Origin of the sequence: Rhodovarius lipocyclicus (genome assembly GCF_009900765.1) — a bacterium.
Lineage (GTDB): Bacteria > Pseudomonadota > Alphaproteobacteria > Acetobacterales > Acetobacteraceae > Rhodovarius > Rhodovarius lipocyclicus.
Map to the genome: position 1 here is coordinate 275,595 of NZ_JAAABL010000001.1, position 56,778 is coordinate 332,372.

A 56,778-nucleotide genomic window follows, 5' to 3' on the forward strand; every position below is an offset into this window, starting at 1 on the left:
AAATCGACGCTTCGTCTGATAAATTAAACGAAATTTATTGAGGCGCGCGGTCAGTCGCCGGTCCACCGATACACCCCGATCACATGCCGGTTGACGTTGCCCTGCTTGGCCAGGGCTTCGAGGACCTGCCGGGTCATCGCCGGATTACGCATAGTAATGCCGCTCGGCGACTGGCCGATCTGAACGGCGGCGGCGAGTTGCGCCGGCGCGGCGCTCGCATTCGCAGGCGTGCTCACGCCTCATCGTAGCGCATGCGTTGCAGATAGTGGTCTTCGCCCATCGCGCCGACGAAATACGGCAGCGTATCTTTGATGGCTGAGGGGATGAACTGTTCGCCCTGGCGATGGAAAAGCAGGCGGCGATTGGCGATTTCATCCTGAGCCTGAAGGCAAAAGAAGATCGCCTGGCTGGCCGAAGCCTCTAACGGCGCCCGGGTCGATCCGGGTTCGGGAACGTGCTTGTTCTCGGCGATGCCCAACACCATCGAGAGTTGGGTGCGCAGGCCATGGGCCGTGACGTTCTTGGCGAAGGGCTGGGGGGTGTCGGGGAATCCCGCCACCCCACGCTCGAAGAAGATGTCGTCGCTAGCCTTGCCGGCCAGCCGCGGATTGCGCCGGGCGATCAGGATGCCTTCTCCATCGCGGTCCAAGAGAATCGCGAACCAAGACACGCCACGTCGAATCTCGCCCTCCGGGATGGTGCATTCCCTGCGCCCCCAGCAGTAGTCGACGATGTCGAACAAGGCCGACTTACCCGGCTTCGAAGCCCCGGTGACGATATTCAGCCGGCCGAGGACAAATTCGATGTCACGCCGCTCGCCGGCATGGGAATATATCGCGATGGCTCGCAGCTGCAGGGTCACGGCGTCACGCCCATTGTCTGTAAGCCTCATGGGCTTCGCGCCCGTCCGCAGCCCCTCGGCGTCCACCGTCAGGGCGCGATGCTGCGCGAGGAAGAGCAGGGCTTCGCGGCTGATCGGTCGAAGGCGCAGGGTGCGTTCCGGCAGATCGGCGAGCAGTGCCTCATTGTCCGCCGACCAAGTGGCAAAGGTCGGTGCGGCCTCGTGCTGGGGATCGCCGCCATGCTGCCTCGGCCGACTGGCTTGTCGCAATTCCGTTGGTGGAGATCAGTGTTTCGCGGTCCCAGAATCGACCGCTAGCCGGTTGCGATGCGTAAACGGACGGCATGCTCTGGCCAGAAATATCATGTATTTCAGCAACTTGAAGCTTGCAGACAGAATCGCCCAAGTCCCGAGCTTCGGAGGGAGAATGGCCCTGGAGAGACGGAAAAGCGGGTCGTTACGTTCTCCAACCCCAAGCCACCGCGGTAAAACCCCAGGAAACCTGTGGTTCACGGCGCTACTGTGGGAAGCGCATTGTGATGTTGGAAAGCCGACTGGAGCAGCGGTGGGAACCGGATTCCAACCTTCTCTGGGCGCCGGCAGGGTTCAAGAGACCGTGGGTGCCAGGGCCTCAATGATGCGGCACTGCGCCACATTGCCGTGGCGGCACTGCCCGATAAGGGAGTCTAGTTCTCGCCGCAGCGCTTGAAGGTCGGCAATCTTTCGATCCACCTCGCCCAGGTGCTGGCGGGCAATGACGTCCACGGCCTCGCAGGAGCGCTCGCGATCTTCGGAGAGATCAAGCAGCGCGCGAATCTGCTCCAGCGAGAAGCCGAGGTCTCGAGCCCGCCGGATGAAGCTCAGTCGGCCTAGATGCACCTCGTTGTAAGCGCGGTAGTTCCCTGAAGTACGGGCTGGTGTCGGGAGCAGGCCGACCCGCTCGTACCACCGGATTGTCTCAATCTTCGTGCCGGTCGCCTTCGCGAGGGCGCCGATGTTCGTTGATTTTTCCATGTTTGTCTCTTGACCCTGTAGTGACTACAGGGTCCATCTGGGTACTCCTAGCCTTTGCTGCAACCGGCCGAGGCATGCCTGAAATGGGAAGGCGAAAGCGATGGCGAACGACGAAACAGCGGGAACCCTGACGAAGCCACCAGTGGATCTGCGCTACCGGGTCGAGGGCATGGATTGTTCGAGCTGCGCGCTGAAGATCGAGGACGCAGTCCAGCAGCTCAGCGGTGCGGAGGACATCCAGGTCAACTACAAGGCGCAGATCCTGGAACTCCGTCTCGATGAGGCAATTACGCCCCGCACAACCGTCGAGGAGCAGATTCGCAAGCTCGGCTATGGTGTCGCGCCTTTGACTTGAAAGCGCGTTCCTGGCCCGGCGATCGACGATCCGCAGACTTGATGAGCGGTCCGGTTCCTTTCCGCCTGCGGCCTGAACCGGTAGAATGGAAGAGGCAATTCAGATGGCCAATGGTGGCACAGTCAATTTGGATCCCGTGTCAAGGATCGCGCTGCGGTACCACGTGGACGGGATGGATTGCCCCTCCTGCGCCTCCAAGATCGAGACGGCCGTCGGCCGGTTCGCGGGTACCGACGATATCCGGGTCAACTACCACGCGCAGGTTCTCGCCTTCGGGCTGAATGAGGCCGCCACACCCCGCGCCGCCGTCGAGGAGCAGATTCGTAAACTCGGCTACGGTGTCGCCCCGGTCGTGGCGCCAAGAGTTATCGCCGGTGAACCCGGGATGGCTGTTGAGCCTCCGGAGCATGTTCGCATCCGCCAGCCGTGGTGGATGAGCGCCAAGGTCCGCCTGGGGGCGATCATCGGATCGCTTTTGACTGCGGGGTTCGCCGCCTCCTTCATCGTTCCATCGCTGGACCACTGGGCGTACCTGCCCGCTGCCCTGTTCGGCCTGATGTTCTTCGGCAGGAAGGCCATCGCTGCCGCGCGGGCTGGTTCGCCCTTCTCCATCGAGATGTTGATGTCGATCGCGACCTTGGGCGCGATTTTCATCGGCGCGACCTCCGAAGCGGCCGTCGTCGTGTTTCTGTTCACCGTTGGCGAGGTGCTCGAGAATTTTGCAGCCGATCGGGCTCGTGCCGGCATTGAGGCGCTCGGAGCACTGGTGCCGAGAACCGCGTTGCTGGTCGAGGACGGAACGGCGCGGGAGGTACCCGCCGCCAGTCTGAAGGTTGGCAATCTGGTCCTCATCCGCCCCGGCGACCGCGTCTCGGCCGACGGTGAGGTGGCCGAAGGGGAGTCCGAGGTGGACGAGAGCCAGGTGACCGGTGAGTCCGTGCCGGTGGCCAAGGCAGCGGGCCTCTCGGTCTTCGCGGGCAGCATCAATGGCTCAGGCGCGTTGCAGGTCCGGGTGACGAAGCCGAGCGCCGACAACACCATCGCCCGCATCATTCGGCTGGTGGAGGAGGCCCAGGAGGCCAAGGCGCCCACCGCCCGCTTCATCGAGCGGTTCTCGGCCATCTACACGCCGATCGCAGTTGTCGTTGCAGCTTTGGTTGCGATCGGGCCGCCGCTGTTGCTTGGCGAGGACTGGAGCACCTGGATCTATCGCGGCCTGGCGCTGCTGCTGGTGGCCTGCCCCTGCGCCCTGGTGCTCTCCACGCCGGCGGCCATCGCCTCCGGCCTGGCGGTCGGCACCCGGCGCGGCCTTCTGGTGAAGGGTGGCGGCGCCCTGGAGACCATTGGTCGCGTCCGCGCCATCGCCTTCGACAAGACCGGCACCCTGACCGAGGGACGCCCGCGCGTGACGGACGTCCTCGCCCTTGTTGGTAACGAGCGCACCATGCTCGGCCTCGCAGCCGCGGTCGAGTACGGCTCAAGCCACCCACTTGGCCGAGCTATTCTGGAGCGGGCCGAGACGGATGGGATCCCGCTGCGCCCTGCCAAGGATTCGCGGGCCATCCCAGGCAAGGCTGTCGAGGCGGTCGTCACCGGCAAGCGCGTCACCGTGAGCTCACCCTCCTATGCGGCCGCTCAAGCGCCGCTCTCCGGTGATGCGGACCGGGCAATCGCGGAGTGGGAAGGTCAAGGGAAGACGGTCGTTGTCGTCTCCGTGGATGGCGTCCCCACGGGCCTCATTGCGGTGCGCGACGAACCTCGGGCGGACGCCGCCGCAGGCATTCGGGCGCTCGAAGCTTTGGGCGTCGAAGCTGTCATGCTCACCGGCGACAACATTCGCACTGGCCTAGCCATTGCGGGTCCGCTTGGGCTGAAGGTAAAGGCAGGTCTCCTGCCCGAGGACAAGCTGCGCGAGATTGGTGCCATGAAGACGCTGGCGCCGGTTGCCATGGTTGGTGACGGTATCAACGACGCGCCTGCACTCGCGGCAGCATCGGTCGGCATCGCCATGGGCGGTGGGACTGACGTAGCGCTGGAGACGGCAGACGCCGCCCTACTCGGCAGCCGCGTCGTCGACGTTGCCGCCCTGATCGGGCTCTCGCGCGCCACGCTGGCGAACATCCACCAGAACGTCGCCATCGCCCTGGGCCTGAAGGCAGTATTCCTCGTAACCACCGTGGTCGGCATTACCGGCCTCTGGCTCGCCGTCCTGGCCGATACCGGCGCGACCGTCCTGGTAACGCTGAACGCCCTCCGCCTGCTCGGATACCGTTTCGAGGTGCCGGTACGTGGCTGAGGACTTGTCCCGGTCCGGAAGATCATTTGCAGCGCAGGTCGCCTCGCCTGTGTCTTGTTGCGCAGACCGTCAGGGCGTTGGCTCGCGTCGAGCAGGCGCTTCGGCGCATAGCGGGCGGCAAGATGGCGGTGATGACCCGTGGCAATGATGGCCGGCCCCCTCAACGCCTCATTCATCATGATGCTTCGGCCCTCTCCCTCGCTCGGTAACATCGCATGAGCGATGACGACGACCTACCCAAGGATATGGCCCACATCACGCCTGGCTACCGCAGGGCGTTGTGGATCGTGGTAGCGCTGAACATCGGCTACGGCGTGGCCGAGGCAATCGGCGGCTTCATCGCCGGCAGTCAAGCCCTGAAGGCGGACGCTCTCGACTTCCTGGGAGACGGCCTGATCAGCTTTCTTGGCCTGTTGGCGATCAGCTGGAGCCAGGTCTGGCGCGCTCGCTCCGCCCTCATCCAGGGTTTGTTCCTCGGCGTGCTCGGCGTCGGCGTACTGATCACGACCGGATATCGGGTGTTGGTGCTGAATCAGCCCGAGGCAGAACTCATGGGCCTTTTCGGTGCCGCCGCGCTGGCAGTCAACGTGGCCGCCGCGGCAGTGCTCATCCCGCATCGGATGGGCGATGCGAACGTCCGCGCGGTCTGGCTCTTCAGCCGCAACGACGCCGTCGGCAACTTGGCCGTCGTCATGGCGGCGGGCCTGGTATGGTGGACCGCCACGCCATGGCCCGACCTCGCCGTTGCCATCGTGATCGCTGGGCTTTTTCTCCAGTCGGCCTGGTCGATCGTCCGCGACGCCCGGGCCGACCTGCGCGTCGCGGGCTCCCGCCAGCCATGATTCACACAGGACGTTCCCCTACCGGAGATTTTCCCTGGCCTGGGCGGCAAGCATGACAGTTGATCTCTCCGCCTTCGGCCTCCTTCTCGCATTCGCGGGTGGCCTGGTCTCGTTCCTTTCGCCCTGCGTCCTTCCATTGGTGCCGGGCTGGGTCGCATATGCCTGCGGCACGGGCGTGCGCGATGCGCCGCCGCGCTCGCGTGCTATGCTGCTGGGCGTCTGCTTCGTCGCAGGCTTCTCTCTGGTCTTCGTTCTGCTGGGACTTGGCGCCTCCGCGATGTCGCACTGGCTACGGCGCTGGAGTATCGAATTCCAGATCGCCGGTGGCATGCTCGTGCTCGCCTTCGGCCTGGTGCAGATGGGGGCACTGCGGCCGGCCTGGCTGCTGCGCGACGTGCGGTTGCCGGCCTTTGCCACTGGCGGCACGCCAGGCGGAGCCGGGCTACTGGGTGCCTCCTTTGGCTTCGCCTGGACGCCCTGCGTCGGGCCTGTCCTCGGCGCCGTCCTCGCCGTCGCCGCCATCCAAGGCGATGGCGCCGGTACGCCGTTGCTGCTCGCTTACTCGCTGGGTCTCGGTGTGCCCTTCCTGCTGGTCGCATTTTACCTCCCTGTCGCCGCCGCTCGGCTGCGGCGCTGGCGCGGCTTCGGCCGCGGCGCGCAGGTGGTGTCTGGTGCGGTAATGATTGTGATGGGCTTCGCGATGATGACAGGCGAGATGACAAGGGTTGCTGCATGGTTCGTTCAGACCTTCCCCTTCCTCTTGAGTCTCGGTTGATGCGTCGCACGGGCCTGCTGGCGGCGCTCGTCGCCGTCGCAATCGATCAGACGAGCAAGGCGTGGGCGCTCGCGGCGTTGTGGCCGCCCTACAGCGAGGGCATCGCCGTGCTGCCGGTGCTGAACCTGCGGCTTGGTTTCAACACCGGCGTCACCTTCGGTATGTTCGCCAATAGCTCGGAAGAGGGGGGCTGGTTGCTTGTTATCGTCGGCCTCTCTGTGACCGCCTTCCTGGCGCGGTGGCTATGGCGAACCGCCTCGCGGTTGGAGGCCTTTGCGCTCGGGCTGATCATTGGCGGCGCGCTTGGCAACGTCGCCGACCGTGTCCAGCAGGGCGCGGTGACCGATTTCATCGACGCCCATCTTGCTGGCTGGCACTGGCCGACCTTCAACATGGCCGATGTCGCCATCGTCTGCGGCGTCGTTTTGTTGGTCCTAGCCAGCCTTCGCCCCGCACCGGCCAGTACAGTCACCGCAGTGCACCACGTTGGCAGCAAGCAATGACGAGCCAAGAGCGTCAGCAGCGCACGCTCCCATCTGTCCGGGGACGCCGGGTAACCCGCATTCCTGCCGGAATGAGGCGTAGGGGCGGCGAAATCAGTGCGTCGGGATTCGAACCCTCGCTGACCCCATGGAGGCCGTTCAGCTCTGGCGCAGGGCTGCATCGTGGCCCAGCGCCCGCTTCAATTGTCATGCTGCAGTCGCGAATAGGCGCTTCGTTTTGCTAGCCGGAATGATGTCCGTGCGGCGAGGCACACTCTTGAGAATCATTCTCCGCGCTGCAGTGGTGGTAGTTCTTGCCATCGGCGGCTATGTCGCCTGGCGATCGGCCCAGCCGCCGGCCCTGCCGTCGGGTATCGCGCGCGGCAATGGCCGGGTCGAGGCGGTCGGGATCGACATCGCCGCCCGCACGCCCGGGCGCATCCGCGACATCCTGGTCAACGAGGGCGAGTTCATCACCGCCGGCCAAGTGCTCGTCCGTATGGACACGGCGGTGCTGGAAGCGCAGATGCGCGAGGCCGCGGCGCAGCTTCGGCGTGCTGTCATCGGCATCGAGACCGCAACCAGCCTGGTGACGCAGCGCGAAGCGGAACGCGCCGCCGCCCAGGCGGTGACGGCGCAACGCGCGGCGCAGCTGGAAGCCGCCCGGCGACGGCTGGCGCGGACGGATGAGCTGGCGTCGCGCGGCAATGCCTCACAGCAGGTGCTGGACGACGACCGGGCGAGCTTCGAGGGCACACGGGCCGCGCACAGCGCTTCCATCGCACAGCAGGCGGCGGCGGAAGCGGCGATCACGGCGGCGCGGTCCTCCGTGGTGGGGGCGGAAGCGGCGGCGGAGGCGGCGCGCGCGACCATCCAGCGCATTCAGGCCGATATCGACGACAGCACCCTGACGGCGCCGCGCGCGGGGCGCGTGCAGTACCGCGTGGCGCAGCCTGGCGAGGTCGTGGCCGGTGGCGGGCGCGTGCTGAACATGGTAGATCTGACCGACGTCTACATGACCTTCTTCCTGTCAACGGCCGATGCCGGGCGGATCGCCTTGGGGACCGAGGTGCGGCTGGTGCTGGACGCGGCGCCGCAATACGTCATTCCCGCGCGGGTCTCGCTCGTCTCGGACGTCGCGCAGTTTACGCCGCGCCAAGTGGAGACGAGCGAGGAGCGGCTGCGGCTGATGTTCCGCGTGCGCGCGCGCATCGACCCCGGCCTGCTGCGCGATCATGTGGACCAGGTGAAGACCGGCCTGCCGGGCGTCGCCTATGTGCGCGTGGACCAGCGGGCGGCGTGGCCCGCCCAGTTCCAGGTCCGGCTGCCGCAATGAACGTGGCGGACCGGCCCGACCCGGTCGCGCGGCTGATCGCCGTCGTGCTGCGCTACCGCCGCACCGTGGCGCTGGATCAGGTGAGCCTCGACATCCCCGCCGGCTGCATGGCGGGGCTGATCGGGCCGGATGGGGTCGGCAAGTCCAGCCTGCTCGCGCTGCTGGCCGGGGCGCGCAGGATGCAGGACGGCCACGTGCTGGTGCTGGGCGGCGACATGGCCGATGCGCGGCACCGCGACCGCGTCGGCCCGCGCATCGCATACATGCCGCAAGGGCTGGGGAAGAACCTGTATCCGACGCTGTCGGTGTCCGAGAACATCGACTTCTTCGGCCGGCTCTTCGGCCATGGGCGCGACGAGCGCACGCGGCGCATCGCGGCGCTGGTGGAGAGCACGGGGCTGGCACCCTTCGTGGACCGGCCGGCGGGGAAGCTCTCGGGGGGGATGAAGCAGAAGCTCGGCCTCTGCTGCGCACTGATCCATGACCCGGACCTGCTGATCCTGGATGAGCCGACGACGGGCGTGGACCCGCTGTCGCGCCGGCAGTTCTGGGATTTGATCGAAAGCATCCGCGCGGGTCGGCCGGGGATGAGCGTGCTGGTGGCGACCGCCTACATGGAGGAAGCGGCGCGCTTCGACTGGCTGGCGGCGATGGATGCGGGGCGCGTGCTGGAGACCGGCACACCCGCGGACCTGCTGGCAAAGACCGGGACGGCGTCGCTGGAGGACGCCTTCGTCGCCCTGCTGCCGGAAGAGAAGCGCCAGGGGCATCAGCGCATCGCAATACCGCCCCGTGACGAAGCGGCGGATGGCGAGATCGCCATCGAGGCGCATGGACTCACAAAAAATTTCGGCGACTTCACCGCGGTGGACCGTGTCGAACTCCGCGTCGGCCGGGGCGAGATCTTCGGGTTCCTCGGCTCCAACGGCTGCGGCAAGACCACGACGATGAAGATGCTGACTGGCCTCCTGCCCGCCAGCGCGGGCGAGGCCTGGCTGTTCGGCGAGAAGGCCGATGCGCAGGACCTCGGGACGCGCCGGCGCGTCGGCTACATGTCGCAGAGTTTCTCGCTCTATGGCGAGCTGACAGTGCGGCAGAACCTGGAGCTGCATGCGCGGTTGTTCCGCCTGGCGCCGGAGGCGATCCCGGCGCGCGTCATGGACATGGCGCGGCGCTTCGGGCTGACGGGGATCATGGACGCGCTGCCGGGGGCGCTGCCGCTCGGGCAAAGGCAGCGGCTCTCGCTCGCGGTCGCGATGATCCACGGGCCGGAGATACTTATCCTGGACGAGCCGACCTCGGGCGTGGACCCCGTGGCGCGGGACGGGTTCTGGCAGGAGCTCATCGACCTCTCGCGCCGCGACAAGGTGACGATCTTCATCTCCACCCACTTCATGAACGAGGCGGAGCGCTGCGACCGCATCTCACTCATGCATGCCGGCCGCGTGCTGGTCAGCGGCGCGCCGGCCGCGCTGGTTGCCGAGCGCGGCGTCGCTACGCTGGAAGACGCCTTCATCGCCCATCTGCAGGAGGCGCAAGCCGGGGTGCCCGTTGCCGCCGCACCGCCCGCGTCCATCGCGCCACCCGTGGCCGAGGCACCGCGCGCGCGGCGCGCCTTCGATCCGCGGCGCATGCTCAGCTACACGCGGCGGGAAGCGCTGGAACTGCGGCGCGACCCAGTGCGGGCCACGCTCGCGCTGCTGGGGACGCTGATCCTGATGGTCATCATGGCCTATGGCATCAGCATGGACGTGAACGACCTGACCTTTGCGGTGCTCGACCGCGACCAGACCACGACCAGCCGCGACTACACGCTGAACCTCTCGGGCTCGCGCTACTTCGTGGAGCGGCCGCCGATCGTGGACGACGCGGACATGGAACGCCGCATGCGGACGGGAGAGATCAGCCTGGCGCTCGAGATCCCGCCGGGCTTCGCGCAGAATCTGGCGCGCGGGCGGCCGGTGCAGGTCGGCGCCTGGATCGACGGCGCCATGCCGACGCGTGCCGAGACCGTGCGCGGCTATGTGGAAGGCATCCACCAGCACTGGCTAGCGCGCCGCGCCGCGCTGTCGCAGGGAGCCGCGCCGGCGCCGTTCAACGTCGAGACACGGTTCCGCTACAACCCGGATGTGCGCAGCCTGGTCGCCATGGTGCCGGCGATCATCCCCCTCCTGCTCATGCTGATCCCGGCCATGCTGACGGCGCTGAGCGTGGTGCGGGAGAAGGAGCTGGGGTCCATCGTCAACCTCTACGTCACTCCGGTGACGCGGCTCGAATTCCTCCTCGGCAAGCAGCTGCCCTACATCGTGCTGGCGTTGATGAACTTCGTGATCCTTGCGCTGATGGCCGTGTTCGCCTTCGGGGTGCCGCTGAAGGGCAGCGTCGCCACACTCGCGGCGGCAACGGTGGTCTATGTCGTGAGCTCCACGGCGCTGGGGCTGCTGGCGTCCACCTTCATGCGTAGCCAGATCGCGGCGATTTTCGGCACCGCGATCATGACCATGCTGCCGGCGACGCAGTTCTCGGGCCTCGCAGAACCGGTCAGCTCTTTGCAGGGCATGGGGGCGGCGGTGGGGCAGGTCTTCCCGACAACCTTTTACCTGAACATCGCGCGCGGCACCTTCTCAAAGGCGCTCGGCTTCGCCGACCTGCGCTGGGATTTCGTGCCACTGCTGGTCGCGGCCGTCGTGCTGGTCGGCCTCAGTGCCGCGCTACTGGCCAAGCAGGAGCGCTGAAGGATGCGGCTTACCAACGTCCTCCATCTCGGCGTCAAGGAACTGCGGGCGCTGGCGCGAGACCCGATCATGCTTCTGCTGATCGTCTATGCGCTGACCCTCGCGGTCTATGCCTCGGCCACCACCATGCCCGAATCGCTGAGCCGCGCGGCCATCGCCATCGTGGACGAGGACCGCTCGCCGCTTTCGGCGCGCATCGTCGCCGCCTTCTACCCGCCCTACTTCCTGCCGCCGTCCATGATCACGGACGCCGAGATGGATACGCGGATGGATGCAGGGCTGGACACATTCGCTCTGAACATCCCGCCTAATTTCCAGCGCGACCTGCTGGCTGGGCGCCGGCCCGCGATCCTGCTGAACGTGGATGCGACACGGATGAGCCAGGCCTTCAGCGGCAGCGGGTATGTCCAGGCGATCGTGAACGTGGAAGTCGCGACCTTCCTGCAGCACCATCGGCCGCGCGACACATCGCCCGTGGAACTCGTGCTGCGCGCGCGCTTCAACCCGGAACTGCGCCGCGCCTGGTTCGGCGCGATCATCGAGGTGGTGAACCAGGTCACTATGCTCGCCATCATCCTGACCGGCGCCGCGCTGATCCGCGAACGCGAGCACGGCACGATTGAACACCTGCTGGTCATGCCCGTGACGCCCTTCGAGATCATGGTCGCGAAAATCTGGTCCATGGGGCTCGTCGTGCTTGTCGCCTGCGCGCTTTCGCTGCTGATCGTCGTGCAGGGGCTGATGCGGGTGCCGATCCAGGGATCGGTGGCGCTGTTCCTGGCGGGTGCGGCGGTGCATCTGTTCGCGGTGACAGCGCTCGGCATCTTCCTCGGCACGGTGGCGCGGTCCATGCCCCAATTCGCGCTGATGACGATCCTGATCATCCTGCCGCTCGAAATGCTCTCGGGAGGCATGACGCCGCGCGAGAGCATGCCGGACTTCGTCCGCTTCGTGATGTCGGCCGCGCCGACCACCCATTTCGTCGCGCTGTCCCAGGCGATCCTCTACCGCGGCGCGGGGATCGAGGTGGTCTGGCCGCAATTCCTGGCGCTGGCCGCGATCGGCGCGGCACTTTTCGGCTATGCTTGGTTCCGCTTCCGCTCGATGGTGGGAACGATGGGTTAAGAACCTCGCCTGCCTCGTGCTATGCAGAAAGTGGAGGCGGGTGCCCCGAGGGGTTGGGCCCGCACAACCCAGCAGTTATTGTCTGGCCAGTGGTGGGGCCGGTGCCTCGGTGATGCTCGGCGCCGGTAGCGATCGCTACCAGCAATTCTGTCCCGCTTCGTCCGTCGCCGCGGGGTCCTCCACTTGCACGCGCTCCACCCGGCTTTTCCGACCTTTGTTGACCCTGTCGCCGGCGCCAAAGACCGCGCCAGCATGCTTGCCGTTTGGCTTCCGGAAGGACACCTTTATGCGTCGAATAGTAGTGCACGCAGCCGTGCTGGCCTGCGTCTCGTTCCTTGTGCTGCCAGCCTCTCCCGGCCAGGCACATGATTTCCAAGCCGGGGAGGTCGCCATCGGCCATCCCTGGACGCGCGCCGTCGGCGCTTCAGCGCCCACCGCCGCTGGCTACATGGTGCTGCGCAACGAGGGCGCCGTGCCCGATCGGCTGATGGCCGCCAGCAGCCCGATGGCCCGAGCGATCGAGATGCACCACATGTCGATGACAGATGGCATCATGCGGATGCGTCCGCTGCCTGACGGCATCGTGCTGCCCACTGGCCAGTCGGTGCGCCTCGAGCCGGGCGGGTTGCATCTGATGCTGGTCGGCCCCATCGGCGGGTTGGCGCAAGGCACACGAGTGCCGGTGACACTTCGCTTTGAACGGGCGGGTGAGGTCACGGTCGAACTGGCTGTCGAGGCGGCGGGTTCCCGCGCCAGTGCTCATCAGGGGCACTAAAGATGTTGCGCTATGTCCGGTGGTTCGCCTGGGGCGGCGTTGCCGTCCTGGGATTCCTGGTGCTGGCCACGATGGGTGGCTGGTTGTTCACGGACGGGCCGCTGGGACCGGCGCGGGTCATGAGCGGTCCCGCTAGCCTTGCGATCGGCGGCCCCTTCAGCCTGACCGACCATCGCGGACTCGCAGTGACAGAGCGCGACTTCCGCGGCCGGCCGATGGCCGTGTTCTTCGGCTTCACCTATTGCCCCGATGTCTGCCCGACCACGCTCACCGAGATGACGGGCTTCATCGAGGCGCTGGGGCCGGACGCGGATCGCATCCAGTGGGTCTTCGTCAGCGTGGATGCGGAACGCGACACGCCGCAGGCCATGGCCGCCTACCTGGAGGCCTTCGATCGCAGGATCATCGGGCTGACCGGCACCGAGGAGCAGATCGCCTCGGCCGCGCGCGGTTTCCGTGTCTTCTACCGCCGCGTTCCGCTGGAGGGCGGCGGGTACACGATGGACCACTCCGCGAGCACCTTCCTGCTCGATGCGGAGGGGCGGTTTGCTGGGACGTTGGACTACAAGGAGAGCGAGCGGGTGGCGCTGGAGAAACTGCGGATGCTGGTGGGGCGGGGATGAGGACCGGCGATTCCGGTTTGCCGCCGCGTGCTACTGCCGCGGCTACTGGGACGATAACGCTGCGCCCTTGATCTGGCGCAATGCGGTCGCGGCCCTGCCGGTCCTAGTCTTCGGAAAAGCAATTGGGATGCATGCCATGGGTCCTTCCGATTGTTGGGCGGGCGGGCCCTGGATGATGATGCGAGGTGTCTGGGGCGTTGGCTGGGGCCTTGGATGGCTCATCGCCGTGGCCGCAGTTGTCGCACTCGCTGTGATGCTCCTACGCGGTCGTCGTGGCGGGGTTGCCGGTTCCGGCGCAGGGAGCTCCGCGCTCGATGCGCTCGACCTGCGCTACGCCCAAGGGGCAATCGAGCGCGAGGACTACCTCCGTCGGCGGAACGACATCATCGGCGGTGGTCCGGATGGCGTGACATCCATCAAATGACGCAGGAGGCGCCACAATGACCTACCACTTCACGACCACGATCCCAGGCCCGATGCAACGCGCAGTCGAGGCGACGACCGACGCACTCAAGCGCCACGGCTTCGGCGTGCTCACCGAGATCGACGTCCAGGCGACGCTCAAGAAAAAGCTCGACGTGGACTTCCGCCCCTACCGTATCCTGGGCGCCTGCAATCCGAAGATGGCGTACCGGGCACTCCAGGCTGAGGACAAGATCGGCACCATGCTTCCCTGCAACGTCGTGCTGCAGGAGCGGGACGGCGGCCGGATCGAGGTTTCGGCTGTGGATCCGGTCGCTTCCATGCAGGCCATCCAGAATGCGGCACTCGCCGATACGGCGTCGCAGGTGCGCGAGTTGCTGCACCAGGTCGTGGCTGAGCTTGACGCCGCGGGGACAGCCTGACCCCCGGCCGCGCGCCTTCACGCGAGGAGGCGGGCGCGTTCCAGGCCCATGACGAATGTGAGGAGGACACTATGAAGATTTTGAGGAAGGCGGTGCTGGGCGCCGCGGTGGCGGCCCTCATCAGCTGCGGTGGTTCCGCCGCGTGGGCCCAGACTTCTCAGCCTGGCGCTCCGGCTGGCCAGGCCCCGCCGCAAGGCATGATGGGCTACGGCATGCCGATGATGGGCCCGGGCATGATGATGGGGCACGGCATGATGGGTTACGGCATGCCGATGATGGGTCCAGGCATGATGGGCTACGGCACGCCTATGATGCCGGGCGGCGTGGGGCCCATGATGGGCATGATGCCGGGTCAGCACGTCGAGGGCCGGATCGCTTTCCTGCGCACCGAGCTCGGCATCACGCAGGCCCAGGCTCCAGTGTGGGATACCTTCGCCGAGGCACTCCGCGCGAGCGCCCGAGCCATGGCGGACATGCACGGACAGATGATGCCGATGATGCAGCAGGGGCCGCAAGCGATGCCGCTGGCGCAGCGGCTCGAACTGCAGGAGCGCATGATGACTTTGCACTTGGAGGCGCTGCGCCGGGTGCGGTCTGCGGCGGGGCCGCTCTACGCGGCGCTTGACGAGCGGCAGAAGCGCGTTGCGGACCAACTCATGGTGGGAATGATGTAGTCCTCTGTCGAAAGCGGGGGCGACCTGGAGGGAGTCATCCGCCCTGCATCTTTCGAAGAACAGCGATCATTCTGCCTTCGCCCGGGAGCAGCAGAAGCACGATAGCAGCGAGCATGACCCTGATGCGTGCAAGGCTCACCTTCGCCGGCTTCCAGCATTTCGGCGCAGGCCGCCTCGGGCGCAGCGGGCTTCTTCGCCTTGTCCTCTTCGCTCCTCGTGTAGCTCCCGGCCGCTACGCGGCTGAGCGATTCGCAAGGCCCGGTCCAGCCGAGGGAAGTTGCCGCGCCTGGCAGTCGCCGCCTCGCCGGGCTGGTTTCGCGCGCTCTGGATCGCCCGCCGATACGCCTCCACCCGGGCGTCGTGAGAGAAGGCGGGCGACCTTGCTATGATTATCCCCGTTCCCGCCCTGCGCTATGGCACCCGCCGCTTCACCACCTGCACCGACAACGCTGCCGCCGCGAGGTCGACAGTCGATGCGCTGACGTTCCGGGCCGTGACGCGGACGCTGTTGTTCGACCAGACATGGCAGTCCAGCACGAACGCGATGCTGCTGGTGTCGAGCGAGGCGTCGGCATAGTCGCCACGCCGCGCGCCGGGCACGGTCACGTCGATGTTTGCCGTTGAGCCCGCCGTGAGGCTCGGCAGGTCCCAGGTGGTCTCCAGTGCCAGGCTGCGCGTCCCGATCGGGACCGAGGGGCAGGCATAAAGCACCGCGGGCGCCGTCTCCGGCAGCCCGAACAGCCGCAACGACTCGAGCTCGATCTGCCCGTCGAAGCCCACAATCCCGACTTGCGCGAAGGCCACACCCGCGCCGACCCGAATCGTCTGGCGCCGGTTCAGCGAGGCGTCGGCCATCACCGCGCCGGCGTTCCAGCCCTTTGCCGGGCTGTTCCACTGCATGGTCGTGCCGGAGGCCAGCACGTCGCCGGCAATGTTCTCCCGCACATTGGCCGCTCCATCGAACACGCGCACGAACAGCCGCCCGCCATCAACCCCGCCGACCAGCCAATGCGCCAGCGCGAACTCCTTGGCCGAGGAGGTATCCACCACGAAGGCCATGCCCCGGTTGGCATCCAGCAGCAGCCCGCGCGACATTGCCGCAATGCCATCCAGCCCGTTGAAGCACAGCCCTGCCAGCGTGGTCGCCGCCGTGGTCGAGGTGGCGACCACCGCCAACCCCTCGACGCCGATCTCGGTCGCGCTGTGCCGGAAGGCCTTGGCCCGGGCATTCGGCACCGACCCCAGCAGCCGCAGATGGCGCGAGGCCGGTGCCCGGTGGCGATTGAGCACGGTGTTGCCGCAGCGCGTGGCGGTGGCGGCGTAGTCGATGCCGACCTGGTAGGTGTTGCTCCACGCCACCTCGTACTCGCAGTCCTGCGCCGCCGCGGTGTGCCGCGCGACGATCGGCGAGCAGGCCTCCATGCGCAGCGCTCGGCCGATGATGGCGGAGCCGCTGGTCTCATTGAGGAAGGGGATCGCCACATTGGGATCGAGCTGGCGCAGCTCGAAGTTCGGCGCGTCGAAGACGTGCCGGTTGTGGTTGGAATAGGCGCCGTCGGCCCTGGACAGCCGGATCCCGAAGCGGTCCAGGCTGGGGTTGATCCCGGTCGCGATGGCGAAGTGGCCGCCATAGTAGCGGATGGAGGTGTTCCAGGCGGTGGCAGTGGCGCAGTGGATGTCGAGGCCGATGCGGTTGTTGAGGATGCGGCCGAGATGGAAGGTGCTGTCCTCGACGCCGCGACCGTCGCCCAGCGTGCGCATGCCGATCGTGAAGCCCGAGACCAGGCGCAGCTCGACCACCGAGGCGTCGATGTTGCGCACCAGGATGCCGATGTCGGCCTCGTCGAGCCAGTCGGACTGGATCTGCCGGGTGACCTGCAGCCCGGCATAGTGCTTCTCTCCGTTGCGGACCGTGCCGCCATCGCCGAGCGTCAGGACGGTCGCCGAGGCGGTGCCGGTGTAGCGGATGATGCCGTGCATGATCAGCCCGCGGGCGCCGCCGCCGAGGGTGACGCCGGCGGAGACGTTCCAGGTGCCCGGCGGGACGACGGCGAATTTCTGGTCGGCCGCGGCACGGTCGAAGGCAGCCTGGATCGCGGCGCGGTCGTCGGCGACGCCGTCGCCCAGGCCGCCGAAGTCGGAGGGCAGCACCGTCTCGCGGTCGCGGAGGTACTTGGCGAGATCGGTCTTGCTGACCGCGGTGTCGAGCACCAGCAGGTCATCGATGCGGGCAGGCATGGGGGATAGCTCCGGCTCAGAGCGCGGTGGCGGAGATCGGACCGGCCAGGGCGGAGACATTGCCCTCGGCGGAGACGGCGCGCAGCCAGTACCAGCGCGTGTCGCCGGCGGTCATGCCGGTGCGGTCCCAAAAGAGGCTGGTCGGCTCGGTGGGCAGCTTGGTCGCGGCGGCGAGGCTGCTGCTGGCCGCCTCGAACACCTGCAGGCGGGCGGCATCGGCCGGGAAGCCGCCCGAGAGGCGGATCCCACCGGCGATGCCGGTCGCCGTGGGCGCCGCCACCGCGGTCGGGACGAGGGCCTGCCGCCAGCCCGACACGGCGCCACTGCGGGCCACCGCGCGCACCCGGAAGCCGGTCGGCTCCGCGGTGGGGAGGACGGCCGCGGTGGCGCCGAGCGACCCGCCATAGCCCTGCCAGGCCGCCACCGAGGCCGGCAGGAACTCGACCTGGTAGCCGGCGAGATGCGACGAGCCGACCGCGGCCCAGGAGAGGGAGAGCACGGCAAAGGCGATGGTCTGCGGCGTCTCCACTGTGATGCTGGCGGGTGCGGCGATGACGCCCGGGTTCGGCAGCACGACGGCGGGGTTGGACCCGGTGGCCCGCTCGTCCACCGCCGGATTCCAGTCCCACACGGCGGCGTCCTCCTCCTCAAGGGTGAGGTCGACACCGCCCTCGACGGCGAGCGACCAGGCGGTGACCCGCGCCGGGAAGGGCGTCAGACGGTCGAGCGCGACCGTCGCCGCCTCCCAGGGCCGCAGCCGCAGGGCGGAGAGATTGGCGGGGAAGGCCACGGTGCGCTGGCGGCGGTTGCGCTCCAGCTCGACCTTCATCAGCCGCTGGACGGTGCTGACCGAGGTGGTCAGCGGGAATTCGAGGTCGCGGTAGATCATCTCGCCGCCATCCTGGGCGACGTAGTTGCTGGCCAGCAGCGGCGGGGCGTCGGTCGGCTGCCAGTTGGCCGCCGGCTCGACATAGACCGCGCGCACTCCGTTGAAGAGGTCCCGCCGCGGTCGCGCGCCCTGGATGGTGACGTCCCCGCGAAGATCGTCCGAGGTGAGCGTGGCGGCTGGCAGGGCCGGCGCCCCGGCATGGATGAAGAATCGCCCGCCCGAGACCACCAGCGCGCCAGCCATGGCGGCGGCGAGCTTGCGGGTGATGGCGATCTTGCCCTCGGCGAGGGACAGCACGCCGTTGGCGGTGTAGCGGCGCTCGTAGATCCCGGCCCGGGTGCCGACCAGCTCGTCGCAGATGTTCGCGGCAGCCATCAAGGCGGGGATGTCGATGTCGGCCCAGGACGCGCGCCAGCCGAAGGGGGCGGTGAGGTACCAGGCGAGCAGCAGGGCGGGATTGTCGGACCAACCTGTCGCCCCGGTGCGCGGATCGAGGATGGTATCGGCGCCCTCGACGAGGGCGGCGATGTTGGGCGGGCCGGCGGGAAACGCCTCGGCGGTGAGCTTGAGCCGGACGGCGACATAGGCGCGGCCGCGGCCGCGATGCGCGCTGGTCCACTGGCCGGCGGTCTCGGCGATCAGGTTGGCGTCGGCGGCCTGGTCTGGATCCCCCAGGTGCCGGTCGATCCGCACCAGCCCGGCGAGCGAGCCATCGCTCCCCACCTTGTCGCCCAGGAATACCTCGCCGATGGCGCGGACACGGTGCGCGGCCAGCACGACGACCGAGTAGAAGTAGCCGTCCGCACGTCCCTCATCGTCGGTCGCCGAGTGCAGGAAGACGATCGGCCCCGAGACCTTGCAGCGGCCGACGACGATCTGGTGCTCGGTGACCGGCTGACGAAAGGCCTGGGTGCGGCCGGCGCCAGGCTGGCCGGCATCGAAGCCGGCGATCGCCGCCGCCTGCGGGCTGAGGCTCGCCTGCTTTTTCTGCTTTTGCGGAAAGACCGATTGGCCGATGGCGGAGACGATGAAGGCGGCCCCGGCGCCGACCACGGCGCCGATGATGCCGCCACCCACCGCGGCAGAGGCGATGCCGGCGGCGGCGACGGCGATCAGGGGCACCGCAGCCGGCATCAGCCAATCCTCCAGGCGGTGGCGCAATCGGTCAGGGAGATGCGGACGAGGCCGCGGGGGCCGACGAAGGCGGCGCGGCCGCCATCGACCACCACGCCGAGGCGTGGCGGATCTCCCGCCAGAACGACGTCCCCGGCCCGCGCAAAGGCCGGCGGGATGCGCGGGAAGCCGGCACTGTCGGCCGAAGCCTCCAGCGTCGGCAGACTTCGCCAGGCCGGTCGGCCGCCCGTGCTCGCCTGCACCGCGGCCAGGGTGAAGCGTCCGCAGTTCCAACGATGACCGTCGAACGGGCGCGTGCTGGCCGCAGCGAGCAATGCCGCAAGACGCACGTGCCAATCGGGCAATCGTTTCAGGACGGCTGCGGTGCGATATGCTTGATGCCGTCCGCAGGCGAGGCCAAGGCGATGCACACCCACTCCCTCCACTCCTGGCAGCACGAGCATGCCTTTCTCGGAGAGCACCATTCCCGCAACGAACGTCGAACTTGGTGCGTCATTGCCCTGACGGCTGGGATGATGGTCGCAGAAATCGTGGCCGGTGCCGTTTTTGGCTCCATCGCGCTCACGGCCGACGGCTGGCACATGTCCACCCATGCCGGCGCGCTCGTGATCTCCGCGCTCGCCTATCGTTATGCTCGGCGGCATGCGCGTAACCCGCGCTTCGCGTTCGGCACCGGCAAGCTCGGCGATTTGGCGGGCTTCACGAGCGCCGTCGTGCTCGCGCTGGTGTCGCTGCTGATCGGGTACGAGTCGCTTCTTCGCCTAGCTTCACCGGTTGCAATCCGCTTCGATGAGGCGATCGCGGTCGCGGTGCTCGGTCTCGCGGTCAATCTTGTGAGCGCCTGGCTCCTGCAAGACAACGATCACGGCCACGCTCACCGCCACCACGACCGCCACCACGACCACCAACACCAGCATGAGCATGACCACGCAGAGGGTAGACATCAGCACGGCCACCACCGTGGACCTGCGCCAGCTCGTGCACGGGACCACAATCTGCGGTCGGCTTACCTGCACGTTCTCGCGGATGCCGCCACGTCGGTGTTGGCCATCATTGGCCTTCTTGCTGGGCGAGCTTACGGCTGGATCTGGATGGATCCGCTGATGGGGATGGTGGGCGCGCTTGTCATCGCCCATTGGTCCTGGGGGCTGCTGCGGGACACCGGTGCGGTATTGCTCGACGCGGTCCCCGACCAGGAACTGGCAGAGACGATTCGCCGGCGCCTGGAGGAGGGCGACGACCGCGTGGCCGATTTGCACCTGTGGCGCCTGGGACCAGGGCACAATGCTGCGGTCATCACGCTCGTGTCCGATGGGCCCGAGTCGCCGAACCACTACAAGGGCCTGATCGCCGATGTGCCCGGTCTCTCCCACGTCACAGTGGAAGTGCAGTTCTGCACTCATCACTCGGCGGCGGCATGAGACCTGTCGAAGCCGAGGGGCCACACGCGATCAACTGAGGCGATCGGACTACCAGTGATGGACGCCAATCCGGAAGCCGGGCCATCAGCTGGCCGGCAGCCGGATCTCCGCCTCCTGCAGGGCGGGGACGAACTCAAAGAAGCGGTCCCCCGGATACTCGGCCTGCTGGTCGGCATCAGTGTAGCGGCGCACCTCGGCACGCTCGAGGTCGACCAGCCGGCTCTCGCAGGTGAGCGAGATCCTGGGCTCCGCCCCGTCCACCACCTGCATGGTGTCCATCAGCCCGGCCCAGAGGGGAAACGGATCGGCGACGAAGGCGCCCTCGGCATCGAGCAGCGTGCCCCACAGCCGCGCCGGGCGCAGCCGGAAGGACTGCTCGGCGAGGGCGATGTCGACCACCTCCTGCGGCACCGGCGAGAGGGTGAGGGTGATGCGCACAGCGCGCAGCTCGGCGGTCTCCTCGATATCGGAGACCGCGCCGATCGTGCCCATGCCCTCGTAGACTGTCCCAGCCCAACTGAGCGGCCCGAGGCCGGTCCAGGCGCGGATGGGGCCGGCGGCGAAGTCGAGCTCGACCAGCACCACCGGCGTGGCGACCGGCGCGGTGGCGGCCGCGGCGGCCTGGGGCGAGAGGCGCGGCGTGGCGGTGATGCCCTCCGTCACGGCAGCACCTCCTCGAGGCGGATGGTGATGGCGGTGAAGCGGCCCGGCCGGGTGGGGTTGGCGCCCTCGTCGTCGGAGGCGAGGCGCATGGCCACCGTCGGCGTGGTCAGCACCAGCGGCTCGGCGAGCGGGGCCGCGGCACGCAGCGGCGGGGCGATCGGGATGGTGGCGGTGCCGGTACCGGAGGCCACGACACGTTCCGTGGCCATGTAGAGCCTCCCGGCGAGGCCGATATGGTCCCCCGCTCCGACCGCCACCGCATTCGGCCACCAGCCCTGGGTTTGCAGGGAAAGGGCGCCGCGCGCGGCGCCGGCGGCGAGCGATGGCGTGCCGCTGCCCACCACCAGCCCCGTCCCATCGGTGAAGATCGTCGCGTCCGAGAAGGAGTACGGCCCCGCGGGCACCTCGCCCTGGCTGCGGGGATCGCCGGTGCGGTACTCCCGCCGCCAGTCCCAGACGCGGACCGTGTTGGCGGATCCGGCCAGCGCGGCAAGCAACCCCTCCAGCACGCCGGCCTGGATGCGGTTGAGCGGGTCGAAGCTGGCCTCGGCGATCCAGCGCGCCCCGTCGCGGCGTAGCACCTGGGTGGCGCGGCTGACCGGCGAGACGAAGCGCAGCGTGTTGTGCTGCAGGTAGAAGCTCAGCCGCGACGGCCGCAGCGTGGCGGGCCAGGCGTATTCGGTCATGGCTCGCCCTCCCCGCTATCCGCGTACCGTGTCGTAAGCCGCGCCGCCGCGGCGGATGGCGTCCAGCGTCATCGCCGACGCCTGCCGGGCGATCTGCCCGGCGAGCAGACGCAGCCGCGCCTCGACGCCGGCATCGGCACCGCGCGCGTCGATGGTGATGCTGGTGTGGATGGTCGGGCCACCCGGCGCGGTGCCGTTCGGCAGAACGGTGCCTGCCTGGCGGGGGACGAACCACTCCGGCCCACGCTCGCCGACGACATAGGGCTGGCCGGCGGCGACCGGCCCGCCCTCGGCGCGGAACAGGCCACCGAGCCAGGAGCCGACATCGGTGAACAGGCTGTCGAAGGAGATGCCTGACAGCCCGGCGGAGACGGCATTGCCGAGCGGCTCGGTGATGACCTTACGCGCGAGGATGCGCGTGATGTCCTGCAGCAGCCCCTCCAGCACCGTGGAGAACTTCTGGCCCTTGACGATGGCGTCCTCGAAGGCGCTGGAGAAGGTGAGGCCCAGCACGCGCACCGTGTCGGAAGTGCGTTCAGCGCCGCGCTGCACACGTTCCTCCGCCCGCTCCAGCTCCTCCATCGCCGCGACCGCCTCGCGCTGGATGGTCTCGTCGGGGACCGCCCGGCCGGCCCGTTCGGCCCGCTCGACCAGGCTGGACAGGGTGGCGAGGCGGCGCTGGTAGCGCTCATAGGCGGTCTCGTTCTGCTGGATCATTGGCGAGAGAATCCGCGATAAATTCGCGGCGTCCCGCGCCCGCGGCATGTGGATGGGGGGCAAGGTGCCGCTCGGCTACGACGTCGTCGCCAGGAAGCTGGTGGTGAATGAGGACGAAGCACCGCGGGTGCGCCGTGTGTTCGAGATCTTCGCCGAGACGGGGTCGGGCATCGAGACGGTCAAGCGGCTGCAGGCCGAAGGCGCCACCAGCAAGGCCGGGCGACCGCTCGACAAGGGCGACGTCTACAAGCTGCTGAACAATCGGACGTATGTCGGCGAGGCCGCGCACAAGGGGCAGGTCTATCCAGGCGAGCACCAGGGCATCGTGCCGCGGGAGCTGTGGGACCGGGCACATGCCGTGCTGCAAGTCAGCCCACGGGTCCGCGCCAACCAGAATCGGGCGCAGACGCCGGCGCTGCTGAAGGGGCTGATCTTCGGCGTGGATGGCCGGGCACTGTCGCCGACTCACGCCCGGAAGAACGGCCGCCTCTACCGATACTACGTGGCGCAGCGCGTGCTGAAGGGCGACGCGGCCGGCGACGACAGCATCGTGCGCCGGGTTTCGGCGGCGGAGATCGAGGCGGCGGTAGTGGATCAGGTGCGGGCGCTGTTGCGACAGCCGGAGATCGTGGTTGGCACCTGGCGGGCGGCGCGCAGGGAGGCGCCCGACTTGACTGAGGGCGAGACGCAGGACGCGCTGCATCGGCTCGACCCGCTTTGGGAGCACCTATTCCCCGTGGAACAGGCGCGAATTGTGCGGTCGCTGGTGGAGCGGGTGGTGGTCGGGCCGGCTGGTGCCGACATTCGGCTGCGGCTCGACGGGCTCGGCGGCCTGGTCCGCGACCTCATCGCCATCGCGCCATCCGCCTTGAGGGCAGCGGCATGACCGCCGCCACCAGCATCACCGTCCGGGTGCCTTTGGCGATCCGCCACCGGCCAGGGCGGAAGACCGTCGTGACGCCGACGACCGATGGCGTAGCGCCGGTCACCACACGCGCCGACCCGGCGCTGGTGAAGGCTCTGGCGCGGGCGTTCAGATATCAGCGCATGCTCGATCAGGGGCGGTACGCCTCCATCACCGAGATGGCCGCCGCCGAGCGCCTCGAGCGGGGCTACCTGGGCAGACTCCTCCGCCTCACCCTCCTGACGCCGGACATCGTGTCGGCCATCCTGGATGGGCGGCAGCCGGAGGGCCTGACCTTCGCGGTGCTGGACGGAGGGGTGCCGGTGGGCTGGGATGTCCAGCGCAGCACTTTATGCGCGAACAGCCCAGGAGATGGGCCCACCCGGAGGATCGGCGGCGCACAATGAAGGCTGGCGAATCAACGCCCCTTATGAAAGAAATGGGGCGAAAATCTTCCTTGCCCCGCCCCTAGCGAAAGTCCCCTTTCACAAGGATGCCCCAGCCCAGCCGTCAAAGCCGCCTCGGGCGATACGAAACCACCACTGTCGGCGGCGAGGCGGCGCGTGCCTTCGTGCCTCCCCCTTTGCCGCCCATCCCGCCGATCGACGTCTCCAGCCTGCTGGTGCCTCTGCAGCGGGCGCAGATGGCCTTGGGCCGCCTCGACGGCATGGCGTCGATTCTGCCCGATACCGGGCTGTTCCTTTACATGTATGTCCGCAAGGAAGCGCTGCTCTCGTCACAGATCGAGGGCACGCAATCCTCCCTGTCCGACCTTCTGCTCTTCGAGAGTGACGAAGCCCCGGGCGTGCCGCTCGACGACGTCGCCGAGGTCTCCTGCTACGTCGCGGCCCTGAACCGCGGTCTCGAGCTGCTGCGCGGCGGTCTGCCGCTGTCGCTCCGCTTGATCCGCGAGATCCACACCGTGCTGCTCTCCTCCGGCCGCGGCGCCGGCAAGCAGCCGGGCGAATTCCGCTCATCACAGAACTGGATCGGCGGCCCGCGCCCCAGCCTCGCCGCCTTCGTGCCTCCGCCGCCGCAGCACGTCATGCCCTGCCTCGGCGACATGGAACGCTTCATCCACGCCGACACGCCGGAGCTGCCGACCCTGCTCAAGGCCGGCCTGGTGCATGTCCAGTTTGAGACGATTCACCCCTTCCTGGACGGCAATGGCCGCCTCGGGCGTCTGCTCGTCACCTTCCTGCTCTGTGCCGAGGGGATGCTGCGCGAACCGATCCTCTATCTCAGCCTCTATCTGAAGACGTATCGGCAGACTTACTACGACCTACTGCAGCGCGTGCGTGAGCAGGGGGAATGGGAAGCCTGGCTGCGCTTCTTCCTCGATGGCGTTGCTGAGACGGCGGAAGGGGCGACCGAGGCCGCCCGGCAGATCCTTGCGCTGTTCGCGGAAGACCGCGCGAAGATTGAGGCGCTGGGGCGCAGCGCCGGCTCCGCGCTTCGCCTCCATGACCTTCTGAAGGCGCAACCCCTGCTGTCGGTGGCAACGGCAACGGCGCGGCTGAATCTGTCGCATCCCACGGTCGGGGCGACGATCACACGGCTGGTGGATCTCGGCATCCTGCGCGAGACGACGGGGCGCCAGCGCGGCCGCCTCTTTGCCTATGGCCGGTACATCGACATCCTCAGCCGCGGGACGGAGCCGTTACCGCGATGAATAACGCGAGCAATCGCTGGAGCACACAGTAGATGGCAACGAAGAAGCCTAAAGCCGTTCCGAAGTCTCCTTTCCCGCCTGACGCCGGCACACTGCACCGTGAAGGCGACTGGCTTTGGATTCCGTTGCGCTCCGAGTGGCGCGATGTGTCTGCCAAACCCGAGGAAATTGTCCGCCAGACCTACATCCGCCATCTCGTCGAAAGCCTCGGCTATTCCCTCGATCAGATGGATCAGGAACGCCGAATCCAGTCTGGCCACCGGAGTCCACGAGCCGACATTGTGATCTGGGACACTCCGGCGAAGAAGGCCCTCGATCCAAGCCCGGCACCCGTCCTCGTCGTCGAGTGCAAGTCCGAGGCGGTCGATATCAACATTAAGGATTTTTATCAGGGCGAAAGCTACACACGCTCCGCCGGCTGCGAGTTCTTCATCGCGCACAACACCCGCTTCACCGCTATCTTCAAGCTGGTGCCCGGTCTGCCTGGCGAGTTCGTCCAGATCAGCGATATTCCCAAGGCCAGCGACTGGGGCGACGCCAAGCGGATCGAGGAGATCAAGAACAAACTCCGCGCCTTCAACCGCAAGGAGTTTCAGGATCTCCTGTTCAAGTGCCATTCGATCCTGCGCGACGTGCACAAGATGGACCCCGGCCGCGCCTTCGACACCATCTCGAAAATCCTATTCGTCAAAATGTATATCGAGCGTTCCGGCCTGCACGGCACCTTCACCGTCGAGTATCTCGATGCCCGGGCAAAGGTTCGCCTCCCGACCGATTCCGCCGTGCATGACGGGCTCTTTGATCAGACGAAGGCCTACTACAAGGCCGACGATCTGTTCACGGCCGGCGACCGTCTCGATATCTCGGAGGCCACCTTCCGTCGCATCGTCAAGGAGTTGCAGGCCTTCGATCTGTCCAAGACCGGCGATGACATTAAGGGCCTCGCCTTCGAGCGCTTCCTTGGCACCACGTTTCGCGGCGAGCTCGGGCAGTTCTTCACGCCGCGCCCAGTCGTCGATTTCATGGTCAGCATGCTCGATCCAAAGGAAGGCGAGCTAATCTGCGATCCGGCCGCAGGGTCGGGCGGGTTCCTCATTCGCGCTTTCGAGCATGTGCGCAGCGAAATCGGTGCCTCGATCCAGGCCGAGAAGGATAAGGCCCGCGCCCATATCGAAGCGCTCGGCCTTGATCCGGACGAAGAAGAACGGCGGATCGACCAGGCTTTCGCCACGCTGAACAGGGAGCTTCTGCCCTCGGACGACCAGAACAAGCCGGTCGATACCCGCGTGGGGCGCCTCGCCTGGAACTGCATCTTTGGCACTGACGCGGAACCGCGCGCCGCGCGCACGGCCAAGATGAACATGATCATGCATGGCGACGGCCATGGTGGCATCCACTACCATGACGGCTTGGTCGACATTAACGGCATCTTCCCCGACCGCTTCGACATCATCATCACCAATCCGCCCTTCGGATCTAATGTCGGCGACGACCAGAGGGTCGGCGGCAGCGATGAAACCCGCGTCTACGACGATGAGGCCTACAAGAAGCGCTGCATGACGCGCTATGGCGCGGCATGGGAAGAGAGCCATAAGCGGATGCTCGCCGCGTCGACGGCGAAGACCAAGATCCTCGATCTGTTCGAGATCGGCAAAGGCAAGTCCAACCGCGCCACGGAGATCGTCTTTGTCGAGCGCTGCCTGAATCTGCTGAAGCCCGGCGGGCGGATCGGAATTGTCCTGCCTGATGGCAATCTCAACAATCCCTCGCTGACTTGGCTGCGACGCTGGTGCGAGGGCAAGGCAAGAATCCTCGCGGTGGTCAGCCTACCGGAAGAAACCTTCCGCTCCGCCGACGCGACGGTGAAAGCCTCGCTCGTCTTCCTCAAGCGCTTCACCGAGGCCGATCAGACAGCCTGGGACGCGGCATGGACCGCCGCGCACGCGACACACGACGCGGCGTTCAACGCGGAACGAGACAAGCTCTGCGCTGATTTCGGCCCGCGCATCGTCTCGGGGGATGACAAGCACGCTGCGAAGATCCTGAAGTCGCTGTCGGCGATCGGCGCCGAGCGCGTGCCGCCTGCGTGGTTCTCGGCCAGTCCGCCTCCCTATCCGAAAAGCATCGGCGCCACGAAACTGAAGAAAGTGGGCTGGGACGATAACGCGAAGGACCGCAAGAAGGCGGCGGCGCTGAAGAAGGATTACGCTGCGGCTTTCACCGACGATGTGACGAAGGCGGCCGACGCGCTCACCCGCGAACTCGCCGCCGCCTTGAAGACCGTTGACGAGCGCCACAACGCCGCATTGTGGGCGCATGTGCGCGAGGCCTTCGACTATCCCGTATTTGTTGCCGCGCCGAAGTCCGTCGGCATCACCTCGACCGGCGAGACGGGCGAGAATGTGCCGACCGATTTGCCTGCGCTGTTGGAAGCCTATCGACGCTTCGAGGTGTGGGCAGAGGCGGGAGCGAAGCCCACGGAGGCGCCGGATTTTTCCCTGCCCTCCGCTGCGTGATCCGCCAGTGGAGGGCTCTCGAGCCCTGGATCGGTTCTGAAGATGCCGTGCATCGGCATTCTCACCATGCTTTGACTGCATTGCGCGATGTGATGAAACCGCGCCGTGAAGCCGTCGTCGTCAATGGCACGTTTGGCGATTGGGCGCCGATCACTGTGCATCTTGATGGCGAAATATCGGTGCGCGATCGCTCGGCACCCTACAAGGGAGCCATGTTCGCCGTCTATCCGGGTGACATCGTGTTTTCGAAGATCGACGCACGCAGCGGCGCGATCGGGATGCTTCCGGCATCGATTCCCAAGGGCGTCGTCACGCCGGAGTTCCCGGTCTTTGTCGCTGATCCGGCCAAACTGGATGCCGGATTCGTGCAGCGCATCCTGCGAACGGGCGGCTTTCTGAAGGCGCTTCGGTCGAAAGCGACTGGCACGAGTGGACGCAAGCGCATCTCGCCTGAAGCGTTTCTGGACCTGCGAATTCCCCTCCCGGATCTCGCCGAGCAACAGGCAATCGTCGCGGCCTATGATGCCGTGCTGAAGGCAGCAGCGGCGAAGGAAATGGCGGCGGACGCAGCCGAGGCGAAGGCCATGGCCGATTTCGAGGCCGCTCTCGGCTTCGCGCCGCCCGTGCCCTTGCCCGACAAGCCCATCTTCGTAGCTTCGTTCAAGGACCTCGACCGCTGGAGCCACGAAGGCGTCCTGCGGGGCGTTCTGAAACTCACCGATCCAGTGCCGGCCTTTCCGATGTCACTGCTCGGAACAGTGGGCAAGGTCAGCTACGGACTTCAAAAATATCCCGGCAATCGTCCCGGTTTGCACGCACGCCCCTATCTGCGGGTCGCAAACGTTCAGCGTAATCGTCTTGACCTACAAATCATAAAGACGATCAACGTTCCCGACGACGACATGCAGAAATATCGCCTTGAGGATGGTGACCTACTCTTGTGTGAAGGAAACAGCGCTGATCTTGTTGGCCGCGGAGCTATCTGGAGAAATGAGATCGCCGACTGCGTGCACCAGAACCACGTCCTGCGGGTTCGACTGGATCAATCGAAGGTGACGCCGGAATTCGCCTTGTCGGTTATCAACTCGAGCTATGGACAGGCGTATTTCCGAACCAAGGCGAAGCAAACAACAAATTTGGCTTCGATCAACAGCAAAGAAGTGGCGTCGTTTCCTCTGCCGCTTCCGCCGCTTCCTGATCAAATAACCATGATCGCCGCCCTTGATGCTGGGCGCGCCGCCGCTGCGCGGTTGCGCGCCGAGGCCGCCGCCGGCCGCGCCAAAGCATGGGCCGCGTTCGAGGCCGCCGTCTATGCTGCCGAGGCCACAACGACGGCGCCGGCGCCGGCGCCGAATCCCGCCAGCGAGGAAATTGCGGAGGCCCTCGCCTGATGTCGCCGCCTGCCGAGCCGGGCCGCGGCACAATGCGTGCCTTCCAGCGCACCATCGGCGTCGACTACTCGGGCGCGGAAACGCCGACTGCCAGCTTGAAGGGACTCCGGGTCTACCTGGCCGAGAGCGACGCCGCGCCCAGGGAGGTTCCGCCCCCGCCCTCGCCGCGCAAATACTGGACGCGACGCGGCATCGCGGAATGGCTCGCCGAGCGCCTGGCCGAGGATGTGCCGACACTGGTCGGCATCGACCACGGCTTCTCCTTCCCGCTGCGGTATTTCGAGGCGCATGGCCTGCTGGCCGACTGGCCCGCCTTCCTCGACGATTTCCAGCGCCATTGGCCGACCGACGAGGATCACACCTATGTCGATTTCGTCCGCGATGGGACCGTCGGCAATGGCGCGGAGCGCCAGGGCAACGCCCGCTGGCGGCGGTTGACCGAGTTGCGCGCGGGCAGCGCGAAATCGGTGTTCCATTTCGACGTGCAGGGCTCGGTGGCGAAGTCCACCCATGCCGGCATCCCCTGGCTGCGCTTCCTGCGCCAGCGGTTGGGCCCGCGCGTGCACTTCTGGCCCTTCGACGGGTGGGAGGTGCCAGCCGGGCGCTCCGCGATCGCGGAAGTCTACCCCGCCCTCTGGAGCCGCGGCTTCGCGCGGGATGGTCGCACCAGCGATCAGCACGATGCCTTCAGCATCGCCGCTTGGCTGGCGATGGCCGACCGGGACGGAAGCCTCGCAACCTTCCTGCAGCCACGCCTGAGCGCCCGGGACCGTGCCGTCGCCCAAGTGGAAGGGTGGATCCTCGGCGTTGCCGGTGCGCTGGACGCCGTTGGGGGCGTGACGATGCCGGAGGGAAGGGGTGCCGCTGATTCCCTTCACTGACCCAGAGAGAACCGCCGCTGCGCTGGTCGCCCGCAGGGGAGCCGCATGAGGACCACCGCCGACAGTGGTCACGCCCCCTGGATCGGATGGATGGTCGGCTTGGGAGTCAGGGCCGGGTATTCAGTCTCCGGTAGCGTTTGCCTGGCGGTCGACCTGTGGAATTTTCCCAAGCTCGGCGCAGAGAATTTCTAGTCATATCAATGAGATAAAGGTTGATGGTTAAATCGGGCCACCCCCGAGCTTCGGAGACTTTCTCGCCTCCGGAGAGCGATTTCCGGGGGTCGTTGCGTTCTCCAACCCCCAAGCCACGGCCGCAAAACCCCAGGAACCCTGCGGTCCACGGCGCCAGCAACGCATGGGAAATGTGAGGTTGGGAAGCCAATTGGAGCAGCGGTGGGAACCAGAGCCAAAAATTCTCTGGTTGCATGCTCGCCCCGAGCAACGTGACGCTGTCCAGCCGCTCAAGCGTCCGTATCCTCGCCGAAGACCAATTGCACACGCAGCGTCGGCATCCTTGTGACGGTGAACAGAACTGGTGTCTTCTCCGCGCCGATCCCGATATTGGTGCCTGACACGACAAGGATGGGCTGCATGGGCCCGATCTCCAGGATGCGCGCCTCCGGCGAATCGGGCATTCGCCCGCTCACCTCGGTACGCAGGCGCAGATAGTCCTCGACGCCGAGCGTGCGCAGGACGGCGCTGATTGAGCGGGCGTGGTCGAAGACCTGCGCGAGCCGGTCCGCCACCGTCGCTCCATCAGAGAGCAAGGCAGGGGAGAAATGATGGGACGCATAGCTCACCGGCCGCCCACCAACCCGCCGGAGCGTGTTCAGCACGGCAAGGCTCGTACCCGCACGCACACCAAGAGATCGCATATGTTCCGTGGTCGCCCGCACGAAGCCGTGGCCGAGTAGCTCCGCTTCAGGCTCGAAACCTGCCTGCAGCGCATTCTCGGTGAAGCGGACACGCCGCCCAATCCGATAGGCCAGAACTTCGCCTTCGATGAAGGTGCCGCGCCCCTGCTGGACGCTGACCAGCCCTTCGGCTTCCAATTCCGCCATAGCTCGGCGCAGCGTATGCCTGTGAACGCCATACTGCTCGGCTAGGACCCGCTCGCTCGGCAACGATTCATCGCGACTGAACCGGCGCGCCACGATGTCGCGCTCGATGCGGGCCTTCACCTCGTGCCAGACCGCCGTGCCCCTGGTGCCGCGATTCGCGTCCCTCTTCTCCACCACGAAATCGAGTCTCTCCTGGCGAAACCTGCACATGCGCCTAGGGAGCCGCGACCTGGCGCCCGTCGCCTGGCCGCAGCCCATTCAGCATCAGCAATGCTATCCCTACCATGGCACCCACGCCATAGAAGAGCGGGTCGGTGAAGACCATCAGCACCGACGCGCAGGTCAGCACCAGACGCGCCGGAACGCCCAGGGGGCCGCGCAGAAAGCCGACGAAGGCGGCACCGGCGAAACCGACTGCCAACATGACCCGCACCGTCGCCAGCACCGTATCCAACCAGGTTCCGCTCACCAGCAGCAACTCGGGCGAGTACACGCCGACGAAAGGCACGAGGAACCCCGACAGGCCGAGCAGCGTGCCGATCCAGCCGATCCGCATCGGCGACACGCCAGGACCGGCAAAAGGCGCCGCCGCTATGGCCGCTAGGGCGATGGGCGGCGTGAGCTGCGCCAGAATGGAGAAGTAGAAGATGAACATGTGCGTCAGAAACGGCGCTACGCCGAGGCCGAGCAGCGCTGGTGCCGCCACGGTGGCGCAGATTACATAGCTCGGGATGGTCGGCAGCCCGAGGCCGAGGACGAAGCAGGACAGCATCACCAGGACCAGGCTGATCCAGAGCTGTCCCTGCCCGATGGTGATCAGCGCCGAGGTCACCTCGACCATGATGCCCGTCATGCCGAAGATGCCGTCCATCACGCCGATGATGACGCAGGAGATGCCCACCACCACGGCGCCAATCGTGCCCTGATAGGCGCTGCGGGCGCAAGCGCGCAGGGCCTGCCGGCCGGCGGGATGCGCAGCATTGACGAGAGCGAGAAGGATGACGAAGACGGCAAGCCACAGCGAGCCCCAGGCATAGAGGATACCGCCTGCTGCCGCCATGACGGCCAGATAGGTCGGCAGGGCTGCCGCGGTAAGCCAAGCCATGGCGAACGTGCGGCCGAGGATCAGCACCAGGGTGAAGGCCAGGGCTGCCATCGCCGAATAGATCGGCGAATAGCCGAGGAAGAGCAGACCGATGATGACGAGCAGCGGCATCAGCAGATGCCAGCGACCGCGCATGACCGATTGCGGAAGCCGGACCCGCTCGGCACCGAGGCCCAGGCGCCGTGCTTCCAGATAGGTGATCCAGCCGATCCCGGCGAAATAGAGGATGGCGGGAATGGTTGCGGCGATGGCGATCTGAACGTACGGGATGTCCAGTATCTCGGCCATGATGAAGGCACCGGCCCCCATGATCGGCGGCATGAGCTGCCCGCCCATGCTCGACGAGGCTTCCACCGCGGCGGCGTAGTCCGGGCGGTAGCCGTAACGCTTCATCAGCGGGATCGTGATCTGGCCCGAGGACACGACATTGGCGATGCCCGACCCGCTCACCATCCCCGTCAGGGCGGAGGAGACGATGCAGGCCTGCGCCGGCCCCGAGCGCCAGCCGCCAACCCAGCGTATCGCCAGGTCGTTGAACAGTGCCAGGACTCCAGATTGCTGCATGAAGGCGGAGAAGAGGATGAACAGGAAGATGTAGGTGGCCGAAACGCCTGTGGCGGTGCCAAGCAGGCCTTCGGTCCCGACGACGAGTTGCCCGATGATCTGGTCGTAGCCATAGCCGCGATGATTGAATGGCGCGGGGAGCATGTCACCGAGAAAGGCCCAGGCCAGCACGATGCCGCACAGGATGGGCAAAGCGAGGCCCGCCGCGCGACGTGTCGCTTCGAAGATCAGCACGACGAAAGCGGTGCCGACGATCAGGTCCACCTCGTTCGGCAGGCCGGGGCGGCTGGCGAAGTCGATGCCTTCATACAGGAAGTAGAGACCGCATGCCCCGCCGAGAGCCGCACAGCCCCAGTCGTGCCATCCGGCCCGGCCGGCGCGCGGCTGTGCCCGCGGCGTGAAGATCAGGAAGCAGAGGGTGATCAGGAAGGCGGCATGCACCGCACGCAGGGTGATCGCCGGCAGAGGATTGAGAAGGCTGCTCCATACCTGGAAAAGGGCGAAGGCGCCGGCTATGGCCGCAATCGCCCAGCGGGTGGTGCCTTGGCCCAGGGCGGTGGAGCCTTCCAGCGCCAGTTCCATGGCATCGCCCGCCGACAGTTCCGGTGTCGTGGATGTTGTCCGGCGCGGATCAGGATGGTTGGCGGGTGTCATCACGCTCAATCCTCGACGCGCTTTAGCCGAGCGCCGTGATGCCGCGGGCGACGAAGAAGTCGCGCGCGGCGTCATGGAAGGCGATCGGCATGCCCTGGACCGCCCGCTGCAGCGAGAAGCTCCGAAGCGAGCCATGGGCTCCGCGGAACGGGTCCAGATTGGCGAAGATCGCCTCCAGCACCTGTGTCACAGTGGCATTGGGCATGGAGGCGTCGCAGAACAGGTGCGTCCACACGATGGCGGTCGGCGCCGGAAGCCCTTGGGCCTGGTAGGTGCCCGCAGGCACCTCACCGAGGATGTAGGCCGCATCGCCGATCGCCGTGATGGTCTCGGCAGGAATCGGCACGAAGCGCAGGTCGATGCTGCGGCCAATCTCTACCAAAGCCGAGGCGCCGAGGCCGGTGCTCAGGAAGAGACCGTCGATGCGGCGGTCGCGAATCGCATCGGCGGAGTCGGTGCCCGACAGGAACTCGATGCGGCCGAGATCTGCGAAGGATATGCCCGCGGCAGCCAGGATCGTACGCGCGTTGCTCTCCGTGCCGCCGCCGGCTGCACCGACCGTGATGCGCTTGCCGCGGAGGTCCTGGAGCGTGCGGATGCCAGAATCGGCACGTACGGCCAGATGCACATAGCTCGGGAACAGCGCCGCCACGCCGCGCAGACTGGGCAGCGGTCGAGGGTAGCGGCGCTCGTCCGTTCCGCGCACGGCGGCGGACAGTGCATCTGCGAGGGCGAGGCCGAATTCGGCGCGCCGGCGCAGCACGAGTTGGATGTTCTCATGCGACCCGCCGGTCTGCTGCACCTGGGCGCGGACATCAGGCATGCTGGCCGAGATGGCGGCGACGACTGCGACGCCGACCGGGAAGAAGGCACCTCCGGAATGTCCGGCGCCGACATTGATGAAGCGCGCCGCATGGGCGGGCGTTGCGGCCGCGCCGGCACCGGTGGCGAGAGTCAGGGCACCGAGATGACGACGGGTCAGGAGAGGTGGGAAGGAAGTCATGTCTCGATCCTTGTGAAGCGTCGGGACGTGCCGCCCCGGAGAGACCGGGGCGGTTGCAGGGACTGTTGCGGAAAGGCGCCGGGTCAGGCCGCGATGGGGGGCTGCCCGCGGGTGGTGATGCGCAGCATTCGGCGCACCTTGTCGGCGGCAAGGGTGTCGGTCGTCGCACAATGCAGCGTGCAGCGGTTGTCCCACACCACCACATCCCAGGGGCGGTAGCGGTGCCGATAGATGAAGCGTTCCTCGACGGCATGGCGCATGAGGTCGTCGATCAGCGCGTCGCTCTGCGCCTCATCCATTCCCTCAATTCCGATGACGCTGCCGATGACGCGCGGCCCGATCATCAGGCTCTCGTTGCCGGTTGCGGGATGGCGGCGAACGAGCGGATGCACGACCTCTGGCGTCGCCGCGCGCTCGCTCTCCGACAGGAACGTCCAGCGGGCCCACGGATCGCTGCGATCGGGTGACCAGCGGTACTGATGGCGCACCCGCAGGCGGCGCAATTCCGCCTGCCGGGCCTCCGGCAACTCGGCAAAGGCTGCCTCCATGTCGGCGAAGAGCGTGTCGCCGCCCTCCTCGGGCACCTCCGCGGCCAGCAGCATGGTCGCGGCGGCGGGCGCTGCCTTGTACGAGTAGTCGGAATGCCAGCCGGAGCCGAAGTACTTGGCCTGCGGCTTTCGCCCCGGCTCGTCCTGGTTCGACAAGATCGTGAGGTTGGGCGCCTCGGGGTGCCGCATGGCGATGACATGGTGAGGGTCCGGATCGCCGAACAAGCTCCCGAAGGCGCTGAACAACGCTGGGCCTATCTCCTGCCCACGGAGCACCAGAACCTTGTTGTCGAGAAAGGCACGGCGGATGGCACCGGCGTGCCTGCCGAGCACTTCTTCCGACAGGTCGAGGTCGGAGATTTCCCCGGCAAAGCTTGGTGCGAGACGGCGCACCGTGAGGTTGTTTTCAGCGGCCCAGGTCATCTAAGGGATCCTTCACCAAGCTTGAATGGTATGTACCATTCATCACTTCTGACTGACGGACAAAGGAAGGTTTCTTGACGCTTACTCGGCCGAGATGCCGCGCTCGGCGACGAAGCGCTTCCAGAAGGGGATCTCCTCCGCGACCTGTCGGGCGAAGGCTTCGTGCGTGTCCCGCGCGGGCTCGGCGCCCACATCGGCAAGCGCCCGGCGAGCCGTCGGATCCTCCAGCGCCGCCTGCAGCGCGGCGTGCCAGTGATCCCGTATCGCGGGCGCCGTGGCCGCGGGCAGGAAGGCACCGACCCAGGCTGCGACGGCGTAGCCAGGAACGCCAGCCTCCGCGATGGTCGGCACGTCCGGCGCCGAACTCATGCGCGCCTCGCTCGCGACACCAAGTGCGATGAGGCGATCCGGGCCGGTCAGCGTGTAGCCGCTCGGGAAGGACACGAAGTAGAGTGGCACCCGCCCGGCCAGGACGTCGGGCGCCGCATGCGTGGTCCCGCGATACGGAACATGCTCAAGCCGGATGCCGGTCTGCTGGGCGAAGACCTCCCCCGCAAGATGCCCGGGTGTCCCGATGCCGACCGAGGCATAGCGCAGCGGTGCATCCTGCCGGCGCGCCAGGGCGATCAACTCATGCACATCGCTGACGCCAAGCGATCGATGGGCGACGAGGATCTGCGGCGTATCGACCAGCCGCGCCACCGGCATCAGGTCGCGCAGCGTGTCGAAGGGAAGGTCGTGCTGCAGCGCCGGGTTGATGGTGAGGGAGGAGAAGGAGATCAGCAGCGTATGCCCATCCGCTGGTGCGCGCACGACCGCCAGCGTGCCGAGCGTGCCTGATGCGCCGCCGCGGTTCTCCACGACCACCGGCTGCCCGAGGCGTTGCGGCAGATGGTCCGCCAGGGCTCGTGCGGTGCGGTCCACCGTGCCGCCCGGCGGGAAGTTCACCACCAGCCGGACCGGCCGCGACGGGAAGGTCCCTTCCGCCCTGGCCCTCAGGCCGAGGAGCGAACCGCCGGCACTGAGCAGCGTCGTTCGGCGTTTCATCATAATATTCAGTTTTTGCATCTAACTGGCTTTCTGATTGTATATGATGATGCTAGTAGCGCTGTCATTGATCCCGTCGGTGTGAAACTCCCATGGCAATTGCCCCTTCAACGCCACTGACCCTGCGTGTCCTCGGATGCGGTGACGCCTTCGGGAGTGGTGGACGGATGAATGCCTGTTTCGCGCTGACAGAGGCGGGCGGCATCACCCTGCTCGACTGCGGCGCGACGGCACTGGTCGCCATGCGCCGCTGGGGCGTCGACCCGGATCGAATCGGCACGATCGCCATCTCCCATCTGCACGGCGATCACTTCGGCGGCCTGGTCTTCCTGCTGCGCGAGGCAACGCTGTTCCGGCGTCCGCGACGCGACCTGATCCTGGCCGGGCCACCTTCGCTGCAACTGCGCCTGGAGGCGGCAATGGAGGCCTTCTTCCCAGGCGGCTGGGCGGCGCAGCGCCAGTTCGACCTGCGCTTCGTCATCCTGCAGCCGGGCGAGACAACCCATCTGCCAGGATTGTCCATCCGCCCGGTGAAGGCCTTCCACACCCGGGGCACGGAAGCGTTAGCGCTGCGGCTGGACCTGGCCGGGCGGAGCATCGGCTATACCGGCGACAGCGAATGGGTCGATGGCCTGCTGGAAATCGGTCGCGATGCTGATCTGCTGATCGCGGAAGCCTGGATGCCCGGCACTGCGACGCCACGCCACATGGCGCTCGGCGCCCTGCAGCAGCGGCTTTCTCTGATGCGGCCGAAGCGCGTCCTTCTGACCCATCTTGGCACCGCACTGCTGGCAGACCGGGCCGCGATCCCCGAGCCGGTCGCCGAGGACGGCTTGGAACTGTCGCTGTGACGGAGAGGATGATGCCTGCGCGCCCGCGCATACTGGTGACCAATCCGCTGCATGCGACGGTGCGCGCGTACCTCGCCACCTTCGCCGAGATCACGGAGAACCCGGGCCCCGAACCCTGGCCTCTGGAGGAAATCCTGCGCCGCGCCGCAGCGGCTGAGGGGTTGCTCGCCTTCATGACCGACCACGTCGATGCGGCCTTCCTCGAGGCCTGTCCTGCCTTGCGCGTCATCGCCTGCGCACTGAAGGGCACGGATAATTTCGACCTCCGCGCCTGCCGGGCGCGCGGGGTCGCCGTCAGTTTCGTGCCCGATCTGCTGACGGCCCCCACGGCGGAACTGACGGTCGGCCTGATGATCGCACTCGGACGTCATCTGCTCGAAGGCGATGCGCTGGTCCGCTCTGGCGGCTTTGCCGGCTGGCGGCCGGCACTCTACGGCGCGGGCCTGGATGGCGCCGAGGTCGGCATCCTCGGCATGGGCGCGATCGGCCAAGCCATCGCGCAGCGTCTGCGCGGCTTCGGCTGCCGCATCGCCTATGCCGATCAGTGCCGCCCGGATGCGGCGCGGGAAGCGGAATTCGGCATCGTCTTCAGTGACGCCGATGCGATAATTGCGCGGAGCGACTGGCTGATCCTGGCGCTGCCGCTGACGCCGCAGACACGCCACCGTATCGACCGGACGGCACTGCGACGCATGCGGCCCGGCGCCATGCTGATCAACCCGGCGCGCGGATCATTGGTCGAGGAGGCGGCGGTGGCGGAGGCGCTGGAGAACGGGACGCTTGGCGGCTATGCCGCCGATGTCTTCGAAATGGAGGATTGGGCCCTGGCGACCCGGCCCCGCTCTATCGATACCCGGCTGCTCGCCCATCCGCGCACCCTCTTCACACCGCATCTCGGCTCGGCCGTCGGCCGGGTGCGGCAGGCGATCGAGATGCATGCGGCCGAAGATCTGGCGGCCTTCTTTGCCGGCCGGCCGATGCCGGGCGCCATGAAGGCGGTGCCATGACGCCGGACCTGATTCTCGTCGAAGCCGTCCTCGCGGTGGCTGATACCGGAAGTTTCCGCGCCGCGGCGCAGCGGCTCGGCCGGGCTCAGCCGACCGTCAGCCAGCAGGTCGCGCGGCTGGAGGCCGAACTCGGCACCACCCTGCTGATCCGCCGCCGCGACGGCTGCCTGCCGACACCGGATGGTGCGCTGTTCCTGCCCGGCGCGCGCCGCGCGCTGGACGCCGCACGCCAAGCTGTCGCGGCGGTGCGCGGCCGGCCGCTCGCGATCGGGGCGGCGAGCAACCCGGGCATTTATCTACTGCCGCCCTGTGTCGCGCGGGCGGCGATGCCGACGGTGCTGCGCCTTGGCACCAATCCGGAGACGGTCGCGCGCCTGGCCTCCGGCGAGGTGGATCTCGCCTTCCTCGAATGGTGGGACGACCGTGCCGGCTATGAAGCGCGGCTCTGGTACGAGGAGGAGATGGTGGCCATCCTGCCGCCTGGGCATCGCTGGGCGGGATGGCCGGTGGTGCCGGTCGCCAGACTGGCGGAGGAGCCGATGATCGGCGGAGAGCCGGGTACGGGAACTGGCCGGCTTCTGGCCGCGGCGATGGGAGAGAAGGCGGCGGAACTGCGCGTGGCCCGGCAGATGGGCAGCACCGACGCGGTCAAGCGGGCCGTGGCCGCAGGACTCGGGGTTTCCATCGTGATGCGCGCGGCCGTGCGCGACGAGGTGGCGGCCGGAACCCTGGTGGCGATCGCACTGGCGGAGCCGGAGTTGCGGCGCAGCGTCTTCGCCGTACTTCCCGTGGAGATGCCCGAGCAAGCGCCAGCCCGGCGTTTCCTCGATATCTCGGTGTTATACCAACTCCCGTGATCTCTGACTCACGAGGGGGATTCCCCGAGGCCACTGTGATATGATTTACGTGTGGACGGTCCCTTCGAGACAAGGGGTTGGAAGCGGATGACGGGGTACGGAAGCGGTCATGTGTCCGGCCTGTTGGCGCGCCCGATGACCGCTGGCCAAGATGAGGTCCGCGAGCGGGCGCCAACAAGCTGGCGGCTTCGGAAGCCGTTGAATCACGCGGCGTATTCCCACTCGTCGGTCCGACCGATCGTCATCTTGCGTCGTTGCTCTTCCCTCGCGGCACCGGAGCGCGATCAGGCCATCGCCGCAGGCGGGCGATAAGCTGTTCCACGCTCCATCATGGCCCACACGATGCGGGCCATCTTGCTGGCCAGGGCGATCGCCGCGAGCTTGCGCGGCTTGCGCTCCAGCAAGGACAGCAACCAAGGCGATGCGCTCAGGCTGCCCGGTTTGGCGTGCCGGATGGCCGCGGTCGCCCCGAGAACAAGCATCTGCCGGATCCTTGTGTTGCCCGCCTTGCTGATCCGGCCGAGCCGCTGCTTGCCACCTGAGGAGTGCTCGCGGGGCACCAATCCAAGCCAGGCGGCCAGATGCCGCCCGCATTCGAATTGCGCCGCTTCCAGCGTCAGCACCAGCGTCATGGCCCCAATCGGCCCGATGCCGGGCATGCTGGTCAGGCGGCGCGCCACCTCGTGCACCTTTGCAGCCTCCGCCAGCTCGCGATCGAGTTCCGAGATCTCGCCATCAAGTGCTTGGATACAGCGCTGAATGCGTTCCATCTCACGAATTGCTGGGGGTGGGACACCTTCCTCTCCCCGGACACGCTCCATCAGTTCGGGGACGCGGCTGCTTCCCCGTGCCACAACAATCCCGAACTCTGTGGCATGGCCCCGGAGCGAGTTGATCAGCTGGGTCCGCTGCAGCACCAGGCGCTCTCGGACACGCAGGGTCATCGCCTGCGCCTGGCGGTCAAGAGAGCGGACCGGCACGACGCTCATTCCCGGTCGCCCGGCCGCCTCGCAGATCGCCTGGGCATCGGCGCGGTCGTTCTTGCCGCGCTTGACGAACGGCTTGACGTACTGCGGTGGGATCACCCGAGACGCTGCACGGTGCGGCGGATCGAGAGTGGTGGTGGGAATGGCGGCGAACCCGCTGGCGCCCACCAGGCCGGCCGCCATAGGGCCGGCCGCAGGATTGGAGGCGGGTGCGGAGGCGACAGCGCCGCACCCGCCGCCCGGCTCACGGAATGCGTCGCTTCGTCAACTGCACGGCCAGCGGTGCCGCGGCGAGGTCCACCGTTGAGACGCTGACGTTCCGCGCCGTCACCCGCACGCTGTTGTTCGACCAGACATGGCAGTCCAGCACGAAGGCGATGCTGCTGGTGTCGAGCGAGGCATCGGCATAGTCGCCCCGCCGCGCCCCCGGCACCGTGACATCGACATTGGCGGTCGCACCGGCGGCAAGGCTCGGCAGGTCCCAGCTGGTTTCCAGCGCCAGCGTCCGCGTCCCGGCCGGCAGCGAGGGGCAGCCGTAGAGGATGGCCGGTGCATCTTCCGGCAGGCCGTAGAGCCGCAGCGCCTGGAGATCGATCTGCCCATCGAAGCCGATGATCCCGATCTGCGCGAAGGCCACGCTCGGACCAAGCCGGATGGTCTGCCGCCGGTTCAGCGAGCTGTCCTGCATCACGGCGCCGGCCTGCCAGCTTTTGGAAGCGACGACCCATTGCATGGTGGTGCCGGAGGCCAGCACGTCTTCCGCCAAATTCTCGCGGATGTTCCCGGCCCCGTCGAAGCACCGCACGCAGAGGCGCCCGCCATCGGCACCGTCAGCCAGCCAGTGCGCCAGGGCGAACTCCTTCGCGTGGGTGGTCTGCACCACGAAGGCGACGCCGCGATTGGCGTCCAGCAGCAGCCCTCGTCCGGTTCCTGCGATCCCGTCCAACCCGCTCCAGGACAGCCCCGCCATGGTGGTATCGGTGGTGGTGGAGGTGGCGATGACACAGGCGCCCTCAGCCCCGGCATCGCCTCGAGGTTCGCCTGGCGCGTCAGCGTCGGCACCATGGCGAAGGTGACCTGGCCGCCCCAGGATTTCTGGCCGGCATCCACCACCGAGGTGGAGATGTCGGGGTTCACGCGGCGGAACTTCGCCAGGTTTTGCGCTGTCAGCTCATCCCGATGGACGAGGACGGCAGCCTTGGCGGCGCCGCTGCCGATATGCTCCCCCACCGCCGCCGACAGCATGATCGTCTTGCCGGCGCCGGTCGGGGCGACGCCGAGGGTGTTGCCGTGCTCGTCGAGCGCACGGAGGCTGCGCTCGACGAAGAGCTTCTGGCGGGGGCGGAGCATCATGCTGGTGCGGCCCTCCTCAGCGCGCCCAGGTGGGACGCGGATCCGCACCGGCCGCGGGCTGCTGTGCCGAGGCCGGGAAGGCGCCCTGGTGCATGGCCGGCGCGGCGGGCGGCGCCGTGTGCGCGGGCGGGGCGTAGCCCTGTGCCGGCGGGGCATAGGCCGGTGGTGCGTATCCGGCCGGCGCAGCAATGCGTCCCATCGCCTGGGCGTAATCGCGATGGTCCGGCGTCACCGCCATGCGGATTTCGTTCTTGGTCTCGCCGCCGGCGTCGGTGCCGTGCTCGATCTTGGCCACGAACTCGAGGCCATCCAGATCCGCGAAGCCGCCGATGCGGCGCGCGGCCTGCGCCTGGGGCGAGACATCCTTGTCGGAAATGCCGCGCGCGGAGTTCAGCATCCCGCGCAGGAAGCTGCGGCCCATCCCAGCCCACTCCGGCCCCTTCGGGCTGTGGAGGCCGATCAGCGTGAAGATCTTCCGCTTGGCGTAGGGCCCCTCCAGCACGGTGAACTCGCCATTAAGATAGACGGCGCCGGTGCTGCCGCGCGTCGCGTAGCCGCCGGTCCAGCCTTGGCTCGGATCGTCGAAGCCGCCGGGGCGGATGGTGAGGCGGACCTTCGCCAGCGTCCCCTTGGGGATCAGGTTCGGGTTGGACTGGGCGTCGTTGTAGTCGTTCCAGGCAGCCATGATGCTTCTGCTCCGATCAGGTGTTGGGGGTGGCGGCGGGCAGCGCGATCGACGGCGCGCCGTGCGCTTCGATCGGCGGCGATGGGCTGCGGATTTTCTGGAAGAGCTGCCCGAGATGCGGCGGCTCCAGCATGTCGAGCCGGCCGCTGCGATCCTTCGCGGGATATCCCCAAGGGTTCAGCGTCTGGCAGACCAGGCCGCGGAAGGACGCGACCGCAGGTTGTCCGGGTGCAACGTCCGGCTTGATCTCGGCCAGCGTCATGACCTGATCGACGATGCCGGGCAGTTCGAGGCCGGTCTTGCTGCCGTCGATCTGCGGCACGAAGACGCGACGATTGAAGTCGTCGAGCTTCTCGTCGAGGATTCCGACGAAGATCACGTTGCGCCCGCGGGCATGCTGGAGATGCGTGAGCCAGGCGATCATCTCGCGGCCATGCAGCCCGTAGGCGCCGCGGATGTCGGGCTTGCCGGTCTTTTCGGAATGCGCCTCGGGCTGGCCGCGGCACCACTGGAAGCAGAGCCGTCCCGCGACCGTGATGCTGTCCACGAAGATGGTGGCGAAGCCGTCCATGCGCGCCGGATCGCCATAGGCTTGTAGGACGCGCGCATACTGGGCGGCGGAATAAGGCTGGTCGTCGCGCAGTGCGGGGTTGGGGCCGGCCAGGAACAGCGCGAGGTCTCGGCATTCCTCCCAGGTGCGCGGGCGGATCGACGCGCCACGCCAGTGCTGCACGGCGAGATCGCCCGCCTCCAGGTCGATGAAGAGCGTGCTGCCCTCATCGAGCGTCAGCAGGAGGTAGGTCTTGCCGATGCCGCTCTTGCCGAAGATCACGGCCTTGATGCCGCGCGCCTCAGCCTGCCGCTCGTCGGCGGTGATTATGCGCAGGGCCATCAGCGGCCTCCCCGCAGCGGGATGACGCCGGCGCCATGCGGGCTGTCGCGTAGCGCGGTCTCGGACAGGATGGCGAGGCGATAGGTGGCGCGGCCCGTGCGCACCGTGCGGGCCGGCTCGAATGCCTGGCGGATGCGATCGGGCCACCCGGAGAATCGGTGGGGCACAATAAAGGCTGGCGAAGCAGCGGTCTTATGAAAGGAAGATGGCGGAAATCTTCCTTGCTCAGACCCAATCGAAAGTCGCCGTTCATAGGGATGGGCCAGCGCCCAAACCTGCTTCTGATTTCGCCTGCAACTCGCCCCCCAGCCGGGGGTTAGATTTCGGGCCCCTGGGGCCCCTGCGCGGACGTGTTGTCATCGCCCGCATCTCTCTTCCGGACGCGCTCGTAAACTGCGCGTGCGAGATGTTCCTGAGCAGCGGCGCGAAACTGCTTGTCACTCATGACGCGGCTAAAGATTTCGTCGTTTCCTTCCATGCGCTGAATGAACAGGTCATCCAGGACGCGACCGAAGAACGCAGCAAAATTGGCCTCATTATTTGCCTTGGCAGCTTCGACGATCTTATCATCGCGTTCGGCTGTCGCTCGAACTTGGTCGAAGAAAAGCTGATCAGCTTCGGTGAAGTCAGTGCCAAACCGCTCATTCAGCTTATCGACGAGGGTCGAAAGCGGGACGTCGGTATCCTTCTCCCTCGCGGTGCCGACATCCGTTGGTCCCTTCAGCGGATCAGCCTCGCCTGCCGAAAGATCAATGGTGCCTTCACTCACTTGTTGGAGTCGGAAGAATTTCAGAGCGACATCGTCGTCGAGCGTGAACTTTGCGCCGTCACCCGGTGGCGGGAGCTTCGGCGCCAGGTTGCGCAGGAAAGCGTACAGCTGCTCCAAGTCGCTGTCGAAGTAGGGAAGGACCTGGGATAGAAAACCATAGAGGTTCCGGAAGGCTGTTAGTTGACCGCGAAACTCCTCCTGTTCCGGCTCCGCGCGTTCGTTGAAACGCGCGACGCAGCGGTCCAGGATTGCATTCATGAGCTTGTGGTCTTGACCGCTTGGATCGCGTCGCGCCTTGAACCACACAGCGGCGAACTCGGTCACGTCGCCCGGCGTCACAATCGCCGGCTGTAGCAGCTTGTGGTGTAGCTCATTGAGCTTCTGCGGATCCGCGTTCTCGCCCATGGGCGTCGCCTCGTAGTAGGGCTTGAACGCCTTGAAGATGTCGTCCTCTTCGTTTCTGAAATCCAGAACGAAGGTGCGGGTTTTCCCGGGCGCGGTCCGGTTGAGGCGAGACAAGGTCTGCACTGCCTGTACGCCGGCGAGCCTCTTGACCACGTACATCGTCTGCAAAAGAGGTTGGTCGAAACCTGTCTGATACTTCTCCGCGACGATCAGGACGCGGTAATTGTCACCGGCGAAGCGCTCCGGCAGTTCGCGCTCCGGCAGGCCCTCGTTCATGCTGGTCTCGGTGTAGGCGGAGCCCGGATCCGCCGGGTCCTCCACAGTGCCAGAAAAGGCTACCAGTGCCCTGATGCCGGTGTAGCCCTTCTCCTGGATGTAGCGATCGAAGGCCTTCTTGTACTTCACCGCCGCGAGGCGTGAGCCAGTGACCACCATCGCTTTGGCGCGTCCGCCCAGCTCGTGCATCACCTTCAGGCGGAAATGTTCGATGATGACCTGCACCACCTGCTCAATGTTGACCGGGTGCAATTCCAGGAACTGGCCCAGCGCCCGCGCCGCCGCCTTCTGAGGAACGTCCGGGTCGTCCTCAACCTGCTTCACCAGGCCGAAGAAGCGCTTGTAGGTGGTGTAGTTCTGCAGCACGTCGAGGATGAAGCCCTCCTCGATGGCCTGCCGCATCGAGTACTCATGGAACGGCGATGCGCCGGAAGGCCCGGGCTCGTCGAACACCGCCTTGGTCTTGAACTTCGGCGTGGCGGTGAACGCGAAAAAGCTCAGGTTCGGTTGACGTGCTCGCTGCATCATCTCCTTGAGGATCGCCGCTCGGGCTTCCTCCGTGAGCTGCTCGTCCTCGTCCTCGCCGATCTGGCTCGCGATGGCTTCGGCGATGCCGTCCTTGTTGAGTATGCCCTTCAGTGCGGACACCGTCTCGCCCGACTGCGAGCTGTGTGCCTCGTCCACAATCACGGCGAAGCGCTTGCCTTGCGTGTCAATCGACACGCTCTCGCCCTTCGCTTCCATCGTGCGAATGGCTTGGCTGATGAATGGGAACTTCTGGATCGTGGAGATGATGATCGGCGTGCCGATCGACAGCGCCTTGGCGAGCTGCTGCGTGTTCTCGTCGATCTTCTCGACGACACCGGTCTTATGCTCGAACTGATAGATGGTGTCCTGCAGCTGCTGGTCGAGCACCAGCCGGTCGGTGATGACGATGACCGAGTGGAACACCTTCCCGTCCTGGGCGTCGTGCAGGGAGGCGAGGCGATGCGCAAGCCACGCGATGCTGTTCGACTTACCCGAGCCGGCAGAATGCTGAATGAGGTAGTTGCGCCCCGATCCATGGTCACGCGCATGGCCAACCAGCTTCCGCACCGCGTCCAGCTGGTGATATCGCGGGAAGATCATCCGCTCACGCCGCACCGTGCGCTTGCCGGCAGGCGTGTCGACAACTCGTTCGCTGACATCGAGGTGCATGAAGCGCTGCAGGATGTCCAACAGGCTGTCGGCGCGAAGCACCTCGTCCCACAGGTAGTGCGTCTTCCAGTTACCCTCGACCGGTGGGTTCCCGGCGCCGAAGTCGCAGCCGCGGTTGAAGGGAAGGAAGGAGGTCTCCGCGCCCTGCAACTGCGTGGCCATCCAGGCTTCGTCGGGATCCACCGCGAAGTGCACCAACGCCCGCTCCTTGAAGCGGAACAATGGGTCACGCCCGTCGCGGTCATGCATGTACTGCTTGTGGGCATCCACAGCGCGCTGCCCGGTCAGCGGGTTCTTCAGCTCGGCCGTCACCACCGGCAGGCCATTGACGCTGAGCACCACGTCAATGATGCACTTCCGCGGCGTCCCGTCGGGTCGCTTCAACGCCTTCGAGGTGAAGGCGACCTGGCGGGTGATGGTGAGACGGTTGGCGGCGTATCGCTGCGCGGCTTCCGGGTTCATGCCGGAATTGGGACGGAAGTAGGCAAGGCGCAGTTCCTTGCCGTAGCACTTGAACCCATGGCGCAGCACGCCGAGCGCGCCCTTGCTGGCCAGCTCCTTGACCAGGCTATCGAGAATGGTCGCCGAGGTGCGCTCCTTGAGCATCGCCTCGAGCTGATCCCAACGCGCAGGCTGGCTAGCGCGGATGAAGGCGATGACCTCATCAGGGAAGAGGGCGGAATTGGGCTCGAAGCCCGCAGGATCGCCCCGTGTGAATCCCCCGCGGGTGAGCAGGCCATGCTCGATGGCGGATTCGAAGGCGTGTTCGGTGTGGCCTGCCACCGATCAAATCTCCTGCACGGATGTGTTCTGCAAGCCGGTGAGCGACTGCCCCTGGACCTCATCGAAGTGATAATAACGAACTGATGGATCAGCAACTAACTGCCTGTTGGCATCAAGATACGCATGCGGATTTTCGTTTTCTGCGAATACGAATTTACGCAGACGGATACGGCGCTGGTCACCTGTGTAGTTTTCGACGATGCGTTTCAGGCTACTAACCCAACACGCTCCGGCCTTAAGTTGTGGTACTATTTTATCCGCTGTTAGACTCTTCGATTTGAATTCGATGCAGTCCGCATGAAAGGATCGTTGATTGACGTAAAATACAACGAAATCGCAGCGCCTCGACCACTGCTTTGCGGTATCATCGAGAAAGTGGAAAAGAGCAGGCTTTGATTTTTTTGTGGTATTTTCGAAATCATCGTTATCAAGCTTGAACGCCATGCCCATGCCGGGAATTTTCAATTCAATTTTGCGCTGCTGAGGCTTAATGTCTTCGGGCCGAAAGTAATTTTCAACAAGCACAACCTTCGAGCCTGTTCCGTCGTGTACGACATATTCCTTATTCACGTATGCTTTAAGATGCTGAAAGTAAGTGGCCGCATCAAGAATCATTGCAGCCCCTCGATCTGACCGGTCACGGCTGCGGTGATGAGGGCAGAGCGATATTCAAAGAGCAATTCGCTACTTCGCCGAACTTTGTCCGCCTGAACATCATGTGATGCGATTGCTTCGTCGATGTGCTTTGCTATCTCGAATTGCTCCGACGGTGGAGGCAAAGTGACCACCACCTCCTTCGAAGTCTCCACGTTGAAATGCTGTTGAAGAGCTCCCTCAGCACCCATCGCGTACTGAGTGTGAGCGACACTGCTGTTCAAAAACCAACCCAGGTATCGCTCGGATGCACCGCGTGGGCGCCGAATGATGACGAGATCGATGCAGTTGGACCCCGCTAATTCTTCGGGAATAACCGATGTGGTACCAGGCGCGCCTGTTCGGACAGCGACAAGGTCGCCCGCTTGAAGCGTAGACTTGGAGTTGAGGGCGTTCCCCTCTGGCGTGATATTCCGGGTGTCCGAAAGATCGAAACCCATCGTCCGAACGTTTAGGCCGCGCAGCGCGAGGGTGCCTTCATCGGCATAATATGCAGCTGGCGTGACCACGATACCTACCGTTACGCGCGGAGAAATGTACTTCAGGCGCTTCACGTCCCAATGCGACGGGACGTGGCCGAGCCACGCGAAGCCGCTTTCCTTCATGGCCACATCTGGGTTCAAGCCCTGAATGACGGCTTGCGTGATGATCGCCTGCCGCTTTTCCACTAGACGCTCCAGAAGAGCCTGTTTCCTGGCGATGAGCGCATCAATCTGCGCTGTCTTCACGCGCAGGAAGCCCGCGATACGTTCTTGCGTCGCGAGGGAAGGCCACTTCCACGGCAGCTTCAGTATATCCGAAGGATTCACTCGCTGGTGACTGCGTGTAGCCGATTGCACTATGGCCGATAGCCTGTCAGTCACCTTCTCGCTCAGCCAGACATAGTACGCATAATTCTGATCGAACTTGTCCGACTGTATACTTACGAACTCGCCAGAAGCGAGTGTCGGCAGGTCACCCTGCGGCTCGGCGATGCAGATGGTCTTCTTGCGCGGGTTCAGCTTTGAGACAAGCAGCGTTGGCCGACGAATAAGCAGCTTGCTGCTGTCTATGTCGTCCGCAGGCTCAACCAGCGGGCCACCCGTTTCCTGCACCTGCGGGATCGAGTAATGGGCTACAGCCTGTCCGGCGAAGCGTTCTGGTGAAACCGTTTCACGATACGGGTAGCATAGGAAATCCGCCCGTAGCTCTTGCCAGTCTTCCGGAAAGTTGGCGAGCCAATCGGTATCCTTCATGCCGTGAGCCCTTTCAGCAGACCCGCAATCTCGCCTTCTAGGCTTGCGATGTCGGCTCCAATCTCGGCCAACGGGCGCGGCGGCTTATACACATAGAAGTACCGATTGATCGGGATCTCGTAGCCAACCTTGGTCTTCGAATAGTCGACCCAGGCATCGGGGACATGCGGCAGCACCTCGGCATCCATGTAGGCGTCGATCGCGCCGCGCATAGCTGCCACCAGGTCGTCGTTGGGCATATCCGGCCCGAACTGCATGGGGAGTGGTAAGGCGATCCCTGCGGGCAGCGGGACGCTTTCGGTGTCGCGCAGCTCGCTGTCAGGCTCGGGATTGCCCTTGGCGTCGCGGCAGATCTCCGCATCGGGATCGCGCTCCCCGAGCGCGGAAAGAATCGCCTTCCGTATAGGGGCGGGCAGCTTCAGCCGGGCACGCTTGGTAGCGTTGTCGAGGTTCACCTCGAACTGAGCTCGGTCCATGCAGCGGCCCTTGTTCGCCAACGTGGCCAGCATGGCCCTGATCGCCACTTGCTGCGCCAAGCCCGCGGCCTCGTCCGCCTCGGCCGCCTTTGCGTCCTTTCGCTTCTTGGAAACCGCGAGGTTGGCGAAGGCCGACTGCTCCTCCAGCCGGGCGATGCGCTCCGGCGTCGCCTCGAAGTTGAGCCGCAAGGGCCGCTCGACCGTCACCTTCAGGAAGCCGAATTCCGCGTTGTCGAAAATGCGGGAAACGACCCGCTCCTCCGACGCGCCGTCCACCAGCACCCGCTCCGTCTCGCCATCTCGGAAACTGCCGTACAACTCGGTCAGCCGCGTGATGTGGGCGTCCGATAGCTCGTTTCGCTTGTTGTTCAGGCTTCTCTTCATCTTCTGAAAGAAGCGCGTGCCATCGATCAGCTGAACCCTGCCTTGGCGCTCGGGAGGCTTCCGGTTGGACACCAGCCAGACATAGGTGAAAATGCCTGTGTTGTAGAAAAGCTGGTCCGGCAGGGCGATGATGGCCTCAAGCCAGTCCTTCTCGATGATCCAGCGTCGGATGTTGGACGGGCCCGAGCCCGCATCACCGCTGAAGAGAGGTGAGCCATTGAAGATGATGGCGATCCTGGAGCCGTCTCCGCCACGGCTCGGCGCATCATGCATCTTGGAAATCATGTGCTGGAGGAAGAGCAGCGATCCGTCATTGATCGCAGGCAAGCCGGCACCGAAGCGGCCGTCGAAGCCTACCTCCTCATGCTCCTTGGTGACGGTCCGTTGCTGTTCTTTCCACTCCACGCCGAAGGGAGGGTTGGCGAGCATGTAATGGAACTGCTTGTCAGGGAAACCATCCTTGTGAGCTGCTGCCGGTCTGGTGGACACCTGGTTAAGGTTTTCACTCGATCGGAGACCCGGAAATGGGACGAAGGACATTCAGCCGCGAATTCAAGCTTGAGGCGGTGAAATTGGTGAGGGATCGCGGCGTGGCTGTGGTGCAGGCCAGCCGTGACCTGGATATCGCTGAGAGCGTATTGCGGCGCTGGATAAGGGAGGGCGAGGCGGACCCCCGGCACGCGTTTCCCGGCCATGGCCAGATGCGACCCGAACAGCAGGAGATCGATCGTCTCCGACGGGAGGTCGCCAAGCTCAAGGCGGAGCGTGACATCCTAAAAAAGGCCGCGGCGTACTTCGCCAGGGATGCGACATGAAGTTCGCCTTCATCGCGAGACACAGGACGGTCTGGCCGCTGTCCTGGCTGTGCTCGGCACTGGGCGTCTCTCGCTCGGGCTTTCACGCTTGGCTCGGGCGGCGGCCTGGCCAGCGCGCCCTGGACGATGAGCGGATCGCCCCCAAGGTCCGTGCCAGCTTTCTGGCGAGCGATCGAACCTACGGTGCTCGGCGTGTCTGGCACGACGTGCTGGCCGATGGCATCAACTGCGGCCTGCACAAGATCGAGCGACTGATGCGCAAGCAGGCGCTTCGGGCACGGCCGCGGCGGCGTGGCCTGCCGCCGGATAAGGGCGAGCGGGCGATGGGCGCACCATCAGCCAACATCCTCGACCGCCAGTTCGCGGCGCCAGGTCCGAACCAGAAATGGGTGGCCGACTTCACTTACATCTGGACGGCCGAGGGCTGGCTCTACGTCGCCGTCGTCATCGATCTGTTCTCCCGACGCGTCGTCGGCTGGTCGATGAGCGCCACGATGGTCGCGCAACTCGTCGCCGATGCGCTGGTCATGGCGATCTGGCGGCGCGGCAAGCCAAAAACTTTGCTGCACCACTCGGACCAGGGCAGCCAATATACGAGCGAGGGCTTCCAGCGCCTGATGCTCGATCACGGCATCACCTGCTCCATGAGCAGGTCCGGCAACGTGTGGGACAACGCCGCGATGGAGAGCTTCTTTTCGTCCCTGAAGACCGAGCGCATCGCCCGCAAGGTCTATCGCACGCGCGACGACGCGAGGGCGGATGTGTTCGACTATATAGAGCGGTTCTACAATCCCAAACGGCGGCACTCAGCCATCGGCTATCTCAGCCCTATGCAATTCGAACAAATGGCACAAACAGGCTAAACTCGCCGTCCATCAAACCGGCAGCAGCTCATTGGTCTTGCCGTCGCCGAGCGTGTCACCAAGGACGATGTTGCCGGTCTCCTCATCCTTGATGAGCATGTCGGCGCAGCAGATCGCCCAACTCTCGTCGTTGTACTCCTGCCCGTAGAGCCCGAGGTTGGCCTTGAGATTTTGGGCCCTAATCGTCTCCTCCGAAACTGACAGCATGCCGCCGGTGCCGCAGGTTGGATCGTAGATCTCGCGATAGACGCCTGCCTTGTAGACGTCCTCTTCGCCCGTGTAGATCAGATGGGTCATCAGCCGGATGACCTCACGCGGCGTGAAGTGATCACCGGCCTCCTCGTTCGCCTGCTCGTTGAAGCGCATGACGAGGTGCTCGAAGATGTAGCCCATCTCAAGGTTGCTGATTTTGTCCGGGTGGAGATCCACGTCGGACATCAGCTTCACGATGTTGAAGAGGCGGTTGCTCGCGTCGAGCTTTTCGATCTGCTCTCCGAACTTGAACTTATCGAAGATGCGGCGAGCCGTCTCCGAGAACCCATTGATGTACGAGACCAGGTTGGGCGCGATGTTCTCGCTGTCGCCGAGCAGCTTCTCAAAGGTGTACGGGCTGACGTTGTAGAGTGGCTGCTTGCGGTCCGGACCAACAATCTTGGTGAGGAGCCGCGGTATTGCCCTTTCCGGCGTGCCGGCCGCAGTGAGCCTGGCGTGTTCGCGAATGACGTCGTCCTTGCTGGGTTCCAGCACGCAATCGAACCGACGCAGCACCACCATGGGCAGCATCACCAGCCGGTACTGCGGCGGCCGATAGGGCCCCCGCAGGCGGTTGGCTATGTCCCAAATCGTGCCGGCAATCGCTTTGTGGTTCTCGGTGAGCATCTGTCGGTTCGATTCCCTTGATCGGGCATTCTTATGCACATAGCCGAAATGTCACAGGTCGCCATGTGGCCGACGCAGAAGAGATTCGGGCAGTGACCACGCCTACGCTTGGCAGGGGGCTGCCAGCCAATGACCAGGCAAGAAGGAGGAAGGTGTTGGAGAGGGCGGCGCTCGTCTCGCCCGCGACCGGTTCCTCGTCCCATCGAGCCGGGGCGAATGAACCAGCCACCGCATTTCCGCTTTCCAGTGCCCTTCGCCGACCAAACGGGTTGCGAAAACGTCCCAAGCTTGGATCCGAGATAATGAGGCAAATTCAATGGGATAAGGCTTGAGGGTGAAATCACCCCACCCCCGAGCTTCGGAGACTTGCGCGCCTCCGGAGAGCGATTTCCGGGGTCGTTGCGTTCTCCAACCCTCAAGCCGTCGCGGCAAAACCCCAGGAAACCTGCGGTTCACGGCGCTATCGGGGGAAGAGAAATGTGAGGTTGGGAAACCGACTGGAGCAGCGGTGGGAACCGAGAACGCAACCGTCTCTGGGGCGTAGAGGTGTCAGATGAGGCCCCCTACGCCAATCCGTACCTCCAAGACGGGCGCTTCGCAGGCGCTGCGCCCGATTACGCCTCGCCGCTACACGATTTCCCCTCGACCTCACCGCCGTCGAACAGCGTCTCCAGCAACGGGCACTCCGGCCTGACGCTGCCACCGCAGCATTCGATCATGCCGGCCAACACGCTCTCCATGCGCTGCAGGTCGGCAAGGCGCGCGCGGACGGCTTGCAGATGCCGCGCCGCAAGTTCGCGCGCCTCGACGCAGGCATGGTCCTCCTGGTCCACGAGCCGCAGCAAGGCGCGGACCTCATCGAGTGTGAAGCCCAGCTCGCGCGCGCGGCGCACGAAGCCGAGCCGCATCACATGCGCGGTCCCGTACATCCGGTGCCCGCCCTCCGACCGTGCCGGGTGCGGCAGGATCCCGGCACGTTCGTAGTAGCGGATCGTCTCCACATTGCAGCCCGTGCGCCGCGACAACGCGCCGATCGGCAGCCGGGGCAGGACATCCGAAAGCGCCGCGCGGTCCATGGCGAATTCTCCCCTTGCACCTGTAGTCACTACAGGTACCATACCCTCGTCCCGGAGGAGCAGGAAGCGCCCCACTGCGCGCCCTGGTCCGTCAGGAAGGGACATCAGATGACCGCGACCCACGACCGCTCATCGCCATCGGCCACCATCGCTGGAAACCGCGTCGACCGCGGCGACACCGCTGTGAAGCTCGCCGCTGCCGGCGGCGTGCTGGGCGCGCTGGCCGCCTCCTCCTGCTGCATCCTGCCGCTGGCTCTGTTCAGCCTCGGCGTCGGGGGCGCCTGGATCGGCACCCTCACCGCATTGGCGCCCTACCAGCCGATCTTCGCGGCCTTCACGCTGGCCGTGCTCGGCTTCGGCTTCTGGCGCGTCTATGGCGCGCGCCCCGCCTGCGCCGCTAACGCCGCCTGCGCGAGGCCGCTGCCGCGCGGGATGGTCAAGGCCGGGCTGTGGTTCGCAACGGTGCTGACCGGCGCGGCCCTCGCCTTCCCCTTCGTCGCCGACGCCCTGCTGGCCTCGTGACGCAACCCAACAAGGAGTGAATCCGGTGTTCCGATCTGTCCGCCCCCTCGTCGCCCTGGCCGCGCTGCTCGCCCCGGCCGCGGGCGCATCCGCCGCCGAACGCACCGTGACGCTCGGCGTGGAGAACATGTACTGCGCCGCCTGCCCGCACATCGTCCGCCAGACCCTGGCCAGCGTACCGGGGGTGCGACGGGTGGAGGTCTCCTACCGGACGCGAACGGCGACCGTGACCTTCGACGACGCACGGACCGACGTCGCGGCGCTGACCACAGCGACCGCCGCAGCCGGCTACCCGGCCAGCCTGCGGGTGGGCGGTTCGTGATGGCCTGCGGCGCGGCGCGGCGACACGGCCCGGGCCGCGTGTCGTGAACGACCGGACGCTCATCCGCACGGGCGCCATCGGCGCGGGCCTCGCGGCAATCTGCTGCGCCACGCCGATCCTCGCCATCGTCCTGGGCGCGGCCGGCCTGTCGGCCTGGGCCGCCGGGGCGGATTCCGTGCTCATTCCCATTCTTCTCGCCTGCCTGGCGCTGGTCGCCATCGGGCTCGTGCGACGTCAGCGTGCCAGGACATGCTGCGCGCCCGGTGAGACGACAAAGGAAGGCCGCCCGTGAGCGCCTGTTGCACATCCGCCGGGGGCGATGCGCGCCGCTACGACCTGGTCGTGGTCGGCGCCGGCTCGGCCGGCTTCTCGGCCGCGATCACGGCAGCGGAACAGGGGGCGCAGGTCGCCCTCATCGGCCACGGCACGATCGGCGGCACCTGCGTCAACATCGGCTGCGTGCCGTCGAAGGCGCTGATCCGCGCGGTGGGCGCCGTGCATGACGCGCGTGGCGCACAAGGACGCTTTGCGGGTGTGGAGAGCAGCGCGCGCATCGCCGACTGGGGCGCGCTCGCGGCGCAGAAGGACGCGCTGGTGGCCCGGCTCCGCCAGGCGAAATACGCCGACCTGCTGCCGGCCTACAACGGCATCACCTACGTCGAGGGCCAGGCCCGCCTGGTCGAAGGCGGCGTCGAGGCCGGCGGCCGCCACCTCGCCAGCGATCGCATCGTCCTGGCCACCGGCGCGCGGCCCGCGATGCCGGCGATCCCGGGCATCGATACCGTCGCTGTCCTGGACAGCACCTCGGCGTTGGCGCTCGAGTCCCTGCCGCGTTCGATGATCGTGCTCGGCGCCGGCTATGTCGGGGTGGAACTCGCCCAGACGTTCGCCCGTGCCGGCGTCGCGGTCACCCTGGTCTGCCGCAGCCGGCCGCTACCGGAGGCCGAACCCGAGATCGGCACGGCGCTGACGGGCTACCTGGCACGGGAGGGGCTGACGGTGCTTGGCGGCGTGCGCTACGAGCGCGCGGCGCAGGGCGCGGCGGGCGTGGCGCTGACCGTCGCGCGCGACGGGCGGGCGGAGACGCTGACCGCGGAGCGTCTGCTGGTCACGACCGGCCGGGCGCCGAACACCGAAGGCATGGGCCTCCCGGAGGCCGGCATCGCGCTCTCGCCCGCCGGCGCGATCCTGGTCGATGACCGGATGCGCACCAGCCGTCCGGGCATCTACGCCGCGGGCGATGTCACCGGGCGCGATCCCTTCGTCTATATGGCCGCCTATGGCGCGAGGCTGGCGGCCCGCAATGCGCTGAACGGCGACAGCCTGCGCTACGACAGCAGCGCCATGCCGGCGGTGGTGTTCAGCGATCCGCAGGTGGCGAGCGTCGGCCTGACGGAAGCGCGCGCGCGCGCCGCCGGGCATGAGGTGCTGACCTCGATGGTGCCGCTCGACCACCTGCCGCGCGCGCTTGCGGCACGCGACACGCGCGGCCTGATCAAGCTGGTGGCCGATGGGCGCACGCGCCGCCTGCTCGGGGCGCATGTCCTGGCGCCTGAGGGTGCCGACGCGATCCAGACCGCCGCCATGGCGATCCGCGGCGGGCTGACCATCGACGACCTGGCGGAGACGATCTTTCCCTATCTGACGACCGTGGAGGGGCTGAAGCTCGCCGCGCAGGCCTTCGACAAGGATGTGGGCCGCCTGTCCTGCTGCGCCGGGTGAGGACTCATGCTGGGCGGACGAAGGTCTCACCTTCGTCCCCTCAGGCGCCGGCGCCGCTCCGGGGCTTGGCTTCGTCATGCCAAATGCATGCAGGTCGCATGACGCAATTGCCGCGGGCCGCATTCGCGGCGTCGTGCCGCAGACACGCCTACGGCTTGACGGCCGACTTGCGGGCGGCTGCAGGTTCGTCTTTTCTCCTGCGGGAATAAGCTCTGGTGACGCCGCATACATGCGCTAGCTGCCCGGCATGATGGTTCCCAGCCGTGCCGCGCTCGAACGCAACCAGGTGTGGTTCTACCTCGCCGCCGCCGCCGCAGGGCTCGGGGCCGGGGCCGGCGCGCCGGCCCTCGCCGGACCGGTGGAGGCGCTGCTCTGGCCCGCGCTGGCCCTGCTGCTCCTGGCCACGTTCGCCCAGGTGCCGCTGACGCATCTCGCCGACGGGTTCCGGGATCTGCGGCTGCTCGGCGCGCTGCTGCTCGGCAACTTCGTGCTGGTGCCGCTGCTGGTCGCGGCCCTCTGGCCGCTCGTGCCGGCGGAGCCTGCAATCCGCCTCGGTGTGGTGCTGGTGCTGCTGCTACCCTGCACCGACTGGTCCATGACCTTCACGCATCTCGCGCGCGGGGACACGGCCGGGCTGATCGCCGTGGTGCCCGTGCTACTGCTGCTCCAGATGGTGCTGCTGCCGGCCTACCTCTGGCTTTTCCTCGGCTCGGGCGAACTCGTCGCGCTGCCGGCCGATCGGCTCCTGCTGGTTTTGCGTTGCTGATCGCCGCACCACTGGCGCTGGCTTGGCTGTTGGAACGCTGGGCGGAACGTGCACCGGCCGGGGCGCGTGTGGTGCGCGCCATGGGGGCGGCGCCGGTGCCACTGCTGGCCGTGGTGGTGTTCCTGATCGCGCTCGGCCAGGGCGGCACACTGGCCGGGGCACCGGCGCGGCTTGCCACCGTCGCCGGGGTGTTCGCGCTCTTCCTGGCCGGCGCGCTGGCACTCGGGCTGCTCGTCACGCGCGCCTTTGCCTTGCCGGCGGCCTCCGGCCGTGCCGTGGCATTCAGCCTCGGCACGCGCAATTCCTTCGTCGTGCTCCCGTTGGCCCTGGCCCTGCCGGAAGAATGGAGCCTCGCGGCGCTGGTCATCGTCCTGCAATCGCTGGTCGAACTGCTCGGGATGCTGGTCTTCCTGCGCGTCGTGCCGCGGCTGTTCCGCACCGCCGGCTGACCGGACGGCGGCCGCCTCCGCCAGCGTCGCGCAAACCGCGGCGGCGACGCGCCGCGGCCTTTCGCCGAGCCCGAAGCAGAGCGCCGGGTCGCCGCGAGGATCCACTTCCACCGCCTTTGCGCCCGCCTGCACCGCGACGCCGTCGCGCACCAGCCCGCGCAGGCAGCCCACGATCGGCGCGCGCAACGCATGCGGCCCGAGGTCGATCACGGGATCGCCCGCCTGCACCTCGTCCCCGATGCGATGGCGCGTCCGCACGACCCCGCCTTCCGGCGCGTAGACCGCACGCTCCCGGCCGACGCCGGCGATGGCGCGCGGC

The 56,778-nt window shown here is 66.6% G+C and carries 55 protein-coding genes and 1 pseudogene (1 of these 56 cut by a window edge); 30 read left to right on the plus strand and 26 right to left on the minus strand.

From position 1 onward, the window contains the following. Positions 1–50: 50 nt before the first annotated feature. The 3 genes from GT007_RS01400 to GT007_RS01410 form a co-directional block, all read right to left on the minus strand. Positions 51–236, minus strand: a complete 186-nt coding sequence (locus tag GT007_RS01400) for a hypothetical protein (RefSeq protein WP_160119768.1) — start codon at positions 234–236, stop codon at positions 51–53. Then, the gene (locus GT007_RS01405; protein WP_201451759.1) at positions 233–1,111 is read right to left on the minus strand and encodes a three component ABC system middle component; all 879 of its coding nucleotides are present in this window, start codon (positions 1,109–1,111) and stop codon (positions 233–235) included. Before GT007_RS01405 ends, GT007_RS01400 begins: the two co-directional genes overlap by 4 nt. 336 nt (positions 1,112–1,447) lie before the next feature. Beyond that, positions 1,448–1,855, minus strand: coding sequence for a MerR family transcriptional regulator (locus GT007_RS01410; protein ID WP_160119769.1), 408 nt, complete (start codon positions 1,853–1,855; stop codon positions 1,448–1,450). A 100-nt stretch (positions 1,856–1,955) separates the two neighbouring features. On the opposite strand from GT007_RS01410, the gene GT007_RS01415 reads away from it, so the two are divergent. The 13 genes from GT007_RS01415 (at position 1,956) to GT007_RS01475 (ending at position 14,718) form a co-directional block, all read left to right on the plus strand. After that, entirely contained in the window at positions 1,956–2,210 is a 255-nt protein-coding gene (locus GT007_RS01415) for a heavy-metal-associated domain-containing protein (protein WP_160119770.1), read from the plus strand. Between the two features lie 85 nt (positions 2,211–2,295). Continuing rightward, entirely contained in the window at positions 2,296–4,506 is a 2,211-nt protein-coding gene (locus tag GT007_RS01420) for a heavy metal translocating P-type ATPase (protein WP_268894534.1), read from the plus strand. 215 nt (positions 4,507–4,721) lie between these two features. Further along, positions 4,722–5,348 (plus strand): cation diffusion facilitator family transporter, encoded by a 627-nt coding sequence (locus GT007_RS01425; protein ID WP_160119771.1) that lies wholly within the window; start codon positions 4,722–4,724, stop codon positions 5,346–5,348. A gap of 52 nt (positions 5,349–5,400) precedes the next feature. Beyond that, positions 5,401–6,123, plus strand: a complete 723-nt coding sequence (locus tag GT007_RS01430) for a cytochrome c biogenesis CcdA family protein (protein WP_160119772.1) — start codon at positions 5,401–5,403, stop codon at positions 6,121–6,123. Beyond that, on the plus strand, positions 6,123–6,626 hold the full coding sequence (gene lspA, locus GT007_RS01435) for a signal peptidase II (protein ID WP_236571432.1): 504 nt from the start codon (positions 6,123–6,125) through the stop codon (positions 6,624–6,626). Before GT007_RS01430 ends, lspA begins: the two co-directional genes overlap by 1 nt. Before the next feature lie 280 nt (positions 6,627–6,906). Continuing rightward, positions 6,907–7,941 carry an HlyD family secretion protein gene (locus GT007_RS01440; protein WP_328798928.1) on the plus strand — a complete coding sequence of 345 codons (1,035 nt, stop codon included), beginning with the start codon at positions 6,907–6,909 and terminating at the stop codon, positions 7,939–7,941. Beyond that, a complete protein-coding gene (rbbA, locus tag GT007_RS01445; RefSeq protein WP_160119775.1) occupies positions 7,938–10,676 on the plus strand; it encodes a ribosome-associated ATPase/putative transporter RbbA in 2,739 nt (912 codons plus the stop codon). Before GT007_RS01440 ends, rbbA begins: the two co-directional genes overlap by 4 nt. 3 nt (positions 10,677–10,679) lie before the next feature. Continuing rightward, complete coding sequence (locus tag GT007_RS01450; RefSeq protein ID WP_160119776.1) at positions 10,680–11,801, plus strand: ABC transporter permease; 1,122 nt, start codon at positions 10,680–10,682, stop codon at positions 11,799–11,801. Positions 11,802–12,114: 313 nt separating this feature from the next. Beyond that, positions 12,115–12,576, plus strand: coding sequence for a copper chaperone PCu(A)C (locus GT007_RS01455; RefSeq protein WP_236571433.1), 462 nt, complete (start codon positions 12,115–12,117; stop codon positions 12,574–12,576). A gap of 119 nt (positions 12,577–12,695) precedes the next feature. Next, entirely contained in the window at positions 12,696–13,199 is a 504-nt protein-coding gene (locus GT007_RS01460; RefSeq protein WP_236571434.1) for an SCO family protein, read from the plus strand. Positions 13,200–13,266: 67 nt separating this feature from the next. Continuing rightward, complete coding sequence (locus GT007_RS01465; protein ID WP_160119778.1) at positions 13,267–13,623, plus strand: hypothetical protein; 357 nt, start codon at positions 13,267–13,269, stop codon at positions 13,621–13,623. A 16-nt stretch (positions 13,624–13,639) separates the two neighbouring features. Further along, positions 13,640–14,044 (plus strand): DUF302 domain-containing protein, encoded by a 405-nt coding sequence (locus GT007_RS01470; protein ID WP_160119779.1) that lies wholly within the window; start codon positions 13,640–13,642, stop codon positions 14,042–14,044. 71 nt (positions 14,045–14,115) lie between these two features. Beyond that, the gene (locus GT007_RS01475) at positions 14,116–14,718 is read left to right on the plus strand and encodes a Spy/CpxP family protein refolding chaperone (RefSeq protein WP_160119780.1); all 603 of its coding nucleotides are present in this window, start codon (positions 14,116–14,118) and stop codon (positions 14,716–14,718) included. Between the two features lie 411 nt (positions 14,719–15,129). Here the strand turns inward: GT007_RS01475 and GT007_RS01480 are convergent, their stop codons facing one another. Genes GT007_RS01480 through GT007_RS01490 form a run of 3 tightly spaced genes read right to left on the minus strand, consistent with a single transcriptional unit; the run spans position 15,130 to position 19,443 of the window. After that, a complete protein-coding gene (locus GT007_RS01480) occupies positions 15,130–16,956 on the minus strand; it encodes a glycosyl hydrolase family 28-related protein (protein ID WP_160119781.1) in 1,827 nt (608 codons plus the stop codon). 16 nt (positions 16,957–16,972) lie between these two features. After that, complete coding sequence (locus tag GT007_RS01485; protein WP_160119782.1) at positions 16,973–18,979, minus strand: phage tail protein; 2,007 nt, start codon at positions 18,977–18,979, stop codon at positions 16,973–16,975. Beyond that, entirely contained in the window at positions 18,979–19,443 is a 465-nt protein-coding gene (locus GT007_RS01490) for a DUF6950 family protein (RefSeq protein WP_236571461.1), read from the minus strand. The genes GT007_RS01485 and GT007_RS01490 overlap by 1 nt, the downstream gene beginning before the upstream one ends. Between GT007_RS01490 and dmeF the strand changes: the two genes are divergently transcribed. Continuing rightward, positions 19,384–20,400 (plus strand): CDF family Co(II)/Ni(II) efflux transporter DmeF, encoded by a 1,017-nt coding sequence (gene dmeF, locus GT007_RS01495; protein ID WP_160119783.1) that lies wholly within the window; start codon positions 19,384–19,386, stop codon positions 20,398–20,400. The genes GT007_RS01490 and dmeF overlap by 60 nt on opposite strands. Before the next feature lie 84 nt (positions 20,401–20,484). Here the strand turns inward: dmeF and GT007_RS01500 are convergent, their stop codons facing one another. The 3 genes from GT007_RS01500 to GT007_RS01510 are packed head-to-tail and all read right to left on the minus strand — an operon-like array spanning position 20,485 to position 22,466. After that, the gene (locus GT007_RS01500) at positions 20,485–21,063 is read right to left on the minus strand and encodes a hypothetical protein (RefSeq protein WP_236571435.1); all 579 of its coding nucleotides are present in this window, start codon (positions 21,061–21,063) and stop codon (positions 20,485–20,487) included. Continuing rightward, positions 21,060–21,749: a hypothetical protein gene (locus GT007_RS01505; protein WP_160119784.1), complete on the minus strand. Its 690-nt coding sequence runs from the start codon at positions 21,747–21,749 to the stop codon at positions 21,060–21,062. The genes GT007_RS01500 and GT007_RS01505 overlap by 4 nt, the downstream gene beginning before the upstream one ends. A gap of 15 nt (positions 21,750–21,764) precedes the next feature. Beyond that, a complete protein-coding gene (locus GT007_RS01510; RefSeq protein WP_236571436.1) occupies positions 21,765–22,466 on the minus strand; it encodes a hypothetical protein in 702 nt (233 codons plus the stop codon). Positions 22,467–22,530: 64 nt separating this feature from the next. Here GT007_RS01510 and GT007_RS01515 point away from each other — a divergent pair, with 64 nt between their 5' ends. From GT007_RS01515 to GT007_RS01540, 6 genes are all read left to right on the plus strand, one after another. Further along, the gene (locus GT007_RS01515) at positions 22,531–23,352 is read left to right on the plus strand and encodes a recombinase family protein (RefSeq protein WP_236571437.1); all 822 of its coding nucleotides are present in this window, start codon (positions 22,531–22,533) and stop codon (positions 23,350–23,352) included. Further along, a complete protein-coding gene (locus GT007_RS01520; RefSeq protein ID WP_160119785.1) occupies positions 23,349–23,777 on the plus strand; it encodes a hypothetical protein in 429 nt (142 codons plus the stop codon). Before GT007_RS01515 ends, GT007_RS01520 begins: the two co-directional genes overlap by 4 nt. 86 nt (positions 23,778–23,863) lie before the next feature. Next, entirely contained in the window at positions 23,864–25,042 is a 1,179-nt protein-coding gene (locus GT007_RS01525) for a Fic family protein (RefSeq protein ID WP_160119786.1), read from the plus strand. Positions 25,043–25,074: 32 nt separating this feature from the next. Next, the gene (locus GT007_RS01530; protein WP_160119787.1) at positions 25,075–27,558 is read left to right on the plus strand and encodes an N-6 DNA methylase; all 2,484 of its coding nucleotides are present in this window, start codon (positions 25,075–25,077) and stop codon (positions 27,556–27,558) included. Positions 27,559–27,650: 92 nt separating this feature from the next. After that, entirely contained in the window at positions 27,651–28,949 is a 1,299-nt protein-coding gene (locus GT007_RS01535; RefSeq protein ID WP_160119788.1) for a restriction endonuclease subunit S, read from the plus strand. Further along, complete coding sequence (locus tag GT007_RS01540; protein WP_201451760.1) at positions 28,949–29,830, plus strand: hypothetical protein; 882 nt, start codon at positions 28,949–28,951, stop codon at positions 29,828–29,830. Before GT007_RS01535 ends, GT007_RS01540 begins: the two co-directional genes overlap by 1 nt. Before the next feature lie 461 nt (positions 29,831–30,291). On the opposite strand, the gene phnF is transcribed toward GT007_RS01540, so the two are convergent. The 5 genes from phnF to GT007_RS01565 all read right to left on the minus strand — a co-directional run bounded on the left by phnF (position 30,292) and on the right by GT007_RS01565 (position 36,256). Beyond that, positions 30,292–31,068, minus strand: a complete 777-nt coding sequence (phnF, locus tag GT007_RS01545; protein ID WP_160119789.1) for a phosphonate metabolism transcriptional regulator PhnF — start codon at positions 31,066–31,068, stop codon at positions 30,292–30,294. 37 nt (positions 31,069–31,105) lie between these two features. After that, the gene (locus GT007_RS01550; protein WP_160119790.1) at positions 31,106–33,214 is read right to left on the minus strand and encodes a TRAP transporter permease; all 2,109 of its coding nucleotides are present in this window, start codon (positions 33,212–33,214) and stop codon (positions 31,106–31,108) included. A 22-nt stretch (positions 33,215–33,236) separates the two neighbouring features. Next, positions 33,237–34,217, minus strand: coding sequence for a TAXI family TRAP transporter solute-binding subunit (locus tag GT007_RS01555; protein ID WP_160119791.1), 981 nt, complete (start codon positions 34,215–34,217; stop codon positions 33,237–33,239). An 83-nt stretch (positions 34,218–34,300) separates the two neighbouring features. Next, positions 34,301–35,188, minus strand: a complete 888-nt coding sequence (locus tag GT007_RS01560) for a TauD/TfdA dioxygenase family protein (RefSeq protein ID WP_160119792.1) — start codon at positions 35,186–35,188, stop codon at positions 34,301–34,303. A gap of 81 nt (positions 35,189–35,269) precedes the next feature. Continuing rightward, positions 35,270–36,256, minus strand: a complete 987-nt coding sequence (locus tag GT007_RS01565; protein ID WP_160119793.1) for a Bug family tripartite tricarboxylate transporter substrate binding protein — start codon at positions 36,254–36,256, stop codon at positions 35,270–35,272. 146 nt (positions 36,257–36,402) lie between these two features. Between GT007_RS01565 and GT007_RS01570 the strand changes: the two genes are divergently transcribed. Genes GT007_RS01570 through GT007_RS01580 form a run of 3 tightly spaced genes read left to right on the plus strand, consistent with a single transcriptional unit; the run spans position 36,403 to position 38,950 of the window. Next, positions 36,403–37,086, plus strand: a complete 684-nt coding sequence (locus GT007_RS01570) for an MBL fold metallo-hydrolase (protein WP_201451761.1) — start codon at positions 36,403–36,405, stop codon at positions 37,084–37,086. A 35-nt stretch (positions 37,087–37,121) separates the two neighbouring features. After that, entirely contained in the window at positions 37,122–38,093 is a 972-nt protein-coding gene (locus GT007_RS01575) for an NAD(P)-dependent oxidoreductase (RefSeq protein ID WP_201451762.1), read from the plus strand. Beyond that, on the plus strand, positions 38,090–38,950 hold the full coding sequence (locus GT007_RS01580) for a LysR family transcriptional regulator (protein ID WP_160119795.1): 861 nt from the start codon (positions 38,090–38,092) through the stop codon (positions 38,948–38,950). The genes GT007_RS01575 and GT007_RS01580 overlap by 4 nt, the downstream gene beginning before the upstream one ends. A 284-nt stretch (positions 38,951–39,234) precedes the next feature. Here GT007_RS01580 and GT007_RS01585 read toward each other — a convergent pair whose 3' ends face one another. The 9 genes and pseudogenes from GT007_RS01585 to GT007_RS01630 form a co-directional block, all read right to left on the minus strand. Continuing rightward, positions 39,235–40,119, minus strand: a complete 885-nt coding sequence (locus GT007_RS01585; protein WP_160119796.1) for an IS110 family RNA-guided transposase — start codon at positions 40,117–40,119, stop codon at positions 39,235–39,237. Between the two features lie 61 nt (positions 40,120–40,180). Continuing rightward, complete coding sequence (locus GT007_RS01590; protein WP_236571462.1) at positions 40,181–40,882, minus strand: hypothetical protein; 702 nt, start codon at positions 40,880–40,882, stop codon at positions 40,181–40,183. A 104-nt stretch (positions 40,883–40,986) separates the two neighbouring features. After that, positions 40,987–41,289 (minus strand): annotated as a pseudogene (locus tag GT007_RS22265) (DEAD/DEAH box helicase family protein); the annotation flags it as partial. 16 nt (positions 41,290–41,305) lie between these two features. Further along, positions 41,306–41,974 carry a hypothetical protein gene (locus tag GT007_RS01600; RefSeq protein WP_160119797.1) on the minus strand — a complete coding sequence of 223 codons (669 nt, stop codon included), beginning with the start codon at positions 41,972–41,974 and terminating at the stop codon, positions 41,306–41,308. Between the two features lie 16 nt (positions 41,975–41,990). Next, entirely contained in the window at positions 41,991–42,866 is an 876-nt protein-coding gene (locus GT007_RS01605) for an ATP-binding protein (protein WP_160119798.1), read from the minus strand. A gap of 316 nt (positions 42,867–43,182) precedes the next feature. Further along, positions 43,183–46,296, minus strand: coding sequence for a type I restriction endonuclease subunit R (locus GT007_RS01615; protein WP_160119800.1), 3,114 nt, complete (start codon positions 46,294–46,296; stop codon positions 43,183–43,185). 3 nt (positions 46,297–46,299) lie between these two features. Then, positions 46,300–46,911, minus strand: coding sequence for a hypothetical protein (locus GT007_RS01620; protein WP_160119801.1), 612 nt, complete (start codon positions 46,909–46,911; stop codon positions 46,300–46,302). Beyond that, complete coding sequence (locus GT007_RS01625) at positions 46,908–48,185, minus strand: restriction endonuclease subunit S domain-containing protein (protein WP_160119802.1); 1,278 nt, start codon at positions 48,183–48,185, stop codon at positions 46,908–46,910. The genes GT007_RS01620 and GT007_RS01625 overlap by 4 nt, the downstream gene beginning before the upstream one ends. Then, positions 48,182–49,534: an HsdM family class I SAM-dependent methyltransferase gene (locus GT007_RS01630; protein ID WP_201451763.1), complete on the minus strand. Its 1,353-nt coding sequence runs from the start codon at positions 49,532–49,534 to the stop codon at positions 48,182–48,184. Before GT007_RS01630 ends, GT007_RS01625 begins: the two co-directional genes overlap by 4 nt. Before the next feature lie 35 nt (positions 49,535–49,569). Between GT007_RS01630 and GT007_RS01635 the strand changes: the two genes are divergently transcribed. Beyond that, a protein-coding gene (locus GT007_RS01635; RefSeq protein ID WP_160119804.1) for an IS3 family transposase occupies positions 49,570–50,723 on the plus strand; the annotation gives its coding sequence in 2 pieces (ribosomal slippage) (positions 49,570–49,819 and positions 49,819–50,723; 1,155 coding nt in all). A gap of 12 nt (positions 50,724–50,735) precedes the next feature. Here the strand turns inward: GT007_RS01635 and GT007_RS01640 are convergent. Next, on the minus strand, positions 50,736–51,602 hold the full coding sequence (locus tag GT007_RS01640; protein WP_160119805.1) for a type I restriction-modification system subunit M: 867 nt from the start codon (positions 51,600–51,602) through the stop codon (positions 50,736–50,738). Between the two features lie 614 nt (positions 51,603–52,216). Next, entirely contained in the window at positions 52,217–52,678 is a 462-nt protein-coding gene (locus GT007_RS01645) for a MerR family transcriptional regulator (RefSeq protein ID WP_160119806.1), read from the minus strand. A gap of 183 nt (positions 52,679–52,861) precedes the next feature. On the opposite strand from GT007_RS01645, the gene GT007_RS01650 reads away from it, so the two are divergent. The 6 genes from GT007_RS01650 (at position 52,862) to GT007_RS22275 (ending at position 56,459) form a co-directional block, all read left to right on the plus strand. Continuing rightward, positions 52,862–53,200, plus strand: coding sequence for a mercuric transporter MerT family protein (locus tag GT007_RS01650; RefSeq protein ID WP_236571439.1), 339 nt, complete (start codon positions 52,862–52,864; stop codon positions 53,198–53,200). Positions 53,201–53,225: 25 nt separating this feature from the next. Then, on the plus strand, positions 53,226–53,522 hold the full coding sequence (merP, locus tag GT007_RS01655) for a mercury resistance system periplasmic binding protein MerP (RefSeq protein ID WP_160119808.1): 297 nt from the start codon (positions 53,226–53,228) through the stop codon (positions 53,520–53,522). Between the two features lie 43 nt (positions 53,523–53,565). Further along, positions 53,566–53,814: a mercury resistance system transport protein MerF gene (gene merF / locus GT007_RS01660; RefSeq protein WP_160119809.1), complete on the plus strand. Its 249-nt coding sequence runs from the start codon at positions 53,566–53,568 to the stop codon at positions 53,812–53,814. Next, complete coding sequence (gene merA / locus GT007_RS01665; protein WP_160119810.1) at positions 53,811–55,244, plus strand: mercury(II) reductase; 1,434 nt, start codon at positions 53,811–53,813, stop codon at positions 55,242–55,244. Before merF ends, merA begins: the two co-directional genes overlap by 4 nt. 247 nt (positions 55,245–55,491) lie before the next feature. Beyond that, positions 55,492–56,010: a bile acid:sodium symporter gene (locus tag GT007_RS22270; RefSeq protein ID WP_236571440.1), complete on the plus strand. Its 519-nt coding sequence runs from the start codon at positions 55,492–55,494 to the stop codon at positions 56,008–56,010. After that, a complete protein-coding gene (locus GT007_RS22275) occupies positions 56,004–56,459 on the plus strand; it encodes a hypothetical protein (RefSeq protein ID WP_236571441.1) in 456 nt (151 codons plus the stop codon). The genes GT007_RS22270 and GT007_RS22275 overlap by 7 nt, the downstream gene beginning before the upstream one ends. Here GT007_RS22275 and GT007_RS01675 read toward each other — a convergent pair. Continuing rightward, positions 56,374–56,778, minus strand: partial view of an HAD-IC family P-type ATPase gene (locus GT007_RS01675; RefSeq protein WP_160119811.1) — the 3' end only. The gene runs 1,257 nt beyond the window's last position; only the last 405 of its 1,662 coding nucleotides appear in the window; its start codon lies off the right edge, out of view; its stop codon occupies positions 56,374–56,376. The genes GT007_RS22275 and GT007_RS01675 overlap by 86 nt on opposite strands.

Coding starts and splice junctions, on each gene's coding strand:
- dmeF (WP_160119783.1), top strand. CDS start 19,384: ATGCACACCCACTCCCTCCACTCCTGGCAGCACGAGCATGCCTTTCTC.
- GT007_RS01520 (WP_160119785.1), top strand. CDS start 23,349: ATGACCGCCGCCACCAGCATCACCGTCCGGGTGCCTTTGGCGATCCGC.
- GT007_RS01425 (WP_160119771.1), top strand. CDS start 4,722: ATGAGCGATGACGACGACCTACCCAAGGATATGGCCCACATCACGCCT.
- GT007_RS01460 (WP_236571434.1), top strand. CDS start 12,696: ATGAGCGGTCCCGCTAGCCTTGCGATCGGCGGCCCCTTCAGCCTGACC.
- lspA (WP_236571432.1), top strand. CDS start 6,123: ATGCGTCGCACGGGCCTGCTGGCGGCGCTCGTCGCCGTCGCAATCGAT.
- GT007_RS01475 (WP_160119780.1), top strand. CDS start 14,116: ATGAAGATTTTGAGGAAGGCGGTGCTGGGCGCCGCGGTGGCGGCCCTC.
- GT007_RS01605 (WP_160119798.1), bottom strand. CDS start 42,866: ATGGCCCTGCGCATAATCACCGCCGACGAGCGGCAGGCTGAGGCGCGC.
- GT007_RS01485 (WP_160119782.1), bottom strand. CDS start 18,979: ATGCCGGCTGCGGTGCCCCTGATCGCCGTCGCCGCCGCCGGCATCGCC.
- GT007_RS01565 (WP_160119793.1), bottom strand. CDS start 36,256: ATGCAAAAACTGAATATTATGATGAAACGCCGAACGACGCTGCTCAGT.
- GT007_RS01490 (WP_236571461.1), bottom strand. CDS start 19,443: ATGGTGCTCTCCGAGAAAGGCATGCTCGTGCTGCCAGGAGTGGAGGGA.
- GT007_RS01430 (WP_160119772.1), top strand. CDS start 5,401: ATGACAGTTGATCTCTCCGCCTTCGGCCTCCTTCTCGCATTCGCGGGT.
- GT007_RS01600 (WP_160119797.1), bottom strand. CDS start 41,974: ATGGCTGCCTGGAACGACTACAACGACGCCCAGTCCAACCCGAACCTG.
- GT007_RS01410 (WP_160119769.1), bottom strand. CDS start 1,855: ATGGAAAAATCAACGAACATCGGCGCCCTCGCGAAGGCGACCGGCACG.
- GT007_RS01505 (WP_160119784.1), bottom strand. CDS start 21,749: ATGACCGAATACGCCTGGCCCGCCACGCTGCGGCCGTCGCGGCTGAGC.
- GT007_RS01450 (WP_160119776.1), top strand. CDS start 10,680: ATGCGGCTTACCAACGTCCTCCATCTCGGCGTCAAGGAACTGCGGGCG.
- GT007_RS01640 (WP_160119805.1), bottom strand. CDS start 51,602: ATGCTCACCGAGAACCACAAAGCGATTGCCGGCACGATTTGGGACATA.
- GT007_RS01510 (WP_236571436.1), bottom strand. CDS start 22,466: ATGATCCAGCAGAACGAGACCGCCTATGAGCGCTACCAGCGCCGCCTC.
- rbbA (WP_160119775.1), top strand. CDS start 7,938: ATGAACGTGGCGGACCGGCCCGACCCGGTCGCGCGGCTGATCGCCGTC.
- GT007_RS01550 (WP_160119790.1), bottom strand. CDS start 33,214: ATGACACCCGCCAACCATCCTGATCCGCGCCGGACAACATCCACGACA.
- GT007_RS22270 (WP_236571440.1), top strand. CDS start 55,492: ATGATGGTTCCCAGCCGTGCCGCGCTCGAACGCAACCAGGTGTGGTTC.
- GT007_RS01470 (WP_160119779.1), top strand. CDS start 13,640: ATGACCTACCACTTCACGACCACGATCCCAGGCCCGATGCAACGCGCA.
- GT007_RS01480 (WP_160119781.1), bottom strand. CDS start 16,956: ATGCCTGCCCGCATCGATGACCTGCTGGTGCTCGACACCGCGGTCAGC.
- GT007_RS01645 (WP_160119806.1), bottom strand. CDS start 52,678: ATGGACCGCGCGGCGCTTTCGGATGTCCTGCCCCGGCTGCCGATCGGC.
- GT007_RS01625 (WP_160119802.1), bottom strand. CDS start 48,185: ATGAAGGATACCGATTGGCTCGCCAACTTTCCGGAAGACTGGCAAGAG.
- GT007_RS01535 (WP_160119788.1), top strand. CDS start 27,651: ATGAAACCGCGCCGTGAAGCCGTCGTCGTCAATGGCACGTTTGGCGAT.
- GT007_RS01530 (WP_160119787.1), top strand. CDS start 25,075: ATGGCAACGAAGAAGCCTAAAGCCGTTCCGAAGTCTCCTTTCCCGCCT.
- GT007_RS01415 (WP_160119770.1), top strand. CDS start 1,956: ATGGCGAACGACGAAACAGCGGGAACCCTGACGAAGCCACCAGTGGAT.
- GT007_RS01555 (WP_160119791.1), bottom strand. CDS start 34,217: ATGACTTCCTTCCCACCTCTCCTGACCCGTCGTCATCTCGGTGCCCTG.
- GT007_RS01570 (WP_201451761.1), top strand. CDS start 36,403: ATGAATGCCTGTTTCGCGCTGACAGAGGCGGGCGGCATCACCCTGCTC.
- GT007_RS01540 (WP_201451760.1), top strand. CDS start 28,949: ATGTCGCCGCCTGCCGAGCCGGGCCGCGGCACAATGCGTGCCTTCCAG.
- GT007_RS01420 (WP_268894534.1), top strand. CDS start 2,296: ATGGAAGAGGCAATTCAGATGGCCAATGGTGGCACAGTCAATTTGGAT.
- GT007_RS01585 (WP_160119796.1), bottom strand. CDS start 40,119: ATGGCGGCCGGCCTGGTGGGCGCCAGCGGGTTCGCCGCCATTCCCACC.
- GT007_RS01560 (WP_160119792.1), bottom strand. CDS start 35,188: ATGACCTGGGCCGCTGAAAACAACCTCACGGTGCGCCGTCTCGCACCA.
- GT007_RS01620 (WP_160119801.1), bottom strand. CDS start 46,911: ATGATTCTTGATGCGGCCACTTACTTTCAGCATCTTAAAGCATACGTG.
- GT007_RS01525 (WP_160119786.1), top strand. CDS start 23,864: ATGCCCCAGCCCAGCCGTCAAAGCCGCCTCGGGCGATACGAAACCACC.
- GT007_RS01580 (WP_160119795.1), top strand. CDS start 38,090: ATGACGCCGGACCTGATTCTCGTCGAAGCCGTCCTCGCGGTGGCTGAT.